Raw genomic sequence first — 57,671 nt, forward strand, 5'->3', positions numbered from 1 at the left:
TTCATTGTGGGGCTCCTGCTCCACCCGCGTGCAGTGCGGTCGCTCGCGACCCCACTCCGCTCACCGGACCCGGCGGACCGGCCGGACCCAGGCCGCCCGCACCGACGGCCTGAGTGAAGGGTAGTGGCCGAAGTCACCGATCCATAGATCCATCACCCTCGAGTTGTCCGACGATGACCGCGCCCGTCCCGCAACCGAATCCGTCGGCGCGGTAGGCGCCGTCCGCGGCGAGGCGAGCCTGCGGCGAGAGCAGCATGTCCGCCTCCAGCTGACGAATCTGCTTGGCGGGCGTGCCTTCTCCGCCGAGCCGTCGGTCGGCCGGGCGCTCGTACAGCGGCGCCCCGCCGCACATGGCCTCGACCATCCGCTGCCGCCCGGCCAGCTGACGCTGCTCGGCCCGACGCTGGTACTCCTCGCGCCGCACCGGCTCGATCGCCTGGAGGAACGCCTGCGGGTGCACCACCGCGAGCAGACCGGAGACGTGCCCGAAGCCGAGCGAGGTCACCAGACCGGCCTTGAGCGGGAACCGGTCGCCGAAGCGCAGCGGTTCGCGCGGCCACACCAGGTGCGGGTAGGCCTGCATCTTCTCGTCGACGCAGTCCAGGCTCCGGTTCGGCGGCACAACACCGGTTTCCAGCATCTGGCACAGGCCGATCAGCTGGAACGCGGCCGCACCGCCCTTGGCGTGTCCGGTCAAGCTCTTCTGCGAGACCACGAACAGCGGCGCGCCCTCCGAACGCCCGATCGCCGTGGCCAGCCGCTCGTGCAGCTCGGACTCGTTCGGGTCGTTGGCCGCGGTCGAGGTGTCGTGTTTGGACACCACCGCGATCTCGTCCGGCGTGACGCCGAGCTTGCGCAGCTCGGCGGCGAACCGGGACTCGCGTCCGCCGCGGCCAGCGCCGAGCGCGCCGAGGCCGGGCGCCGGGATCGAGGTGTGCACGCCGTCGGCGAAGGACTGCGCGTAGGCCACCACGCCGAGCACCGGGAGGCCCATCTCCAGCGCCACGTCACCGCGAGCCAGCAGCACCGTGCCGCCGCCCTGCGATTCCACGAAGCCGCCGCGACGGCGGTCGTTGGCGCGGGAGAAGTACCGATCGCTGATGCCCTTGGCGCTCATGGCCGCCGAGTCCGCGGTGGCCGACATGTCACCGAAGCCGACGATGCCCTCGATGCCAAGATCGTCGAAGCCGCCTGCCACGACCACCTCGGCCTTGCCGAGCCGGATCTTGTCGACGCCCTCCTCGACGGACACCGCCGCCGTGGCGCAGGCCGCGACCGGATGCACCATCGCGCCGTAGCTGCCCACGTAGGACTGCACCACATGTGCGAGGGCCACGTTCGGCAGCGCCTCCTGCAGGATGTCGTTGGGCCGCGACTCGCCGAGCAAGTTGTCGACGTAGAGCGAGCGCATCGAGGACATGCCGCCCATGCCGGTGCCCTGCGTGTTGGCCACCAGCGAGGGGTGCACCCAGTTCATCAGCTCGGCCGGGCTGAACCCGGAGCCGACGAACGCGTCCACCGTGCAGACGATGTTCCACAGCGCGACCCGGTCCACCGAGGCGGACATGTCGGCGGAGATGCCCCAGATGGTGGGATCCCAGCCGGTGGGGATCTGGCCGCCGACGGTGCGCGACAGCTTGGCCTTGCGCGGCACCCGAATCTCGGTGCCCGCCTTACGGGTCACCGTCCAGTCACCGGAGTCCGGCACCGGCGCGATGACGGTGTGCTCCGGGTCGGCGGTGTGGAAGGCGCGGGCCTCGGCCTCGCCGCCGACCGTGAACGACAGATCCTGGTCGAGGAAGACCGAGGTCATCAGCGGCGCGGTGTTGTCGAGCATGGCGCCGTCGTCCTCGTAGCGGCGGATGCCGCAGCGGGCGACCACGGCGTCGTGGTAGCGCTCGGCCAGCTCGGATTCCGGGACGAAGTCGCCGGATTCGGCGTCGTACCAGCCCGGCTTGGGGTCGTTCTCCCAGGTGACGAGTCCGGTGGTCCAGGCGAGTTCCAGCACGCCGGCGGCGGAGAGCTCGTCGGAGACCTCCATCTCGAAGCGGGTGCGCGAGGAACCGTACGGGCCGAGCTCGGCCGCGCCGACGATGACCACCATGTCGGCGAGATCGGCGGTGACCTCACCCCATTCGGGCACCGGAAGCGCCGAGGTCATGGTCGGCGGTGCGGGCAGCGCCGGAATGGTCGCGGCCGCCGCGGTTTCCGCGGTCTGGTCCGCTTCACGCTCGGCCGCCTCCTTGGCCAGCGCGGGCAGATCCAGCTTGGCCCTGGCGAGTCCGCCGGTCAGGTCGATCTGCTGCGGAGCGGCGGCCGTCACCTGACGGGCCCGCGAGGTGCACCACTTGAGCAGCTCCTCGGCCATCTCGGTGGTCGACCAGGTCTGCACGCCCGCCTTCTCGACCGCCTCGACCATCGGGTCGTTGTGGCCCATCAGGCCGGTGCCGCGCACCCAGCCGATCAGCGCGTGCACCAAGGTGACCCGCGTCGACCAGGACTTCTCGGCCCGCCATTTGGCGACCACCGCGTCGAGCGCGGCCTTCGACTCGCCGTAGGCGCCGTCGCCGCCGAACATGCCGCGGTTCGGCGAACCGGGCAGCACCACATGCAGTTTCGCGTCCACGTCGTGATCGGCGCCGAGCTTGGACAGCCCGCCGATGAGCCGCTCCACCGACCAGAGCAGCACGCGCATCTCCATTTCGGCGCGCGCGCCCGCGTCGGCGAGATCGCCCGCCACCCGCGGCGCCGCGAACGGCAGCAGCAGGGTGGGGGTCATGGCGTCCTTGGTCTTGACCTTCGCGCCGCCGACGGTGTCGACCTGCTCGCTGCCGACCCAGTCGATCAGCGCGTCGACGTCCTGGTAGGAGGCCATGTTGGCGGGCACGACCCACAGGGCGGCGCCGTGCCTGGCGTTCTCGCGGTAGAGCTTCTTGTAGAAGGACATCCGGGAGTCGCCGAGGCTCGAGGTCGTGACGATGACGGTCGCGCCGCCCGCGAGCAGGCGTCCGGTCACCGCCGCGGCGATGGAACCCTTGCTCGCGCCGGTGATCACCGCGATGTCGTCGGACCACAGTCCCGGCTCTTCGCCGCCGCGCGCGGCTTCGGCGATGCGCTCGTAGAGGCCGGCCAGCACCGAGCGCGCCTCGTGCTTGGCCTGCTCGCGCCACCATTCGGCTTGCGCGGCAACAGCTTCGCCCGCGTCGAGGAAACCGTCGACCGGTCCGTCCGCCGAGGCGACGTCGTCCAGCAGCCACAGCCGCGCCAGGTCCTCCCGCGCGGTCGCCCAGCGGTCGTCGATCAGCACCGCCTTGCGCCCGTCGAACGAGGGTGCGACCAAACGCGGCCAGTCCGAACCCAATTCGGCCGACACCAGGTCGACCAGCGTGTCGTCGCCGGCCTCCGGTGCGGACACCTGCTCGGCGAGGCCGAGCTGCTCCAGGATCACCCTGGCCGCCGAGGCGAGCACGCCGTCGCGGCCGGTGATCTGCTCGGTGAACTCGCCGAGCGCCGCCGCGTCGACCGTGGCGCCGCCGCCACCGCCCGCCGTGGGCAGCGACACCGCGACACCGCGCCGGGCGGCGACCGACTGTACGGCCGCGTCGATGGCGGCGTCGACCGAGGCTCCGTCGCCGAGCGCACCCGAGACCAGTCCGCCGAGATCGCCGCCGCGCACGCTGGCGCCCTCGCGGGTGCCGAGCGAGACCTCGGCGGTGACGTGGCTGGCCCAGCCGTCGCCGAGTTCCCACACCTTCTTGACGCGCTCGGCGATCGCGGCGGGCCGCTTGCCGGACGGGCCGAACACCTTGCGCAGGTGGTCGTTGATCGAGTCGGAGAGCACCGAGCCGAACGGCTTGTAGGTGCGCGCCAGCCGCTCCACGGTGGCCGACAGCGCGCCCATGTCGGCGTCGGCCGCGCCGTCGATGGCGCCGAGCGAGAGCTCCGAGCCGAGGTCGACGAGCAGCTGGTTGCGCCGCGAGGAGACGCCGTCGCAGAGGCCCTCGATGGTGTCGACCGGGCCGATCTGGTCGAGCCGCAGCTTGGTCCACAGGGCGATGAGCACCCGGGTGGCGTCGGCGGCGGTGAACACGATGTCGTCGGGGCGGGGTCCGCCGGAGCTCACGACCGGGGCGGGGGCGGCCACCGCGGCGGGCGCGGCGGCGGCCGGAGCCGCGGTCTCGGCCGGGGTCTCGTCGGGCTCGTCGACCGGCGCGGGATCGGTGTCGGTCGCGTAGACGACCGCGGCCTCGCGCTCGATGTTGAGCACCTCGACGGTGGCGGTGCCGAAGCTCGGCAGCTTCAGGGTCTGGCTCGCCAGGTTCGCCACGGTCGGCGTCGCGCCGAGACCGATCTCGACGAACCGCTCGACCCCGAGACCGCCGTCCGCGGCGTCGGTGAACAGCAGGTCCTGGGTCTCGATCCAGCGCACCGGGCTGGCGAACTGCCAGGCGAGCAACTCGATCAACACCACTCGGCACAAATCGGTCGGCCGGGCCGCCCAGCCGTCGAAGTCGGCGAGCACCGCGGCCAGCGGTTCCGACGGCACCAGATCCGCGATCTCCTGGACGAACGCGCGCTCCAGCGAGAACGGCCTCGGCACCAGGTTCGGGATGTAGCGGCCGACGAGCACCTCAGCGTGCAGATCCTCGGGCAGCAGCTGCTCGAGCTTCTGCCGGAACTCGGGCACGCCCTTGCGCAGCACGGTGGAATGGAACGGCACGTCGATGCCGGGAACCAGGATGAAGGCCCGCTTGCCGCCGAATTCGGCGCGGCGGCGGTCGATTTCGACCTCCAGCGCCTCCAGGCCCGCCACCGTGCCCGCGATCGCGTACTGGGAGCCGCGCAGGTTCAGGTTGACGACCTCGAGGAACTCGCCGGTCTGCTCGGAAACGCCGCCGACGAACCCGATCACGTCCGCGTCGGCCAGACCGATCTGCGAGGGCCGGATCGCGGCCATCCGATAGTCGCTGCGGCCCTGGGCGTCCCGCGGCACCAGCTCGTGCATCGCCGAGCCGCGCTGGAACACCACCTCGAGCACCGCTTCCAGCGGCAGCACGCCCGCGACGGCGGCGAGGGCGTTGTACTCGCCCACCGAGTGGCCCGCGAGCATGGCGTCCTCGACGAACGCGCCCGCCTCACGCAACTCGGCGACCTGGGCGACACCGAGGGTCGCCATCGCGACCTGGGTGAACTGCGTCAGGTGGAGCACGCCGTCCGGGTGCCGGTGTTCGACGCCGCGCGCCTTGAGGTAGGTCGGATTGTCGCGCACCACGGCCAGGATGGAGAAGCCGAGCGCCTCGCGGGTGTGCTTGTCGGCGCGCTCCCAGATCTCCTTGGCCGCTTTGGACCGCGACCGGGCGTCCAGACCCATCCCCTTGCGCTGGATGCCCTGCCCCGGGAAGGCGTACACGGTCTTCGGCGCCTTCGTGCGGCCGGTCGCGGTCATCACGAGATCGCCACCGGTGCGGCAGGAGACCTCGATGATCTCGCTGCCCGCGTCGACGGCGATCCGCTCGACTCGCACATCGATCTCCGCGCCGGGACGCACCATGCCGAGGAAGCGGGTGGTCCACGCGGTGAGCGTGCGTGCGGGAATCGAGCTTTCGGGATCCACGGCGGACACCGCGTGCTGCGCGGCGGCCGACAGCCACATGCCGTGCACGATCGGGCTGCCCAGCCCGGCGAGCTTGGCGGCGTTGTCGCTGGTGTGGATCGGGTTGTGGTCGCCGGACACCGTCGCGAAGGCGTGCATGGCGCGCGGCGCGACGAGGGTGACGTCGCGGCGACGGCGGCGCGGCGTGTCGGTGGCCTGCGCCGCCGTGCCCGCGGCCCGCGGCGGATCGGCGAGTTCCCCGGTGCCGTTGCGGCCGCGGATGGCGAACCGCTCGCTGAGCCGGGCCAGCGGCACCACGTCGAGGCCCTGGTCGCGCATCTCGCCGACGGCGACCTCCACCTCGACCACGCGGCCCATGTCGGTGTCGAGCACCGACTTCGACTCCGCGCGGACCACGAGAATGCTTGTGGTGTTGGGCAATTCGCGCACCAGCTCGATCTGGTGGTCGAGGTGCACCAGGTCGAGCATGCCCTCGATGACCGAACGCGCGTCGTCGGTACGGGTGGCGCCGAGCACCGCGAACACCGTGGGCCAGCAGGCGCCGACCAGCACGTCGGGCACGGTGCGGCCGAGCGTGCTCAGCGAGGCGGGCAGACCGGAGCCGGTGACGCCCGCGTGGTCGGCGATGAGATCCGGGGTCCAGGCCAGGTTGACGTGCGCCACCGTGCCCTTGACCTCCGGCAGCGACTGGCCTGCGGCTACCGCGAGCAGCGCCGCCATGGCGGCCTCGGCGTCGTCCTCGGTGATCACGGGCGCGCCGCCGTTGTAGATGGAGACGGGGACGGTGATCCGGATGCGCACCGCGTCGCTGCGCAGCAGCGGGACGGTCAGCTCGACGTAGGAGTCGTCGGCCTCTGGACCGGTCGTCTCGACCAGGGTGGCTCCGGTGCGCGGATGCAGCGCGCCCTTGCCGTCCACGATCCATTCGGCGACGTCGCCGAGGCGGTGCACCGGATTCACGGTGGTGCGGCCGGACCACTGCACGTCCGGGGCGGCCAGCACCGCGTCGATCGGTCCGTTCGTCACGCCCGCGGCGCGGCGCGCGTCGACCGGGGTGGGCACCACGCCCGCGCGCACCAGCGAGTAGGCGGTGTCTTGTTCGAAGCGGTCGAGCAGCTCACCGACCGGCTCGTCCACCCGGGTGATGCCTGCGACGGACACGGTGCCCGGGATGATGCACACCTGATCGGCGGAGTAGCGCGGATCGTGCGCCTGCCACAGGGAATCCGAACGCCACCAGCGCCGCACGTCGGCGTCGACGACCGGCACGAAGTTGACCGGCTTGCCTGGTGTCTTGCACAGCGCGACGAAGAACGGCACGTCCGCGGGGTGCAGCAGGGTCTGCCCAGCGGCCGGGTACTGCTGCTTCAGGGTGCACAGCGCGTCGACCGGGTGCTCGAACGCCGCGCCGTCGGCGAACAGCGTCGGGATCTCGCCGCGGTCGGCCGGATGCAGCCGGGACTCGGTGCGCCGCACCATCTCCGCGAAGCGGTCCCGCCAGGTGATGTCGAGCCACACCGAACGGGTGGCGTCGAGGATGGCGTCGCCGAGATCGCTGCCGCAGTCGAAGTCCTTGCGACGGTCGAGGCCGACCGCCAGCTCGACGTAGCGCTCCAGCCACTCCAGGTAGGTCATGGTGCCCAGATCGCCGAAGTACGGCTTGGCGGTGCCGTTCAGCGCCGCGATGATCTCGTCGCGCCGGGCGGCGACCGCGTCGGCGTCGCCAGCGACCTCGTCGAGCAGGCGGCCGGTGCGCGAGGCGGCGTTGTCGATCTCGTGGATGTCGGCGCCCAATTGACTACGGCCCGAAGCCATTCCGCCGGACGCGGTGCCCGCGCCGACCCAGTCGGGGGTGCCGGGGGTGTCGACGAGCAGCTGCTTCACCTCTGGCGCGGTGGTGGCCTCAAGCGTCGCCATCGCCGCGGTGCCGACCAGCACGCCGTCCAGCGGCATCACCGGGTAGCCGTGCGGCACAGCCCATTCGCCGGTCAGGTATTCGGTCGCGCGCTCAGGGGTGCCGATGCCGCCGCCGACGCAGACCACCACGTTGGCGCGGTTGCGCAGTTCGGCGTAGGTCTCCAGCAGCAGGTCGTCCAGGTCCTCCCAGGAGTGGTGGCCGCCCGCCTTGCCGCCCTCGATATGCATGATCACCGGGTAGTCGGGGACCTCGTCGGCGATCCGCAGCACCGCGCGGATCTGGGCGACGGTGCCCGGCTTGAACGCGACGTGCGAGATGCCGACCTCGGTGAGCTCCTGGATCAGCGCGACGGCTTCGTCGAGCTCGGGGATGCCCGCGGTGACGATCACGCCGTCGAACGGGGCGCCCGCGCCGCGGGCCCGCTGCACCAGGCGCTTGCCGCCCAGCTGCAACTTCCACAGGTAGGGATCGAGGAACAGCGAGTTGAACTGCACCGCGCGGCCCGGGTGCAGCAGCTGCTTCAGCTCGGCGACCCGGTCGGCGAAGATCTGCTCGGTCACCTGGCCGCCGCCGGCGAGCTCGGCCCAGTGGCCCGCGTTCGCCGCGGCAGCGACGATCTTGGCGTCCACGGTGGTCGGCGTCATGCCCGCGAGCAGGATCGGCGAGCGACCGGTCAGCTTGGTGAACGAGGTCTCCACCACGATCCGGCCGTTCGGCAGCCGCACCGGGCGCGGCGCGTAGTCCGACCACGGGCGCGCCTGCTCGGGCGCTGCGCCGGGGGTCAGCAGGCTGCGCTGGCCGGGACGGGTCGCGGCGGCGACGATGCCGACGCCGCTGCCCTTCAGCGAACCGCCGGTGACCCGGCTCAGCAGATCACCGGGGCCCAGATCCAGGATCCATTGCGCGCCCGCGGCGATCACGTCGTCCACCGACTGCACCCAGTCCACCGGATCGACGAGGATGGCCTTCGCGAGCGAACCGGCCAGCTCCTCGTCCAGCCCGCACTGCGCGGCCCAGCCGGCCACCATCTCGACCGTGTCGGCCAGCGCCGGGTGGTGGAACGCGACATCGACGGACACGTCCTCGAAGACGGGCGCGAACACCGCGCCGCCGCGCACCTTCGCGTCGCGGGCGCGGGTCTGCTCCTCGGAGATCTGCGCGCAGCGCTGCCGCACCCGCTCCAGCTGGGTCGGGGTGCCCGAGAGCACCGCCCTGCGCCGCCCGTTGCGGATCGCGACCACGGCCGCGGCATCCGGGCTCACGCCCTCGGCCACCTCGGCGACCACCGCGCCCAACAGCTCCGGATCCACGTTCGACACCGCGACCATCGGCGAGCGCTCGCCCACCGGCATGAGTCCACGCCGTCGCGCGACCAAATTGCCCGCCGCGCCGATCAACTGCGCGATCGCCAGCAGCTCCGCGTCACGCGCGCCGCCCGACCGCACCGCCGCGGCGGCCAGGTTGCCCTGCGAATGTCCGACCACAGCGACCGGCTCGTGCTCGGCCGGATCGAGACCCTGCAACCGCAGCGCACGCAGCGCCGCCAGCTGAGTCAGCAGCACGCCGGGCATCGACACCGCGGCGGACCGCAGCACCTGTTCCGAAGGCGCGGCCGAGGTCTCGCCTTGCTCGGCGTCGACCAGCTCGTCCTCAAGCATCCACGCGACCGGGTCGAATCCGACCGGCCGCACCACAAGCAGTTGTGCCGCAACGGGTTCCAGCAGCGCGGCCGCCTCGTTGACCAGCGCGGTCAGCTCCGGCTCCAGCGCGCTGTCGCGCCCGATCTCCTCCAGTTCGCCCAGCCACTGCGCGCCCTGCCCACCGAAGGCCAGCGCGTACGGCGTCCCGTTCAGCAAACGATCGAGCAAGGGCGATCGCACGCCGGCTGCCTGCCCGGCAGTCCTGACCACCTTCGCGCTCGCTCCGGTCTCGGTCTCGGTGCTCTCGTTGATCGTCAAGACGCTTCGACTTCCTTCTCCTGGCGACATGCCCGTTGTCGACACGCCGCTTCCTCGGGTGCGCGGGTCGTCCTCGACCTCTAGGCCTGATACGGCCGAGGATGACACAAAATCATGAGGAAATCCTCACGTTTGGTCGCCCACGGGGCGCGTACGCCCGAGTATTTACGTACGTCCGTACCAGAATGACGAAAAACATGACCCGTCCTCATGTTTGAACGCGCTGGTCCACCGTGTTACTAACGCGTATGAAACATGAGCGCCCCTCATGTTGGAGGTTATAAGATCGTTATAATCCCAGGTGGGGTTACCGGCCAGTACGACACTCCTCACAGAAGCTTCGCGATCCCGGTCAAGCCCGGTAGAGTTTGGACGGTCGTACCATCAAGCGCGAGTGGCGAAATTGGCAGACGCGCCAGATTTAGGTTCTGGTGTCCACGGACGTAGGGGTTCAAGTCCCCTCTCGCGCACAGATTCCCGTCATCGGTGTCACTTTTTCGTGCCACGTGTTCGAGTGCACTCGCACACACGGAGGCCGGCCCGTGATTACTTACTCTGACCTGCGGAAAGAATTGGCATATCTGCCGAATAACGCGTCATCGGTGACGTCCGGGAAGTTTGCCGCCGTGGGTGATCGGCGGAGATCGCACCCGTGATCCCGCCGCAATCACCCTTGCAGGAACTCATCCACGGACCACTCCCCGCGACTCCCCTCGTGCGGCCCGCCGACCAGAACATCGTCTACGGCATGTGCACGGTGAGCGAGGCTGGACGTATCGTCGGCAAGACCGTGATGACCGTCCTGGACTGGCGGGCAGAAACCCGGCTCGAGGTCGACTGCCTCGATGGGAACCCTCCTGGTGCACCAGACCTCCGAATCGGATGTCGTTGTCGCACTCAGGTTGCGGAATTGGTCCTACATCCATCGGAGGGAGCGTCGTACACCAGGGTGAATCGCCAGAACAGGCGGCGGCGGATTCGGGCGCCGGGCAGTTCCCGTGCGGCAGCAGCGCGGATGTCGGCCAAGGTCTCCTCTGGATCGGCGGTGGGTGCCGTCATGTGTTGGGGTGGCGCGTCAGCACGCGCTGGGTGCTTGACCAGTCCTATGACGGGGTTGGCGATCATGGCGGGCAGGTCAGCGAGCAGGTCGATGGGTCCGCTACTGCGGTAACAGCCGACAACTACGAGTCGCCCGCCCGGGACGAGGCAGCGGCGCAATTCACGCAAGGTCGGCACCAACGGCAAGTGATGCAGGACGGCGACAAGGGTTATGGCATCCCAACGACGGTCGGGATCGCGCCCCGCGAAGTCGGTGTGAGCAACGGTCACCGCAGGGTCGTCGGCGAAGCGCTGCGCCGCCACGCTCGCAGTCGCGCAGTCGGGCTCGAGCGCGGTGACGGTGGCGACGCGGCAGCGGAGCCTGGCGACGAGATTGCCTGTACCGCATCCGACATCGAGCACGTGACGGGCACCCGACGCAGCGACCTGTCCGACGACCCACGGGCCGTAGTGGTCGTTGTGGCTCCACGGATGCCGATGGTTGAACCGATCGAGTCGAGACAGCAGCACCACCACATTCTCCTGGCAGCATCCACTTCCTTTGAACCCGAAAACTACATCCGAACTCCGCAACAACCCCGCAAACCATTGTGGGGCGAGCGATCGGGGCGGTGTCGACTTCCAGCAGTGGCAGCTCGCGTCCGGGTATGGCCACGGAGGCGACACTGCCGACTGCGACCGCGCCCATCGCGCGATAGAACGGCTCCGCGTTCGGATCCGACTCGATGACCAGCCGTTGGAACCCAGCATCGCGAGCAGTCTCGACCGCATGTCGGAACAATCTGGCGCCGACGCCTTTGCCGATGGCCTCGGGCGCCACGAACAGCATTCCCAGCTCACCGGCCGGGGCAATGCCGTCGATGGTCACGAATCCGACGACTGCGCAGCTGATCTCGGCGACAGCGGTTCTCCGGAGTATCACGTCGGTTTGGGTGAGGGTGAGCTCGGACCGGAACGAGTCGAGGACTTGTTCGCTGTAGCCCCAGAAACCTTTGGAGCGCAGGGCGAGCTCGCTGAGCAGTGTCGCTTCCTCAGGCCGACCGGGTCTGATCACGATAGCCATGTCGCTATCTTGCCAATTACTTCGATTCGGCGGGAATTATAGATAGTTGAACCCGGTACCTTCTGGAGTCCGGCGAAACCGCGTAGAATTCGGGCAGGTCGGGACAGCATTCTGGAGTCCTATCATGATCAAGAGAAAGAATTCACACACGAAGTTCGCCCGGTTGGCGGCCGCCGCCGGTATAGCCGCAGTTGCCGCGATTCCGGTCGTCACAGCGGCGGCGCAAGCGCCTACCGCGCACGCAACGACGCCAACGTCTGCAACCCAGTTCGTCGACAGCCCAGGTTGGGGCGGCGGCGGTTGGGGTGGCGGTGGTTGGGGCGGTTGGGGTTGGGGTCGCGGCGGCGGTTGGGGTCACGGCGGTGGCTGGGGTTGGGGTCACGGCGGCGGTTGGGGATGGGGTCACGGCGGCGGTTGGGGATGGAATCCCGGCTGGTGGAATTGGTGGAACCCCGGCTGGGGTGGCTGGGGCAGCTTCTAGCGCCGGTGACTGAGCCCGGACACGCATAGCGTGCCGGGCTCGGCTGCATCGAGTACCGATCATGCGAAGCCAGGTTCGACCAACCGGGCTGGAGCTGGGACGAGATGAAGATTGTGTGTATCGGTGGCGGGCCGGCCGGGTTGTACTTCGCTATTTCGATGAAGCGGCGCGACCCGGCCCATGACATCACGGTGATCGACCGCGATCCTCCCGGATCCACCTATGGCTGGGGCGTCGTGTACTGGGACGACCTGCTCGACATTCTGTATCGAAATGACCCCGACAGCGCCCAGGCGGTGCGTGCCGGGTCGGTCCTATGGCGTGAACAGGCAATCCATGTGCGCGACGACCAGACCGCACATTTCGGGGGCTACGGGTTCAGCATGGGGCGCGCGGCATTGCTCGACGTACTTTCCCGACGGGCGAGCGACCTGGGCGTCGATGTCCAGCACGGGCGAGAGGTCCACGATCTGTCCGGCTTCGACGACACCGATCTCATCGTCGCCTCCGACGGCGCGAACAGCCGCGTACGGCAGCTGGGTAACCATCGTTTCTGCACGTCCGTCACACTCGGCGAGAATCGATACATCTGGCTCGGTACGGACAAGGTCTTCACCCGATTTACATTCGCCTTCGAACAAACCTCGGCCGGTTGGATCTGGTTCCATGCCTACCCGTCGATTGCCGAAAAGATCAGCACCTGCATTGTTGAGTGCCAACCGCAGACTTGGCATGGACTGGGATTCGATTCCCTGGACAACCTGGAAAACTTGCGTGTTCTGGAGAACATATTCACGCGCCCTCTCGACGGCCACTCATTGATCAGCAAGATGCGAGGCGAGTTCGCAAGGTGGAGCCGCTTTCCCGAGGTAACCAACAAGACCTGGTATCACGACAACGTGGTGCTGCTCGGAGATGCAGCGCACACGACGCACTTCACCATCGGTTCGGGCACCCGGTTGGCAATCGTCGACGCCGTCGTGCTCGCACAGAACCTGTACGAGCATGCCGAGGTCGCCGACGCGCTGGAGAACTACGATGCGCAGCGGCGCGCTGCGCTGCGCCCGATACAGGCCGCCGCCCGTAACAGCATGATCTGGTTCGAACACGCCGACCGGTATCTCGACCGCAGCGCCGTGCAGTTCGCCTATGCGATGGCAGCTCGGCACGGGCAACAAATGCCGTGGCGATATCAGCTACACCTGCTCACACAGGTACCCACTGTGCGCAAGACCCGGCGTGCCATCGATTCCGGACAGCGGTGGTGGCGGGCTGCCCGACGGGGGGAACTCGCGATCGCACGGCCCTCGGCTCGGCCGCCGTGGTGAACGGTTTCCACCCCGCGCGAGCCTGCGTCCCGCAGCGCACGCAGTTTCCGCACTCCCTCCTCGATCACCTCGGGCCCTGCATCGCATGGCGGGCGAGGGCCTCGGGCGGTGGCGGAGATGCGCATCGACCTTGCGGGTTCCGCCAAACGTTTTCCCCGCAAACCAGAGCAGTTCAAGCTTTGGCCATTCCGGCACGAGACTCTATAGCGGTACAGTTTCCGGCTCCGATGTCGTTGTCCAGTAAGAGGAGTCCAAACGGATGGATCCTCGGAACAACGGGATCAGCCGCCGCAGTGTGCTGTTCGCGGCCGGAGGCGCGATCGCTCTCACCGCACTGGCGCAGCCGACGCAGGCGGGGACGATCACGCGGAGAGTATCCGCCGGCCCCGAGGAGTGCGGGAAGCGGGCGGACCTGGCGGAACAGGCGATCGTGGAGCGGCACGTGCGCACGCTCTGGGGTCTGCCGCAGAGGCGGCTGGGCGCGCTCGTCTGGCCGGCGTCCCTGGCGGAGCAGTCGTTCGGGCGATGGTGTTACTGGTGGCAAGCCCACCTGCTCGACTGCGCGGTGGACGCCGCGTACCGCGCACGCACCCCCGAACGCATCGACAGGGTCGTCGCCCTCGCACGCGGTATTCGAACCCGCAATCTCACCGGCTGGACCAACCGGTACTACGACGATATGGCGTGGCTGGTGCTGACGCTCGAACGCGCCGACCGGCTGCTCGGTATCCGGTTCGGCGACGCTGTCGGGGAACTGCGAACCGCTTTGATCGACGGCTGGAACCCGGCCGTCGGTGCGGTGCCCTGGCGGTCCGGCGGCGACTACTACAACACCCCCGCGATCGGTCCGACCGGTATCGCTATGGCTCGTCTGGGCGAGCTTTCCCGCGCCGGACAACTTGCCGATTTCCTGCACACCCGATTGCGCGACACCGAAAGCGGCCTGATCCTCGACGGTGTCCATGAGCCCGGCGGACGGGTGGACAGGACCGTCCACACCTACTGCCAGGGCGTGTCCATCGGGCTGGAAACCGAGCTGGCGGTGCGCACAGGTGAATCGGGCCATCACAACCGCGTGGCAGCACTCGTCGCCGCAGCCGAGGACGGGCTCACGGATACGGGGGTGATCGCCGCGGCCTCCGGGGACGACTCCGGGCTGTTCATGGGTATCCTCGCGAGATATCTCGCCGAAACCGCACTGTCCTTGGGCGACACCACCGCCGCGGATATCGTGCACTCCTCCGCCCGGGCGGCCTGGGAACACCGCGCCGAGGTGGACGGGCTACCGCTGTTCGGTGCGGACTGGAGCCGCGCGGTCACGGTCCCAGAGCCTCCGGGAACCTTTCTCCAGCTCACGGACTCGTCCGCCGCTTCGTCAGCGAACCTGAGCCGCGATCTCTCGGTGCAGCTGAGCGGATGGATGCTGCTCGAAGCAGATTACAGGCTCACCGCCGCGGGACGCTGAGATACCCGAAGTGAGGGTGAGCGATCCGGTCACTTTTTCCCGGCCGCGTGCTTGCCGACCCAGCCATGCGCCGGCTGAAGGTTTCGGTCAGCCAGTTCGATACCTGTCACCGGCCAAGCGTATTGCCCTTTCGGTCCCGGGCCGCGACTCACGCTGCCTGATAACGCCCGTGAAAGACGTTGCGGCCCAGGGACCGACGCCCCGGGTGGATCCGTTCCTCGGCGGCGTAGCCGACGGACACCAACAGGGCGATGGCGAGGTCGGCGCGGTCCTCGATGCCGATCGTCTTCTTCACCTTGTCCTCGTCCCAGCCGTTCATGGGCGAGGTGGCCAGCCCGAGTTCGGTGGCGGCCAGCATGACGTAGGTCGCGGCGATCATGGCGTCCTTCACCGCGTATTCGCGCTCCAGACCGCGCTCGGCCAGCCCTTGCTGGAATTCGGCTGAGGCGGCGGAGAATCCGCTGATGAACTCGTCGCTCCACGCCCCGCTGCGGCGCGCCTGTTCGTAGACATCGGACCTGTCCGCCCGCCACGCGTGCGGCTCGGCGACGAACACGAGCATGACCGGCGCCTCCTGCGGCTGCGGCTGCCCGCCGGTGGCCCAGGTCAGGCCGTCCCGGCCCACGGGATCGGAGACCACCACGACGGAGCGGTCCTGCAGGTTCCAGCTCGACGGCGCTTGCATCGCCAAGTCGAGAAGAGTGTCGAGATGGGCAGCGGGCACCGGATCGGGCAGGTAGTGGCGGACGGTGCGGCGGGTGCGGATCGCGTCGGCGACCGAAAGCGTCTTGATCATGACACTAACTATCGAAGAGCGACTCTCCATTCGGAAGAAGGCACTAATTAGTGCGTTACTCTCCTGGGTGTGACGATCGTGGAATCCTCAGGCCTGCCCGCCGACGTGTACTCCGCCAAGTGCCCCACCCGGCAGGTCCTCGACCACATCGCGGGCAAGTGGACGGTGCTGGTGATCGACTCCCTTCTTCAGCAGGGCACCATGCGCTACACCGACCTCTCGCGCCGCATCGACGGCGTCTCCCAGAAGATGCTCACGCAAACCTTGCGCAGCCTGGAGAGCGACGGATTCCTCACCCGCACAGTTCATCCCACGATTCCACCGCGCGTCGAATACGAACTCACCGACCTCGGCCGCAGCCTGGCCGAACCCGTGACCGCCCTGCGCCAGTGGGCCGAGCGGCACATCAACGACATCGAACGGGCTCGCCAAAGCGCCCGCGCAGCAGAGTGAGATCAGGCCCGGCAACACCGATCACGGCTGATATCCCTGCACGTACGGCGTATCGACTCCCAGCTCACCGACTCCCGACGCGCCGCCCGGCTGCCCGAGTGGCGTTGCCCGTCCCGGCAGCGGCTCGGCGAAGAAGCGGACGTTCTCGATGACGAATTGCTCCTGCCCCGCGGGAATGTCGTCCTCGAAGTAGATCGCCTCGACCGGGCAGACCGGTTCACAGGCGCCGCAGTCGATGCATTCGTCGGGCTGGATGTACGCCATCCGATTGCCGACGAAGATGCAGTCGATCGGGCACTCCTCGACACAGGCCCGATCCAGGACATCGACGCAGGCGGCGCCGACCACGAAGGTCACAATGTTCTCCTCTGCCATTCTTCGCCGCGACTCGCGGATATCGACGATCCTGGCGTCCGATCGCGTGCGTGGGTAGTGGTCCACTGCCGACCACCTCATAAGCAGCCTTTATGGGGTGGCCGCGGCCGCTCCGGAGCCCTACCGCTACCCGTGAACACAGCGCCTACGAAGCCCCCGAAGCGAAGAACGCACACGCCACCAACGCATCCACGGGCGCGATCCCCGCATGACCTCGGCCGACCGCCCTTACCGCACCCCGCCCGAATGCCCCGTGTGAGCATCCGGTGACCGCTGCGTAATTACGGGGAAAGATGGTTGATATCTCCGCATACAAGGATCTATCTGCCCAGCGGATCAGTATTCGAGTAGGTGTGATGTAATCGCACCGGCGAGTACGAGCAACGAGACAGATTCGCGGACAGATACCTGTATCAGATCCGTGAATGCGGAAATAGGATGTCCCTTGTGTCGAATCTACGGATCAGCGAAGTAGCCGCGCTCCTGGGTGTCAGCGATGACACCGTGCGCCGATGGATCGATCAGGGCCGCCTTAATGCGATTCAGCTGGACAACGGCCGCAAAGGCGTCAGCGGTCGGGAACTGGCCGAGTTCCTCAGGACCGGCGCCGAGGCGCCCGCCCCTGGCGTGACCGTCGCCGCGTCGGCCCGCAACCGGATGCGGGGAATCGTCACCCGGGTGGTGAAGGACACCGTGATGGCACAGGTGGAGATGCAGGCCGGACCGTTCCGGTTGGTGTCGCTGCTGAGCCGGGAGTCGGTGGACGAACTCGGGTTGGAAGTCGGCAGCGTCGCTGTCGCATCGGTGAAGTCCACGCACGTCGTGGTGGAGATACCGGAAAGTTGACGAGGATGAGATTGATTCGCACGTTGGGGGCCGCGCTCGCGGCTTCGCTGGCCGTCGTGACCGCGGCCGGCTGCGGTTCGGACGACACGACCGAACACACCGACGCACAACATATTTCGGGCACCGTGACCGTGTTCGCCGCGGCGTCGCTGACCGAGACCTTCACCGAACTCGGTAAGCGGTTCGAGGCCGCGCACCCCGGTGTCGAGGTGGTCTACAGCTTCGGCGCGAGTTCCGCACTGGCCGAACAGATCAGCCAAGGCGCACCGGCCGATGTCTTCGCCTCGGCGGCGCCCAAGAACATGCAGCAGGTCCGCGACAAGGGCGAGGTCACCGTCGAACCGGTCACCTTCGTGCGCAACCGGCTCGAAATCGCGGTCCCGAAAGGCAATCCGGGACAGATCACCGGACTGGCCGATTTCGGCAAGACCGAACCCAAGCTCGCGCTGTGCGCCGAGCAGGTGCCGTGCGGCGCCGCCGCCAAGACGGTGTTCGAGGCGGCGGGGATCACCCCGCAACCCGACACTCGCGAGCAGGACGTGAAGGCGGCGCTGACCAAGGTCACCCTCGGAGAGGTCGACGCCGCGCTGGTGTATCGCACCGACGTCAAGGCGGCCGGGGACAAGGTCGAGGGCATCGACTTCCCGGAGTCGACCAAGGCGGTCAACGACTACCCCGTCGCACCGCTCGCGCACGCCCCGAATGCGGCGGCCGCGGCGGCGTTCGTCGAATTCGTGACCTCCGACCAGGCCGAGCAGGTCTTCGACGCGGCGGGATTCGACACACCGTGATCGCGCCCTCGCGGCGGCGGGCGGCGCGCGGGCGACGACCGCTCGCCTTGGTGCTACCCGCCTTCTGCGGGCTGGCGTTCCTGGTCGTGCCCCTGATCGGACTACTGGTCCGGGCACCGTGGGCGACCATGCCGAGTCGGCTCTTCAGCGCCGAAGTCGGTCAGGCGCTGCGGCTTTCGCTGGTGTGCGCGTCCGCGGCCACGGTGATCTGCCTGGTGTTCGGCATTCCGCTGGCGTGGCTGCTGGCGCGCGCGGAACTGCCGGGGCGCGGGGTGATTCGCGCGCTGGTCACCGTGCCGCTGGTGTTGCCGCCCGTGGTCGGCGGCGTCGCGTTGCTGCTGGTGTTGGGCAGGCGCGGGTTGATCGGCCGCTATCTCTATGAGTGGTTCGGTGTCTCGTTGCCGTTCACCACCGCAGGAGTGATCGTCGCCGAAGCGTTCGTGGCCATGCCCTTCCTGGTGATCTCGGTCGAGGGAGCGTTGCGGGCGGCGGATCCGCGATACGAGGAGGCGGCCGCCACGCTCGGCGCCACCGGGTGGTACACGTTTCGCCGCGTCACCCTGCCCTCGGTGCTGCCGGGAGTGGTCGCGGGCGCGGTGTTGTGCTGGGCGCGCGCACTCGGCGAGTTCGGCGCGACGATCACCTTCGCGGGAAACTTCCCCGGCCGCACGACCACCATGCCGTTGGCGGTCTATCTCGCGCTGGAGACCGATCCGGACGCCGCGATCGTGCTCAGCCTGGTGCTGCTGGCGGTCTCGGTCGCCGTGCTCGTCGCGTTGCGGGAACGCTGGATTCGGGGTGCGGTATGACACTGACAGCCGAATTGCAGGTCAGCAGAGGGTCTTTCGACCTCGAGCTGCCATTGCGTGTCGAGCCGGGTGAGGTGGTCGCGCTGCTGGGGCCCAACGGGGCCGGCAAGACCACGGCGCTGCGGGCGCTGGCCGGATTGATCGCGCTCACCGATGGGAGCATCCGGCTCGACGACCACACCTGGGACGCACCGCCGTCGGTGTTCGTGCCCGCCGAACGCCGCGAGGTCGGTGTGGTCTTCCAGGATTACCTGCTGTTCGGGCACCTCTCGGCGCTGGACAACATCGCTTTCGGACTCAGAGCCCGAGGCGTGCGCCGCGCGGCCGCACGGGAACGCGCCGAAAGGTGGCTCGCCCGTGTCGGTTTGACCGACTGCGCGCAGCGCAGGCCGCGCGCGCTCTCGGGCGGCCAAGCCCAGCGGGTGGCGTTGGCCAGGGCACTGGTCACCGAACCACAACTGCTGCTGCTCGACGAACCGCTGGCGGCCCTCGATGCCAGCACCAGGCTCCACGTACGCTCGGACCTGGCCCACCATCTGCGCGACTACCCGGGTCACACCGTGCTCGTCACTCACGACCCGCTCGACGCCATGGTCCTGGCCGATCGGTTGGTCATCCTCGAGGACGGCGCGATCGTGCAGCAGGGCGCACCCGCGGAGGTCGCCGCCCGGCCGCGCTCGGACTACGTCGCCCACCTGATGGGGCTCAACCTCTACCGCGGCACGGCCCGCGACACTCTCGTCGAGCTCGACGGCGGCGGGACTCTCACCATCGCCGAACCCGCCGACGGTCCCGTCTATGTGGCCTTCGCACCCCACGCGGTCGGACTGCATCCGGACCGGCCGGTGGGCAGCCCGCGCAACAGCTGGCCGGTCACGATCACCGGCATCGAGCAACACGCACACACCACCCGCGTCCGGCTCGACGGCACACCACCGGTGCTCGCCGACATCACACCCGCCACTGTCGCCCAGCTAGGCCTGCGCCCGGGCCAACAACTCTGGGCCGCGGTCAAGGCCACCGAAACCCAGTCCTATCCGGCGTGAGGCTCGCCTGGACGGGGAGGACTACCGAACTCGCCGAACCGTTCCGGCGCGCTACCGGGTAGTCGTGGCGGCCGGGCGTATCGTCGGCGCCATGCGACTGAGCACCCGAAACCAACTCGACGGAACAGTGGTCTCGGTAACCCGGGGCGAAGCCATGGCCGTGGTCCGCGTGCGTCTCACCGGCGGCGACGAGATCACCTCGTCCATCACCCGCGACGCCGCCGATGATCTCGGCCTCGCCGAAGGAACCGACGTCAAAGTTCTGATCAAATCCACCGAGGTCACCCTCGGCGTCGGATAGACCCCGGCCGCCGAACTCGATCGGCAGGGCTCAGCCGAGGGATCGTTCCGGAGGTGTCGTGTCGTCGCCCGGAGAGATCTACGGTGGATATATGACCGCCTTGGAATATCGGCATGTGCTGGTCGCGCGGGACGGCGACACGGTGCGGATCACCATGAACCGGCCGGATCGGCGCAATGCGCTGTCGGGTGAGCATCTGGCCGAACTGCTCGCCTCGTTCCGGGCCGCAGGCGAGACCGACGCCACCGGGATCGTGCTCGGGGCGCACGGTCCGGTGTTCTCCGCGGGGCATGATTTCGCCGACGTCGCCGCGCGCGACCTGCTCGGCGTGCGGGAACTGCTCACGCTGTGCACCGAACTCATGTCGACCATCCAGTCGGTGCCGCAGGTGGTGATCGCCCGGGTGCACGGTCTGGCCACGGCCGCTGGTTGTCAGTTGGTGGCGTCGTGCGATCTGGCCGTCGCCGCCGAATCGGCCGGTTTCGCGCTCCCCGGCGGTAAAGGCGGCTGGTTCTGCCACACCCCCGCGGTGCCGGTAGCGCGCGCCGTCGGCCGTAAACGCCTGATGGAAATGGCCCTCACCGGCGACCCGATCGATGCCCGCACCGCCGAAGAGTGGGGCCTGATCAACCGGGCGGTGCCGGACGCCGAGCTGGACACCGCCGTTGACGAGTTGCTCGCCCGCGCGACCCGGGGTAGCCGGGCCAGCAAGGCACTCGGCAAACGCACTCTGTACAGCCAGCTCGACCGACCCGAAGCGGATGCCTACGCCCTCGCCTTGGAGGTCATGGCCGCCGCCGCTCAGCTTCCCGGCGCCCGCGAAGGGATGGCGGCCTTCCTGGAGAAGCGCCCATGGGTCTGGCGCGATTAGCGCCGCGCTCGTCATCCCTCTTGGAGGGCATAAGCCACCGCGTCGCCTAGGCTCAGCGAACGGCCCTTCTCGCGGGCGACGACGTATGTCTGCTCGTCGATCGCGCTACGGACGCGCCGGTCGCATTCCTGATGGAAGGCAGTCAAATCCGGGAAGAGGAACGCGTAGTTGCCTACGGCCCCACTCGTCGTCTCCGCGGCGGCCATCATGACCGCGGCGGGCGTGGGCTTGCCGTCCTCGGCGGCCTTCCAGGCCAGCACTTCCAGATAGGACGCGGCGGCTCGCGCGTCTCGCAGCCGATGGGTCAGCTGCAGCCCCTGCTCGAGCAGTTCGGCCGCACGTTCGCGGTCGCCCCTGCGCAAGCTCTCGATGCCGACACTCCACAACGCCCAGGAGCGAATCACCGATTCGCCATGGGCTTCCGACAATTCGAGCACCCTTCGATTGCAGGCCAGCGCCGCCTCCGCATCACCGCGGGATTGGTGTGCTCGCCCCAGAATTACCAGCGCGGCCGCCCGCCCCGCGAGATCCTCGCACCTCTCGACGGCAGGTTCGACGAGTCGGCATGCGCGATCGGCGTCGCCTCCCACAAGGGCCATGAATCCCTCCGCAATGTCGACGAGCGCGCTGGCAACTGGATCGGTCAGCCGCTCGAGTAACTCACGGGCTTGGTGCACAATAGCGCCCGCGGCCTGCAGATCACCCTGGTCGCAGGCCAGCGCACCGGCGTTGTACAGCGCTACGACACGTTCGAATGTCGGCTCCCGCGGCGTCGCGGCCAGCGCGCGGTCGAGCCAGCGGCGTCCCTCGCCGACCAGGCCGCGGGTCGCGGAGAACATGCCGAGATCGCTGGCCATCCGGGACACGATGTCAGGAGAATCGGTGAGGCCGAACTCGATCGCCTCGCGCAGATTCGGCAGTTCCCGATCCAGGCGCTCGATCCAACCGATCTGCCGGGAGCTGAACCACTCCGCCGAGGCGTTCCGGGTCAATCGCCGGTACCAATCGAGGTGCCTGCGACGCAGTTCGAGCTGTGCGCCCGTTTCCCGAATCTTCTCGCGACCGTAGTCACGCAGCGTCTCGATGAGCCGGAAGCGCACTGCGCCATGGGATTCGGTGCGGGTCAGAATCGACTTGTCCACCAACGAAGTCAACAGATCGACCAGTTCCTCGGGGTATCCCGTACCGCAAATATCCTCTGCCGCTTCGAGTTCGAAGCTGCCCGCGAAGACCGACAGCGACGTCCACAGCTCCTGTTCGGCCGGTGTGCACAGGTCGTAGCTCCAGCCGACGCTCCACGCGAGCGTCTGTTGCCGCTGCGGGGCGCCCCGGCTGCCTCGGGTCAGCAGCGCATACCGATTGTCCAGCCGCCGCAGAATCTGTTCGGGCGACAGGGCGCGCAGCTTCGCAGCCGCCAGCTCGATCGCCAACGGCAATCCGTCCAGCCGGGAGCAGATCCTGGCCACGGTGGCCTCGTTCTCCTCGGTGAGCGCGAAACCCGGCACCGCGATTGCCGCGCGTTCGGCGAACAGTGTCACCGCGTCGTCCACCAGCGGTGACAGCGGCAGGACTGCTTCGCCACCGATGCCGAGCCCTTCCCGGCTGGTAGCCAGGATCCGCAGGTCGGGGCAGGCGCGCAGCAGCGTCTCGGCGAGTTTCGCCGCGGCGTCGACGACCTGCTCACAGTTGTCGAGGACCAGCAACAGCTTGCGGGGACTCACGTACTCGATCAGCACCGCCGACAGCGGTGTGGCCGCGTCGTCGCGCAGCCCGAGGGCGGCGGCGACGACGTCGACCACCGCGTCCTCGTCGTGTAGCTCACCCAGTTCGACCAGATGAACACCGTCGGGGAAGGCTTCGCCCGCCTCGGCGGCGGCGTGCAGCGCGAGCCGGGTCTTGCCGACCCCACCCATCCCGGTCACCGTGACCAACGGGAACGTCGTCATCAGCTGCTTCAGCTCGGCCAGTTCCGCGCCACGGCCGACGAAACTGGTCAGCTCGCGCGGAAGGTTGCTCAGCGTGGAGCGCAACCCCGGGCGCGCGATCGGGCGCCGCGCCGGTTGGTCGGGCTCCGCCTCGCCCTGGACTGCCATCTCGACGGGGGGAAGGCCGTGGTTTTCCTGGAGCTGTCGGAGTTGCTCACTCAACGCGAGGGCCGAAGGGCGACCGCGCGGATCCCGCGCCATGGCCTTCTCGATGACGGCGGCGACATCGTCGGGGATGCCGGTGTCGCGCAGATCGGGGGCCGACTCGGTGGCGATCCGCAGAAACTGGGTCACCACCTGTTCGCCACGGCGACGCTCGTAGGCCGCGTGCCCGGTCAACGCGCAGAACAGCGTCGACCCCAGCCCGTAGACATCGGATGCCTTGGTCGGTGGATCACCGCCGAGGATCTCCGGGGCGGTGAACGCGGGCGTACCGGTGAACGTGCCGGTCGCGGTCTTGAACGCCCCGGTGACTTGCGCGATCCCGAAATCGCTCAACGCCGGCTCGTCGTAGTCGGAGTACAGGATGTTGCCCGGCTTGATGTCGCGGTGCAGGATTCCGGCGCGGTGCGCGGACTCCAACGCGCCGATCATCCGCACCCCGAGCCGCAGCACATCGGCCAGCGGCAGCGGACCGTGGTCGCGGATGCGCTCCTCCAGCGAACCGCGCCGGTAATACGGCATCACCAGATACGGATAACCGCTGCCGGTTTCGCCGACCTGCAGCACGCCGACGATGTTGGGGTGGCCCGTCAGCCGGCCCATCGCCCGCTGTTCGCGTACGAACCGCTCCCGATTCTCGTCGAGGTGGGCGGTGAGCACCTTCACCGCGACCGTCCGGTCCAGCTCGGGCTGGACGCAGCGATAGACGACGCCGAATCCGCCCCGGCCGATCTCGTCGACGTCGTCGAACCCGATCGCACGCAACTCCGAGGCGACGGCGGGTCCCACGTCGCGCTGTGTGGTGAACGGATCGGCGTCCGGCATCGGCTACCTGCGATTCACTCCGGTTGCAGGTTCAGCGTACCCGCGGGAGAGGGTGACCCGACCAGTCCGTCGAGCCGCTGGCACGGCTCGTCACGCGTCCGGCGGCCGGAAGATTTCCAACACGAGACGGGTGCCGTGCAGCCGCTCCGTCTCGATTCTGCGATGCGCCTCGGCAGCGGCGGCGAGCGGAAGAACCTCGACCGCTCGCGGCCGCAGCGCCCGGTCGACCAGCAGGCGATTGATCACCGTCGCGGCGTCGCGCAATTGCGCGGTGGTCGCGCGGGAGATCACGAAACCGCGAATCGAACCGTCCTTCAGATACAGCGTTCCCGCCGACAGTTCGGTTCGCGAACCGGTGCCCGCGACGATGACGACCCGGCCCCGGACCGCGAGCATCTCCACGGCATCCACCATGTTGTTCCGGCCCGAGGTGTCGATACAGAGGTCGACGCCGTTTCCGGCGATCTCGCGTACCTCCCCGATGATGTTCTGCGTGCGGTAGTCGATGGTGTGCGCGGCGCCGGTGCGCCGGCAGTATTCATGGTCGTCAGGGTGAGCGGTCGCGATGACCGTGCCCCCGGCGCGGGCGATCATGGTGACGAGAGCGCTGCCGACATTGCCTGCCGCGCCCGCGATCAGTGCCGTGTCGCCGGACCGGAGATCCCCGTGCGTGAATGCGGCGAGATAGGCGGTGGCCGCCGGATGGACGAGGGCCACGGCCTGCGTGGGAGATACCCCCTCGGGCAGATGGTAGAGGCGATCGGCGGGGACGGCGGCGAATTCGGAGGCCGCTCCCTGCCGCCCCTCGTGCCCGAGGCTGTTACACCAGACATGTTCGCCTGGCAGAAATTCCGGCGAGCGTGATTCGACGACCTTTCCGACCAGATCGCGGCCGATCACGAACGGAAACTCCATCGCGGTCGGATATCGCCCAGAGCGTACGAAGGTGTCGACGTGGTTCACCGCTGTGGCCGCGACTTCGACCAGAACGTCGTCCTGGCCGCACACCGGCGGCGGCAACTCGCCGTAGACAATCGCTTCCGGCGCCCCGAGTCGTTCGATGTAAGCAGCTCGCACGCAAGTCCTCCGATGTTTCCATTCGAGTGGGCGAGCGGGTTCAGTCTGTCATGCCGCTCCCGAGCCAGCAACAATTCAGCATCCGAGCGGTGAAGGTAGTGCGCGGTGATCAGCCCTCGTCGTCGAAGCGGCACACCGCCGACACACGATCACGCAGCCATCGGTGCGCCTGGTCCGCGTCCAGCCGGACGTGCCACAGCAGTGAGATCGTCACTTCCGGTGCGCGGAAAGGTAATTCGAAGGAGCGCAGCCCCTGGCGGAGGTTCGCCGTGTGCCGCCGCGGGACCGTGGCGACGAGATCGGTGGCTCGCGCCAGCGCCAGCGCCGCACCGAAGCCGTCCACGACCGTCACGATGTCGCGGTGGTGGCCGGTCGGTTGCAGTGCCTCGTCCACCAGTCCGGCGGTCAGTCCGCGACGAGAGACGTGCACGTGCCGGGCCGCGGCGTACCGTGCGGCGCTCATCTCGCCGGTGTCGAGGGGATGCCCGTCGCGAACCACGCCGATGAAGCGGTCGGTGAACAGTGGCTTGCTGAGCACGTCGGGCGGCAGCGCGTGTTCGACGACACCGGTTTCCAGGTCGACGACGCCCTCGCGCAAAGGGGCGGTGTCCTTTTTGGTCTTCTGCAAGAACCGCAATCGCACGCCCGGCGCAGCGGCGGCGACTTCGGCGACAAGCGCGGGCCCGAATCTCTCTACGAATCCGTCGCTGCCGCGCAGCGCGAAAGTTCTTTGCAGCGTTGCCAAATCGAGTGTCTCGACCGGCCGCAGCACCGCTTCGGCCTCCTGAACGAGCCCGCGCACGCGCTCGCGTAACTCGACGGCGCGCGGCGTCGGCACCAGACCTCGTCCCGCGCGAACGAGTAATGGGTCGCCGGTGGCGCGCCGCAGCCGAGCGAGCGCGCGACTCATCGCGGACGGACTCAGCGCGAGCCGTTCGCCGGCCCGCGTCACGCTGCCCTCCTCCAGCAGGACGTCCAGGGTGACGAGCAAGTTCAGGTCGGGTCGGGCCATGCGGACAGGATCGCACAGCGGCGCGCACACATGGCGTCTGATGCACAATTGTCTTTACTTCTTTGCGTCTTCCGCCAGGTCCGAACGGAATTTACGTTCGATGCACACCGTCGAGGCCAGGAGGAAGACCTTCATGTCCAGATCAGCGACGCCTTCCGGCGTCGAGTACGAGCCAGCCAGCCATCGCTCACCGGCCTGGGTGCTCACCGCACTCTCGCTCTCCATGCTGTTGCCTTCGCTGAGCATCAGCATCGCCAACGTGGGTCTGCCGTCGATGGCAGTGGCGCTGGGCGCGTCTTTCCACGAGGTGCAGTGGATCGTGATCGCCTACCTGCTGGCCATCACGACGCTGATCGTCGGGGTCGGCCGGCTCGGTGATCTGGTCGGCAGGCATCGCCTTCTGGTGATCGGCATCGCCGTGTTCACCGTCGCAACGCTGCTGTGCGGTCTCGCCCCGAATCTTTTCCTCCTGATCGCCGCACGGGCGCTGCAAGGGGTCGGCGCTGCTTGCATGATGGCGCTGACGATGGCGTCCGTCGGCGCGGTCGTGCCCGAACACCGCACGGGTAGCGCGATGGGGTTGCTTGGCACGATGTCGGCCGTCGGGACGGCGCTCGGACCTTCCCTCGGCGGTGCACTGATCGCGATATTCGGTTGGCGGGCACTCTTTTTGGCTGTCGTACCGATCGGCGTGCTGGCGTTGGCGCTCACCCTCCGGATATCGGCCGACACCGCGGCCGGGTCGACGGTACGGCGCTTCGACACGCTGGGCACGGTCCTGCTGGCCGTGACGCTGGGCGCTTATGCGCTCGCCATGACCGTCGAGTCCTTCGGGCCGCTCTCCCATGGTTTGCTCGGCGTCGCCGCTGCGGGCTCGGTGCTGTTCGCTGTCACCGAGAGCAAGGTCGCGTTCCCGCTGGTGACCCTCGGCATGTTGCGCGATCCGGTGCTCGCCGTCGGGTTGACGACGAGCACCGTGGTCTCGGCCGTCATGATGACGACCCTGGTCGTCGGCCCGTTCCACCTTGCCGGGGCACTGGGGCTCGGGCCTGCCGCGGTGGGGCTGGTGATGTCGGCGGGACCGGCGGTGTCGGCGCTCACCGGTGTCCCGGCGGGGCGCGTCACCGACCGCTTCGGATCGGGGACCATGGTGATCGTCGGGCTCGTCGGCATCATCGGCGGCGCGCTGACGCTGTCGGTGATGCCCGTAGCGGCGGGCGTCCTCGGCTACGTCCTGCCATTGGTCCTCTGCACCGCAAGCTACGCGACATTCCAAGCGGCGAATAACACCGCGATCATGAAAGACGTTGCCGCCCAACAACGTGGGTTGGTATCCGGGATGCTGAACCTCTCCCGGAACCTGGGGCTGATGACCGGCGCTTCGGTCATGGGCGCGGTCTTCGCGCACGCCGCGGGGACGCGGGACGTCACCACGGGCACACCGGCCGAAATAGCGCGGGGAACGCACTGGACTTTCGCGGTCGCCGCGCTGCTGGTGGGTGCCGGGTTGGCGTTGGTGCTGGGGTTGCGGCGGAGGGTACCCCGTACGTAGCGGTGCGCACGGCGACGGACCCATGGCTGAGCCATCGGCCCGTCGCACCTCACCTGATCGCGACGACCATCGCGTCGTTGATCGACCGCCACGTCACGCCCGTCTCCAGGAAACCGGCTTCTTTCAACCGCAGGCAGTGCCAGCCGATCGGATGTTCCTCGCCGCCGCCGTGCCGGTCGAAGATCGCTCGGCTGCCCGCGTGTTCCCGAGCCAGGCCCGGGTCGCGGGCCACCGTCGCCCACCACTGCTCCCAATCCAGCGCACCATCGGCGCGGGCCCGGTCCTGGTATGCGTTCTGGATGACCTCGTCGATGGCGTTGAGAATCGGGGTCTCCGGATCGGGCATGTGATCGGCGTTGAGGAACACTCCACCCGGTCGAACCAGTTTCGCCAGATCGGCGTAGAGCCGTATCACCGGTTCGCTCTTCATCCAGTGCAGCGACGTCGCGGTGAGCACGGCATCGAACGGCTCGATCGGCAACGATTCCATCCAGCCGGGATCGGCCAGGTCAGCCGTCAGGAACGTGATCCGCGAATCACCGTCGAACGATCCGCGAGCGATCGCCAGCATCGTCGGATCCACGTCGACGGCGACCGACCTCGCGCGCGGCATTCGCTCGAAGAGCCGACGGCTGATGGTGCCCGTCCCGCACGCCAGATCCAGCACGTGCGGCGTCGGTCCCACCGCGGCCGCCACCACATCCATCATCACCCGGAACCGCTCCTCGCGTTCGGGGAGATACAGCTCCTGCTGCCGGTCCCAACTGTGCTGCCACGACTCCCAGTCCACAACGCCTCCGTTTCCAGAAAAAACGTGTAGGTCTGCCGAACGAATGGAATGCACGAACGCGGACGTCGAATTACGACGATCGACGCCTGACAGGACATCGATGCGGATCTCGGCTGGGACAGTACACAGGTTTCGGCCGAATCGAGGCAATCGCAGCGGCCACCCGCGCGTCCGAGCCCCGTGCGGAAGACGCTGCCGGAAGGATTCGCGCCCCGCGGGTATATGGACGCGATATTCGCAGGTAGAACGCCGTGATGGCCTATCGTCGATGCGCATCGGTTGTGTTCGTTTCCTCGTATCCGAAGGAGAGGTCTGATCGATGAGCGGTTCGACGTTCACGCGTAGCGCGGTGGTGGCCGCGGCGGCCGCGCTCGCCGTCGCCGGGGCTACCGGTACGGCATTCGCCCATGTCACGGTGTCGGCGGAGGACGCCTCCAAGGGCGGATCGGCGGTCCTGGTCTTCCGGGTACCGAACGAATCGGCCAGCGGCAGCCCGACCGTCGGGTTGGGAGTGGAGATCTCCGGTGTCACGACGGTCGATACCGAGACGGTGCCGGGATGGAAAGCCATGGTGAACAAGGACTCCGGCCGCGACATCACCACTGTCACCTGGACCGCCGACCCCGGCACCGGCATCGCGGCGGGGCAGTTCGGACAGTTCTCGGTCCTGGCCAACGGCCTGCCCGACACGGGAGAAATGATCATGCCCGCGGTACAGACCTACGCCGACGGGCAAGTCGTGCGCTGGGATCAGAATCCCGGGGACGGCGAGCCGGAGTACCCCGCGCCGTCGTTGACGCTGCACGATGGGCAGTCGGCGGCCGCGCACGATCACGGCGATATCCAGGCGACCGCCTCGGAGGCCGAATCGTCTAAGGACACGACCGCGCGCTGGCTGGGCTCGCTCGGCCTCGCGCTCGGCGCGCTGGGTGTCCTCGCGGCGATCGGGATCGCGGTGCGCGGCAGGCCGTGATCAGCGGACGCCTGGTCGCGGGCGCGGTCCCGCCGATCAGGTAGGGCCCGTGGCGGGTCGGCTCAACCGATCGACGCATTGCTCGCGCAGTTTGGCGATGGTCGCATTGCCGAGCGCTCGTGCCGCGGGAGAAGCGAGCAGGCGTATCAGACGTCTGTGGAACTCTCCTGGGGTGAGACCGAATCGGACGTAGGCCTCTTCGTCGTTGCCGCCGTAGGGGGCCCACTCGGTGGCGAATTCCAGGATGTCGTTCTCGTAAAGACTCATTGCTGTCGGCCTTCGGGCGGAGGGGGCGGGAGCTGCCTGATGTTCGTGGCGATCCGCAGTCGCGAAGACATTGTCCTGAATTCCTGCGGTATCGGCGATTTCACGCGCCTTGCGGACCAGTGCGTAGCTTGCTGTGAACCTGTCAACAGCCGGGCTCGATCGGCTCCGACCCGCGACCGCGGGAGTGCAGCTCCGGCCTGGAAATTTCGCGTCGCCGCGAAGGCCGGACCAGAGCAATCGCGAAGTCATTGATTCTTTCATCATGAATCTAGAGATTCATCGCTATTGATGATATCCTCACAAAGAGGGGCGGTGTGACCTGGACCATGTCGGACTGCCGCAGTCCCGGTGCCAGCCAGTGTCACGGACTCGCGCAGGCGCCACGTCACCCCGCTCGCCGGCCGTGCAGGAAGGAACCGACGTGTCGAGCAACCGCATCGACGTGCATCAACACTTGATCCCGCCCGTCTACCTCGACGCGTTGCGAGCGCACGGCATCGAGGCGCCCGGCGGGCGTGAACTGCCCGAATGGACTCCGGAGGCGGCGCTCGGGTTGATGGCGGAGGCGGGCATCGCGTCGGCGGTGCTCTCGGTGTCGACTCCCGGTACCGCGTTCCTGGCCGATACCGCCGAGGCGGTGGAGCTCGCCCGCGCGGTCAACGACTACGCCGCCGAGCTCACCGCCGAGCGTCCCGAACGATTCGGCTTCTTCGCCACACTGCCGATGCCCGATGTGGCCGCGGCCGCCGCCGAGGCCCGGCGCGCGCTGGACGACCTGGCGGCCGACGGTGTCGTTCTCCTGGGCAATGCACGGGGGACCTATCTCGGGGCCGAGGGACAGGACGAGCTGTTCCGCGTCCTGGACGACCGCTCGGCAGTGGTCCTCGTCCATCCCGCCGACCTGCCCGCCGAGACCGTGCCGGGCATCCCGCCCTTCGCCGCGGACTTCCTGCTCGACACGACCCGCGCATCGTATCTGTTGGTACGCAATGGAATCCGCCGCCGCTACCCCGGCATTCGATTCATCCTCGGCCACGCGGGCGGCTTCGTCCCGTACGCCGCCCACCGCATGGCGTCGAGCATCGTCAACCAGACCGGCGCCAGCCTCGTCGACGTCCTCGACGACTTCGCGAGCTTCTACTTCGACACCGCGCTGTCCGCGAGCGCCGCAGCACTGCCGAGCCTGCTCGCCTTCGCCGAGCCCGGGCACGTGCTGTACGGCAGCGATTGGCCGTTCGCGCCCGAACCCGCGGTGCACTACTTCAACGCCGGGCTCCACGAATACCCGCACCTCGACGTGACCGCCCGCCGCGGCATCGAGCGTACGAACGCGGCCGCGCTGTTTCCCCGATTCGGCACTGCGGCACCACTGCCGGAAGCGCCCTTGCTCGTGCGGGCGCGTCGGCGTCTGAAGCAACGCGCTTTCCGCGCCGTCGCGCGGGCCGCGACCGAGCGCTGAGCCCTTCCGGCGCGCGACTTCGGCTAGTCCACGGCGGCGGCGAGAAACGCGCGCACGTCGGGGGCGGCTATCGGGATGATGCTGTCGTGACCGGCGTCGTAGCTGTGGAAGTCGACCGATACACCGTTGATCAGCAGACCGGTGAGCAGGGTGAAGACCAGCGGATACGGCAGGATCTCGTCGTGCGTTCCGTGCCCGAGGAACAGCGGGCCGTGATAGCCCGCTACCGGCAGCCGCAGGTAGTCCTGGAACGGTGCGGTCAGCTCGCCGAGGGGTCGTGAGACGAGGTCGCTGATCGCGAGGTGCGAGATCCGCTCGTCGAGCTCTGGGCTGCACAGGGTTTCGGCGAGCGCGACGGTGCTGCGCCCGAGTTCGGTGAGGTGACCGTCGACGTCGAGGTCGGGTCGCAGGTCGCGGAATCCGGCGATGGCCATTACGAAAAGCGAGGTGGGAGCAGGGATCGGCGGCATGTCATGGCCGATGAGACCGACGACCGCGTCGATCTGGGGCGGCGCACTGGTGGCGACCGTGCCGCGGTAGTCGAGTTCGGGCGCGTAGCTCTTCGCACGCGGCGCTGCGTTCAACGCCGCGTGCGCGCCCTGCGAATGCCCTTGCGCCAGCCAGATCGGGCCGATCGAGGGATAGAGCTCGCGCGCCGCACGCACGATGTCGATCACGGCGTGCGCTTCCCCGCCACTGTCGAGGTAGTTCGGCAGGCCCTCGGTGCCGAGCCCGATGTAGTCGCTCGCGACCACCGCGAAGCCGTCGGCCAGCAGACCGGCGAGATAGGCCGACTCCGGCGCGGGCCGTCCCAGGACGGTGGGCGCGCACTGGTCGCCCAGTCCGTTGGAGCCGTGGCCCCAGGAGATCGTCGGCCAGCCGCCGGGCGGAGGCGTGCCCTCGGGGACGAAGACCGCCCCGGAGCTGAGCCGCGGCCGCTCGCGCGAATCAGCGGTCCAGTAGGTGACTTTCGTCGATGCCGCTGCTCCGGGAAGACGCTGTGGTTCCGGGAGCGGTTCGGTCGCGACTACCGCGCCGGGGGACGACGGCGCCTCGGCCGACGCGATCACCGGCACAGCCGCGAGCGCCAGCGCCGAAGCGAGCACGACGGCGAGTCGCGTCGGCGCACGAAAGAAGGTTGGTCCGCGTTGGCCGAAAGTTCTTGGTATGACTGACATTGTCGTTGTCTCCGATCGCTGGAGCGGGTCGACCGCGGCGATGGATATATCAAATACACAGCTACCGAGCGTTACTCGATGACGCGTGTGTGTGTCGGTTCCCACAGCGATCGCACTCGGCGACATTGCAAGAACTTCTTCAGCGTTTGCTCGGGTCCGACCCCTAACGTCGATGGCGCCGAAGCAATCTGGGGAGGTCCATCGTGAAGAAACTGCTGTGCGTGCTGGCCGTGTTCACCGCCGTCGTGGTCACCGTTGCCGGTGCGGCGCAGGCGAAGACGTATCGGGTGCAGGGTAAGTGCAAGGGCGACTTGGCGGGGTACGGGTGGTTCGAGGCCGACACCGATCTCGAGGTCGAGTTCGACGACGGCGATATCGACCGCGAATACCGCTACTTCTACTTCTACGGATTCCTCGACGACGTGGACAGCAAGTCGCCCCGGGTCACCTGGGACCACCAGCACGTCGTCTACCGCGAGGGCCGCTACGACGTCGCGGTGCCCTACATCTCGGGCGCGGGCCTGTGGTTCAAGGACAACACCAAGAACAATCGCTGGATCGAGCTCTGCGACTACTGAGTCGGCGGGGCTGTCGGCGGTCTGTCAGTGCGCTGTCAGCGGTGGCGGTCATTGTCTTTCTTGTCAGCCGGAAACAACGACTCCGGCGCCAACACGAGGAGAAGAACGATGTCGCACAACAACCTTTCGGACCTGGTCGCCGCCCGCATGGAGACCGCCCGTGTGAAGGCCGATCAGCGGATGTCCGCCGCGGAGGCGGCCCGGGCGCGGGCCGGTCTGCGCGTCGAGGAGGCCGAGGGTTTCGTTCGGCCGACCAAGCAGGAGATCGCGCAGGTGCGGTCCGAGGCGCGGGCGCAGGGCAAGCAGCTGGCCGACGACCTGCGTGCGCGCGGCGCGGCGCTGAAGGCCGGGCGATAGACCGTGGGCGGCGGGATCGGCAGCTGGGTGACGAGCCCCTGCCGATCCCGCCGATCGTCACAACCAGGCGCGCAGTGCGTCCGCGATCCGTCGCAGCGCCGTGTCGGTGGTCATGCGCCAGTGGGTGGCGTCCACCGCGTGGTTGTGCACGGCACCGGTGATCGTCGCGGTCCAGGTCGACGCGCCCGCAGAGCCGGTCGAATCGTCCTGGGCGGCAGTGAAATACACGAGATCGCCGTCGAACGGCCGCGGGCGATAGTGCGCGACGAGGGCAGCCGACACACCCGCCGCGTCCACGACCCTTTCGATCCGAGCGGCCCCGAACGAGGCGAACGGTTCGGGGAGTGCGCTCAACCGCTGCGCCAGCCCGGGCAGGTCCACGGTGTCGTCCAGGTCGAATTCCGCGGCTCGATCGCCGAGCAGTCCGCCGAGCAATTCCGGCAGCGGCACCGCGACGGAGAGATCCGAGTCCATGCGCAAATGGCTGTCCAGCATGCCGAGCAGCGCCACCCGCTCGCCCTCGTTCCGGAGCTGGACGGCCATGGCGTGCGCCAGCACGCCGCCGAGCGACCAGCCGAGCAGGTGATACGGCCCTTCCGGTTGCACGGCGCGGATCTGCTCGACATAGAGCCGTGCCCAGTCCTCGATCGAATCCGGCAGGGGTTCCGCGGAATTCAGGGCGGGCGACTGGAGGCCGTAGAGGGGCCGGTCCGCGTCGAGGTGCGCGGCGAGTCCGGCGAACGACCAGGCGATGCCGCCGATCGGGTGGACGCAGAACAGCGGCTCGGCGGTCCCGGAGGCTCGCAACGGCAGCAACATATCGAAGGCCGTGCTGTCCGCGCCGCCCGCTCGCAGCTCCGCGACGATGCCGGCCGGAGTGGGCGCGGTGAACACCCACATCACCGGGATCGTCGTGCCGACCGCCTCGCCCAGCCGCGCGGTCAGCGCGGTCGCGATCAGCGAGTTGCCGCCCAGCTCGAAGAAGTTGTCGTCCAGTCCGATTCGATCGCGGCCCAGCACGGCCGCGAACACCTCGCAGACGGTGGTCTCGAGCGCCGTCGACGGTGCGCGATAGGCACGGGCGGCGAATTCCGGTGCGGGCAGCGCCGCGCGGTCGAGTTTGCCCACCGAGGTCAACGGCACGTCGTCGAGGACGACGATCGCCGTGGGCACCATGTGCGCGGGCAGGGTTCGCGCCGCCCATTCGGTCAGCCGATCCGGATCGATGTCCCGGCCTGGACCTGCCACCACGTACGACACGAGAACCGTTGCCCCGGCGGGATTCTCCCGGCCGACGGTGACCGCGAAGTCCACGTCCGCGTGCTCGGTGAGCACCGCGTCGATCTCCCCCAGCTCGATGCGGAAGCCGCGGATCTTCACCTGGAAGTCGGTGCGGCCCCGATACTCCAACTCCCCCATCGCATTCCACGCGACGAGGTCGCTGGTGCGGTACATCCGCGCACCCGGCTCGAAGGGGTTCGCGACGAATCGCTCCGCCGTCAAGTCGACCCGGCCGAAGTATCCGCGGGCCAACTGCGCACCCGCCACATAGAGCTCGCCCGGCACACCGACCGGCACCGGCCGCAACCGCGAATCCAGCACGTATACCCGGCTGTTCCAGACCGGAGCGCCGATCGGCACTCCCGTCTCGTCGGTCGGACGCACGGCGTGGCTGGTTATCGACACCGCCGCCTCGGTCGGGCCGTACACGTTGAACAGTGCGGTTTCCGGCGCGGCGGCGGCGAACCGGCGCGCCAGTGCGGCGGGCAAGGTCTCGCCGATGGCGAGCACCCGGCGCAGCGAATCCGGCAACCGGCCGGTCAGCAGGGCGTCCAGCATGGACGGCACCGTGTGCAGCGTGGTCACGCCCTCGCGCGCCATGAGCGCGTTCAGGTGCGCCGGGTCTCGGTGACCATCGGGTGCGGCGATCACCAATCGGCCACCGCACGTCGCCGCCGACCAGAACTCCCACACCGACAGGTCGAACGTGGCCGCCGTCTTCAACAGCACCGCGTCGTCGGCGGTCAGCCCGAATTCGGCGGCCTTCCAGCGCAACTGATTCACGATCGCACCGTGGGACACCGCGACGCCCTTCGGACGCCCGGTGGAACCGGATGTGAAGATCACATACGCCGCGTGTTCGGCGCGCAACGGCGCGATGCGCTCCGCGTCCGTGATCGCCGAAGCATCCATCGCCGACAAATCCACCCGATCCAGTCGCACCACCGGCACCACGGACGTGGCGAAATCCGCGTCGGCATCGGTCAGCACGCAGACCGGGGCCGCCGTCGCCAGGATGTACTCCGAGCGCCGCGCGGGCTGATCCGGATCCACCGGCACGTACGCGCCGCCCGCTTTGGTCACCGCGTACATCGCGACGACCAGGTCCACCGAACGCCGGATGGCAAGCGCCACCCGCGATTCCGGGCCGACACCCAGCGAAATCAGATGCCGCGCAAGCCGATTGACGCGCGCGTCCAGTTCCGCGTAGCTCGAACGCGCACCGTCGGCGGTAATCAGCGCCACCGCGTCCGGGGCGGCGGCAACGGACGCGTCCAGCAGTGACGCCAAGGTGGCGCTCGTGTTCAGCTGATGGGCGGTGTCGTTCCAGGCCGTGAGAATCCGCGCGCGTTCCGGGAGCGCGAGCAGATCGATCGCACCGACCGGCGTTGTGGCATCCGCGACCACCGCGTCCAGCAGCCGGGCGAACCGGTCGGCGAAACCCCGCACCGTCGCCTCGTCGAACAGGTCCGCCGCGTAGGTGAAGAAGCCGCCGATACCTGTCGGCGCGCCCTGCTCGTCGTAGCCGTCCGCCACGATGACGTGCAGATCGAACTGCGAAAGCCGCCGATCCGTTTCCCACGCGGCGACCGTCAAGCCCGGCAGTTCCATACGGACCTCGGCCAGATTCTGGAACGACAGACCCACCTGGAACAGCGGATGGCGGGCGGTGGACCGCGCCGGGTTCAGCACCTCGACGAGCCGCTCGAACGGCACGTCGGCGTGGGCGAAGGCCTGGAGGTCGGTGTCGCGCTGGCGCTCGAGCAACTCCGTGAAGCTCGCGTCCGGATCCACCCGGGTGCGGAACACCAGCGTGTTGACGAACATGCCGATCAGATCGTCCAGCACCGCTTCGCCGCGACCCGCCACCGGAGTGCCGATCGCGATGTCGTCGGTGCCCGACAGCCGGGCCAGCAGCACCGCCAGCGCGGTGTGCACGACCATGAACAGCGTCGCGCCCCGCGCCCGCGCCAGCTCCGCGAGCGCCGCGTGGGTTTCCGGCTCGATGCGCAGCGGCACGCGTCCGCCCGCGAAGGACTGCACGGCCGGTCGCGGCCGATCCCTCGGCAGCTCCAGCTGATCAGGCAGGTCGGCGAGCGCCTGCCGCCAGTAGGCGATCTGCTCGGCCGCGGGCGACCCCGGCTCGTCCTCGCGGCCGAGCAACGCGCGCTGCCACAGCGCGTAGTCCGCGTACTGCACCGCCAGCGGCGTCCACCGCGGCGCCTGTCCCAGCGCACGGGCCGCGTAGGCGGCGGCCAGATCGCGGGTCAGCGGGCCGCCCGAGAAGCCGTCGCCGGAGATGTGGTGGACGACCATGGCCAGGACGAATTCGCGGTCACCGGCGTGGAAGAGCACGGCGCGCACCGGCACTTCGACGGTGACGTCGAAGACCGTCGAAAGCAGCTCCGCCACAGCGGATTCGACATCGGCCACGGGGCGGACCCGCAGCGACGGCGCATCGGGATGTGCGGCCGGCAGCACGACCTGCACCGGTCCGTCTTCGAGCTGCGGATAAACCGTGCGCAGGATCTCGTGTCGCGCGACGAGATCGGTGAATGCCCACCGCAGCGCGTCGACGTCGAGCTCGCCGGTCAGGCGGATCGCGACCGGAATGTTGTAGGCGGCCGACCCGGTGTCGAACCTGTTGAGGAACCACATCCGCTGCTGCGCGGGCGACAGCGGAATGCGTTCCGGCCGTTGGCCCGCAACCAAGGCGGGGCGACCTCCTGCGCCGGTCAGCTTCGCCACCTCGCGCGCGCATCCGGCGACGGTGGGTGCGGCGAAAAGCAGTCGCACCGGAACCCTGGCGTCCACCGCAGCGCCGAGGCGGGCGGTCACCCTGGTAGCCAGCAGCGAGTTGCCGCCCAGCTCGAAGAAGTTGTCGTCCGCGCCGACCCGGTCGACGCCGAGCACCTCGGCGAAGACCGAGGCCACTGTCCGTTCCAGGACCGTTGCCGGTTCCCGGTAGGCGCGGGCCGCGAACTCCGGTTCCGGAAGGGCGTTTCGGTCGAGCTTGCCGACCGCGGTCAGCGGCACCTCGTCGAGCACGACGACCGCCGCGGGCACCATGTGCGACGGCAGCATCCGCGCGGCCCATCGCGCCAGCAGGTCGGAATCGAGGTCGCGGCCCGTCACGTACGAGATCAGAACCGTTGCTCCGCTGGAATTCTCGCGTCCGACCGTGACCGCGTACTCGACCCCCGGGTGCCCGGCGAGCACCGCGTCGATCTCGCCGAGTTCGATGCGGAAGCCGCGGATCTTCACCTGGAAGTCGGTGCGGCCCAGGCACTCCAGCTCCCACCCGCTCGATTCGGCGGGCGCCCAGCGGACCAGGTCGCCGGTCCGGTACATCCGCTCGCCGGACATCCACGGATGTGCGACGAAGCGTTCCGCCGTCGCGCAGGCGCGTCCGTGATAGCCGCGCGCGAGCGCCGGTCCCGCCAGATAGAGCTCGCCCGCGACACCCACCGGTACCGGATGCAGTCGCTCGTCGAGGACCATCGCTTCGATGCCCGGGACCGGGCGGCCGATCGTGACGCGTTGTCCGGCAGTCAGAGTCGTGTAAGTAGCGCCGATCGTCGCCTCGGTGGGTCCGTAGCCGTTGATGAAGCGGCGGCCCGGCTGCCACCTGGCCAGCAGCTCGGGGGTGGTGGCCTCGCCGCCTGCGGATACCACGGCCAGGTCGTCCAGCCCGGCCGGGTCGACGGTGCCGAGCAGCGCGGGCGTGATGATCGTGTGCGTCACCCGCTCGGCGCGCAGCAGTTCGTGCAGTTCCGCGCCACCGACGGTGTCCGGCGGCGCGATCACCAGCGTGGCACCGCTGTAGAAGGCGCTGGACAGCTCCTCCACCGACTGGTCGAAACTCGGCGAACAGACGTGCAGCATCCGGTGTTCCGGTGCCAGCCGCAGCATGTCGACCGTGTGGCCGACCAGTCCGCCGAGCCCGGCGTGGGTGACGGCGACGCCCTTGGGCAGACCCGTCGAGCCCGACGTGTAGATCACATACGCCGGATGCGACATGCGCAGCGGCGCACGCCGGTCCGTGTCGCTCACGGCCGCAGCGGATTTCGCGGCGCAGCAAGCGAGCACAGCGGGATCGTCGAGCACGAGCCAGTCCACGGCGCCGGACAGCCGGGCCGCCTCGTCCGCCACGGTGATGCCCATCGCCGCACCGGAATCGGCGACCATGTAGCGGACCCGCTCCGCCGGATAGGTCGGATCGACCGGCAGGTACGCGCCACCGGCCTTGGCGACCGCCCACACCGCGACGACCATCTCGTACGAGCGCCGCATCGCCAGCGCCACCACGGTTTCCGGTGCCACGCCGCGCTCGATCAGGACGCGCGCCAATCGCGAGGACGACTCGTCGAGTTCACCGTAGGTGTAGGCCCGCCCCGCGTCGCGCACAGCAATCCGGTCCCGTCCGAAGCGGACGCCACGGACCAGCAGTTCCGGCAGCGTGCCGACGGCGGCCGGACAACCGCCACCCATCCGGGTCAACCGCTCGTACTCGTCCGCGGCCAGCAGCGGAAGATCGCCGACCGGCAGCTCCGGACGGCTCGCGAGAGCCGTCAGCACTCGAACGAACCGCTGCGCGAACGCGTCCGCTTCGAAGTCGCCGAAAAGATCACGGGCATAGCACATCTCGCCGCGTAGGCCGGTGGGATCGTCGGTGAGCGCGATGCCGAGATCCCCCACCGCTTCCGCGGGTCCGTGGAACGACAACGCCACCTGGAACAGCGGATGCGTGGCCTGCGACCGCCGCACGCCGAGCAGATCGACCAGTTCGTCGAACGGAATACCGGAGTGCGCGAAGCCTTCCAGCTCGACCCGGTGCGCGTCGGGCAGGAGGTCGACGAAACGCGCGCGCCGATCCACCTTGGTGCGCAGCACCACCTCGGCGCACCGGCCGTCGCGCACGGGCGATCCGATGGCGATGTCGTCGACGCCCGACAGCCGTGCCAGCAGCACCGCCAATGCCGTGCGCACGATCGCCGACCAGGTCACGCCTTCCGTGTCCGCGAGCAGGCGCAGACCGCGGTGTGTCCCGTCGGGCACCGAGAAGTCCACTCGCCCACGATCATTCGAACCCGGCGCGGTCCGCGACCCACTCGCGGGCAGCTCGAGTTCGGGCAAGCCCGCCAACGCGGTGCGCCAGTACCGCGAGCGGGTGATCGCGTCGTCCGATTCGACGTCGAGCAGCAGCGCGGTCTCGGCCGCGCGGCGCTCGGGTGCGTCGACCAGGTCGCCGACCACGCGACGCAGCCGGTCGGCGACGGCCTGCGCCGTGGTGTCGGAGACGACGTCGCGCCGATACTTCAGTTGCACCAGCGTGCGGCTACCGAGGAAGACCAGCACGGTGATCGGGTAGTGGGTGTAGTCGGCCCCGCTCAGTCCGTCCACCCGCACCCCGTCGAGTGCGCCGCTCGCTTGCCGCAGGCCCTCCACGTCGACCGGGTACGACTCGAAGACCAGCATCGTGTCGAACAGTTCGCCCTGCCCCGCGACGCGCTGGATGGCGCCGAGTCCGAGATGGTGGTGATCCAGCAGCGACACCTGCTCGGCCTGCACCCCGTCGATCACGGAACGGATGGTCGTGCCCTGATCGAACCGGACGCGGACCGGGATCGCGTCCACGAACAGGCCGATCATCTCGCCGATGCCGTCGAGCTGCGCGGGTCTGCCGGAGATGGTCGCGCCGAAGACGACATCGTCGCGTCCGGTGCCCGCCGCGACGACCAGGCCCCACGCGGCCTGGATCACCGTGTTGGCGGTCACTTCGGCCGCGGCCGCGTACCCGGTCAGCTCGGCGGTCTGCGCGGCGGACAGCTCGAATTCGCAGAGACCGAATCCGCCGCCCGAGGCCGCGGGCCAGGTCAGCTCGGGGGCAAGCATGGTCGCTGTAGCGCCGGCGAGCACCTTCGACCAGGCCCGCTCCGCGGCCGCGCGATCCTGTTGCGACAACCACCGCAGGTAGTCGCGGTAGGGGCGGACCGGCGGCAGCGGCGACACGTCGCCGCCGGTCGCGTACAGGACGAGCAGCTCCTTCATCAGCAGCGGCATCGACCAGCCGTCGAGCAGGATGTGGTGGCCGGTCAGCACCAGGTGGCTGCGGCCGGAATCGGTGGTGTACACCGTGAATCGCAGCAGCGGCGCGACCGCCGGATCGAATTCGGTGCGCTGTTCGGCGGCCAGCAGGCCGGGCAGGTCGGCATCGGCGACGCCGTCGACGATCCGCCACGGCATCTCGATGCCGTCCACCACCAGCTGCACCGGCGTCCCGTCGGCCGTGGCGACGAAGGCCGAACGCAGGTTCGCGTGCCGGTCCAGGATGGCCTGGGCCGCCCTGCGCAGCCGGTTCGTATCCAGCTCGCCGGTCAGCTCGGCCGCCAACTGGATGATGTAGGCGTCGACCGAGCCTGCGAGCAGTTCGATCAGCACCAGCAGCGAGGATTGCAGCGGCGAGAGCGGCAGCACATCCGACAGGCCCGGATACGTTCGCCGCCAGCGGTCCAGTTCGGCCTGGGAGACCCGCGCCAGCGGCACGTCCGAGGGCGTGAGACCGCCCGCGGCCGGGTGCCGCACGTGCTCGGCGACGGCGGCCAGCGCGGCGGTCCAGTCGTCGGCGAGTTCGCGCACCGCCGCTTCGTCGAGGATTCCGCTCGCGTAGCGGAAGCTCGCCTCCATCCGCGGACCGATCGCGGTGTCGGCGACGATCGCGTTGATATCGATCACCGCCCCTGCGGGCAGGGCGGGGTCGTATTCGATCTCGAGCTCGCCGAGATCGGCTGTCGGCAACCAGCTTCCGTCGGTCTGGTCGGCGGCGCCGCCCGCCGAGGCGCGGCCGAGGTAGTTGAAGCCGATCTGCCCGATTTCGCCGGTGAGGCGACCGGCGGTACCGGGCTCGAGGTGGCGCAGCATGCCGAAGCCGATGCCCTTGTCCGGCACCGCGAGCAGTTGTTCCTTGACCGTCTTCATGACGGCGGCGAGCACCGCGCCGTCGGTGAGCGCCTGCGCGGTGTCGATGCCGGACAGGTCGATAGCGACGGGGTAGATGCTGGTGAACCAGCCGAGGGTGCGCGTGAGATCGGCTCCGGGAACGACGGTTTCCTCGCGTCCGTGGCCTTCGAGCCGGATTCGGGTCGTCGGTGCGTCGACACCGCGCCGCGCCCGCCAAGCGCGCACGGCCAGCGCCAGCGCGGCGAGCAGCCCGTCGTTGACGCCGCCGCGATACAGCGCGGGAAGCGTGGTCAGCATGGCCTCGGTGACCTCGACCGGCACCCGCACGGTGATCGATCGCATGGTCGGCTCGGTGTCGATCGCGCAGTCGACGGTGCGCGCGCCGAGCAGCGGATCCGGCGTGGCCAGCACCCGCTGCCAGTAACCGGCTTCGGCGGCCCGGCCAGCGGCTGCCTCGGCCAAGCCGTGCGCCCAGCGCCGGAACGAGGTGCCGACCGCGGGCAGCGCGATCCGCTGCCCCGCCGCGCGCTGCGCCCAGGCCAGCGCCAGATCGGGAATCAGGATGCGCCAGGACACCCCGTCGATGACGTAGTGGTGTGCCGCCACGGCAAGCACGTCGCGCGCGCCTGTCCTACGTACCCACGCGAAGGCGATCATCTCGGCGGCGGCCGGATCCAAGGCGGCCAGCGCCGAAGCCATTGCCGCACTGCCTGTTCGGGTCAACTCCGAGCCGGCCACGGCAGTCGCGTCGATCTCGATCACCAGTGCGTCGGCATCGACCGCGTCGCGCGTCAGCGTTTCGAACCGCCACCGGCCGTCGTCCTGCCACACCCGGGAACGCAGCACCTCGTGCCGGTCGAGTACCGCGGCGATCGTTTCGACGACACCGGCACGGTCGATGCCATCGGGCAGCGCGAGCACGGTGGTCTGGGCGAAACGATCGCAGGAACCGTTGGCGAGGAATTCGGCCAGCACCGGTGTCAGCGGTACCTCCCCGACACCGCCGCCGGGCAACTCCGCCAGCACCGTCGGCGGCGCGTCCGCGCCGACCGTCGCGACGCGCGCCAGTCCCGCCACCGTTTTGTGTTCGAACACGTCGCGCGCCGTGAAGACGATTCCGGCGCCCTTCGCCCGCGACACCAGCTGGATCGACATGATGCTGTCGCCGCCGACCGCGAAGAACGAGTCGTCGACCCCGACCGACTGGACACCGAGCACCTGCGCGAACAGCTCGGCGAGGCGCGATTCGAGGGGGCCGAGCGGCGCACGAGTCGGCGCTGTCTCGAAGACCGGCTCCGGCAACGCCTTTCGATCCAGTTTGCCGTTGGTGGTCAACGGGAGTTCGTCGAGGACGACGATCGCCGAGGGCACCATGTGCGACGGCAGAATCTTCGCGGCGTGCTCGGTGAGCAGCGCCGGATCCACCGTGCGGCCCGGCGCGGCGAGCACGTACGACACGAGCGCCGTCGATCCCGACGCCATCGTCCGTCCGATCGTGACCGCGAAGTCGGCGTCGTTGTGCCCGGCGAGTACCGCGTCGATCTCGCCGAGCTCGATGCGGAAGCCACGCACCTTGACCTGCGTATCGGCACGCCCCACGTAGTCGAGATCCCAAGCCGCCGAGTGCGATCCTGCGGCGGTGCAGGCGGATGCTGGGCGCAGGCGCACCACGTCGCCGGTGCGGTACATCCGCGCGCCAGGCCCGCCCCACGGGTTGGGGAGGAAGCGCTCGGCGGTCAAGCCGGCCCGGTTGCGGTAGCCGCGGGCCACGCCGCCGCCCGCGAGATACAGCTCCCCCGCGACACCCGGCGGCACCGGGTTCAGCCGCGCGTCCAAGACCAGCGCCGACATGCCGTGCACCGGCGCGCCGATCGTAATGGGCTGTCCGGCGGACAGTTCCGCGAACGAGGCGGCGATGGTCGTCTCGGTCGGGCCGTAGGCGTTGAGATAGCGCCTGCCCGGCTGCCATTTCGCCAGCAGCTCCGGGGTCGTCACGTCGCCGCCGACGGCCACCACCGCCAGCGCGTCCAGCCCAGCCGGGTCCACCGTGCCGAGAACCGCCGGGGTGATGATCGTGTGCGTGACCGCCTCGTCGCGCAACAGGTCGCCGAGCTCGGCCCCGCCCGCCACGCCGGGCGGCACGACGACCAGCGTCGCGCCCACGGAGAACGCGCACAGCCACTCGAGCACCGACGGGTCGAAGCACGGCGAGCAGATGTGCAGGAACCGGTGGTGCGGCTCCAGCCGGTAGTGTTTCACCGTTTCGTCCAGGAGGCCGCCCAAGCCGGCGTGGGTCACGGTGACGCCCTTGGGCACACCCGTCGAACCGGATGTGTAGATGACGTACGCGGGGTGTCGCATGCGCAGGGGCGCGAGGCGATCCGCGTCCGTCACCGGGCCGGGCGACTGGGCGGCGCATTCCCGCTCGGTCGCCGGGTCGTCGAGCACCAGCCAGTCCACGCCGCCGGGCAGCCGATCCGCGTACTCGGCGCTGGTGATGCCGAGTACCGCGCCGGAGTCGGACACCATGTGCCGCACCCGCTCCACGGGGTAGACCGGGTCGATCGGCACATGCGCGCCACCGGCTTTGGTGACGGCCAGCACCGCGGCCACCATGTCGGCGGAGCGCGGGAGGGCGACGGCGACCGATCGCTCGGGGCCGACGCCGCGGTGGATCAGCATGCGCGCCAATCGCGAAGTGCGCTCGTCGAGTTCGCCGTAGCCGATCGAACGGTTCCGGTCGCGCACCGCGACGCGGTCGCGGCCCAGTGCGACGCCGCTGGTCAACAGGTCGGGCAGGAGGCCGGTCGCCATGGCGTCGTCATCGGCGACGCGGGTCAGCAGCGCTTGCTCGTGCGTATCGAGCAGCGGGAGGTCGCCGACGGGAATCTCCGGTCGGTGCACGGCGGCCGCCAGCAGCCGGAGGAAGCGCTCGGCGAATACCTGGACGGTGCTCTGGTCGAACAGCGCTTGCGAGAAGGTGAGATTCGCGGCGATGCCTGCCGAGTGCTCTCGAATGTGCAGGGACAGGTCTTGTTTCGAGGAAGGTGCCTCGCCGGAGGGCTCGACCGTGAAGGGAGCCCGGTCTTCCACCGAGAACGTCGTCCGCACCAGAGGAAGACGTTCGGTCGGACGGTCGAGCAACGCCGCTAGGCCGTCGATCGGCAGGTCGGGTCGCGAGAAGGCTTGTAGCGCGACGTCTTTCGCCTGGGCTAGCAAGTCGTCGAAGAGGAGGTCACCCGGCACCCGGGTGCGCAGAACAAGTGTGTTGCCCGATCCATCGGAGACCGGCGTGCCGATCGCGATGTCGTCCGCGCCCGATAGTCGGGCCAGCAGGACCGCGAATGCCGCGTGGACGACGGTGAACACGGTCGCGTCCGCCGTCCGCGCGGCCTGTTGTAGTCGTCGGTGCAGGTCGGCGTCGATCTCGAAGTCGACCCGGCCGTGCGCGGTGACGGATGCCGGGGGCCTCGGGCGATCGACGGGTAGGTTCAGCTCGTCCGGCAGCCCGGCGAGCGCGTCGCGCCAGAACCGCGTCTGCGCGATCAGATCGTTGTTTCCATCGAGCAGCGCGAGCGCTTCCCTCGCCGTGCGTTCCGGCGCCGCGACGAATTCGCCGATCAGCGTTCGCAGCCGGTCCGTGAGGGCGCGCGCGGTCTCGGCGGTGATGGTGTCGCACCGGTGCTGCACTTGCAGCCGCAGTTCGGCGCCCATGTCGACCTGGACCGCCACCGGGTAGTGGGTGAAGTTGACCGCTTGCAGGTCGACGATCTCCAGGCCGTCGATCGTCCCGTAGGCCTGTCGCAGGCCGTCGGCGTCGACGGGATACGACTCGTAGGCCAGCAGCGAATCGAACAACTCGCCGGCACCGGCCGCACGCTGGATATCGGCCAGTCCGACGTGATGACCGTCGAGCAGCGAAACCTGTTCGGCCTGAAGGCGAGTCAGCAGCTGCCGCAGCGAGGTGCCTTCCTCGAAGCGGACCCGGACCGGAACGGTGTTCGCGAACAGGCCGACCATGTCGTCGACGCCGTCGAGCTGCGGCGGCCGACCGGACACCACCGCGCCGAAGACCACGTCGTCGCGTCCGGCGCACGCCGCGAGCACCAGGCCCCACGCCGCCTGAACCACCGTGTTCACGGTGACCTCCGCCGCCGCGGCGAATGCCGACAAGGCCGCGGTCTCGTCCCGCGACAGGTCGGCGGCACACGTGCCGTAGCCCTCAGCGGGATGGACGGGCGGCGCGACGGAGGCGGCGAGCCTGGTCGGTGTCAGCCCGTCCAGCGCCCGGCTCCACGTGCGCAGCACGGCGTCCCGGTCGTAGCGCGCCAGCCACGCGAGATAGTCACGATACGGCCGAATCCCCGGCAGCGGCGACGAAAAGCCGTCCGCGGCATAGGAAATCAGCAGATCCTTCATGAGCAACGGCATCGACCAGCCGTCGAGCAGGATGTGATGCGCGGTCAACACCAAGTGCGTGCGCCCGAAATCGCCGCGGTACACCGTGAATCGCACCAGCGGCGCCCGCGCCGGATCGAATCCGAGGCGCTGCTCGGCGGCGAAGAACACCGCCGGATCGGTGTCCGGCGTGTCGACGACCCGCCAAGGCACCTCCAGTCGCTCGCAGACGAACTGGACCGGGTCGCCCGCGGCCGAGGAGCCGAACGCGGACCGCAGGATGGGGTGTCGATCCAGCACGGCTTGTGCCGCCCGCCGGAGGCGATCGAGATCGATGTCGCCGGACAGTTCCACCGCCAGCTGAAGCAGATAGGGGTCCGCGGTCGCCGACATCTGGGTGAGGAACAGCAATCCGAGCTGTAGCGGCGAGAGCGGCAGCACGTCGACCAGCCCCGGCCGCTCCCGCCCCCAGGTGTCGAGCTCCGCCTGGGTGACCCGCACCAGCGGGACGTCGGCCGGGGTCAGGCCGCCCGCGGACGAATCACGCAGGTGCCCGGCGAGGACGGTGAGTGCGGCCACCCAGCGTTCGGCCAGCTCCCGGACGGCATCCGCGTCGAGGATCTCGGACGCGTAGGCGAAGGACGCGGTCAGCTGCGCGCCCGCGTCGGTGTCGGTGACGAGCGCGTTGATGTCCACCACCGCGGCGGCGGGCATAGCCGCATCCTGCGCGGCCTCCGGAGCACCCCAGTCGTCGGTCGGCAGCCAGCTCCCACCGGTCAGCGCCTCCGGGACGTCACCCGTGGAGATCCGGCCGAGATAGTTGAAGCCGATCTGGCCGAGCGCACCGTCGAGTTCGGCCCCGGTGCCGGGGTTCAGGTACCGGAGCATGCCGAAGCCGATGCCCTTGTCCTGCACCGCGAGTAGCTGCTCCTTCACCGCCTTGAGCAGCGCCGCGGTTTCCTGGCCGCCGTGCCAGGCGGCCTCGGGGTCGATGCCGGACAGGTCGAGCGCCACCGGGTACATGGTGGTGAACCAGCCGACGGTGCGGGTCAGATCGGCGCCCGCGACGGTGGCCTCCTCGCGGCCGTGACCCTCGAGCCGCACCCTGGTCGCGGCGGCGTCGACGCCCCGGTTCGCGCGCCAGGCGCGCGTCGCCAGCGCCAACGCCGCGAGCAGACCGTCGTTGACCCCGGCCCGGTACACCGTCGGCAGTTCGGTCAGCACCGCGTGGGTGACGTTCGCGGGCACAGCAATCGTGAAGCGCCGCACCGTATCCGATGTGTCGAGGGCCGGATCCAGCGCCCGCGCACCCAGCGGCGGATCGGCGACGGCGAGAGTTCGCTGCCAGTAGGACAATTCGCCGACGCGATCCGCGGCCGCCTCGACCAGGCCGTGCGCCCATCGCCGGAACGACGTGCCGACGGCGGGCAGGGTGATCCGGTGGTCGCCATCGTGTTGCGCCCACGCGGCCACCAGATCCGCGATCAGGATTCGCCACGAGACGCCGTCGATCACATAGTGGTGCGCGGCGACGATCAGCGCGTCACGGCCGTCCGGGCGGGACAGCCAGGTGCAGGCGAGCATCCGCGCGGCCGCCGGATCGAGCATGTCCAGGGCGGAATCCATTGCGGTGCTTGCGGTTTCGCACAACTCTTCGAGGCCGAGTCCCGCGGGTACGTCGACGCGGGTGATCAGGGAGTCCGCGTCCACCGCTCCCACGGGGAGGGTGCGCAGCCGCCATTGCCCGTCGACGGCCCGAACCTGGGCGCGCAGGATGTCGTGGTGGTCGAGTACAGCGGCGAGTGTGGCCACCAGGCCCGCGCGGTCGATGTGCTCGGGGAGCGCGAGCACCATGTGCTGGGTGAATCGGCCGAACGACCTGCCACCGGCCAAGTAGGCGGCCAGCACCGGCGTCAGCGGAATCTCGCCGACCCCGCCGCCCGGCAACTCGGCGAGCTTCGGTGCGGACTCGGCGCCGATCACCGCGACGCGCGCCAGCCCGGCGACGGTGCGGTGCTCGAACACGTCTTGCGGGGTGAAGGAGATGCCGGCCGCCCTGGCCCGCGACACCAGCTGAATGGACAGAATGCTGTCGCCGCCCGCGGCGAAGAACGAATCCTCCGCCCCGACCCTCCGCACGCCGAGCACCTGCGCGAACAGTTCGGCGATCCGGGATTCCACCTCCCCCTGCGGGGCACGCGACCCCGCCGCCTCGAACACCGGCTCGGGCAACGCCTGCCGATCCAGTTTTCCGTTGGCGGTCAAGGGAATCGCGTCGAGCGCCACGAACGCCGACGGCACCATGTGGCCGGGCAGCGCGGCTCCGGCGAACCGGGACAGCTCGCCAGCGTCCAGCGAAACACCTTCCCTGGCAAGGACATAGGAGACCAGCACCGTGGCGCCCGAGGGCGCGACCTTGCCGAGCGTCGCGGCGTAGTCGACATCGGGGTGGGCGGTGAGCGCGGCATCGATCTCACCGAGTTCGATGCGGAAGCCGCGGATCTTCACCTGGAAATCGGTGCGGCCGAGGTATTCGAAGTCGCCGTCCGCGGTGCGGCGCACCAGGTCGCCGGTGCGATACATGCGCGCGCCCGCTTCCCCGCCGAACGGGCTGGCCACGAATCGTTCCGCCGTGAGCGCCGCACGCCCGAGGTAGCCCTGCGCCAGCGCGGGGCCGGACAGGTACAGCTCGCCGGTCACTTCGGGCGGCACCGGACGCAACCGCGCGTCCAGCACCACCGCACCGACGCCTGGCAGGGCGGAGCCGATGGTGATCGGATGGCCGGGTTCCAGTTCCGTGCTGCCGGTCGCGAGGATGGTGGCCTCGGTGGGGCCGTAGCCGTTGTAGAACGACCGACCGGGGACCGCCCATCGCTCGACCAGCGCGGGACCGAACGCGTCACCGGCGACGACCACCACACGCAGCGCGTCGAGCCCGGCCGGATCGACCGACTCCAGCGCGGCGGGCGTGATCAGCAGGTGGGTGACGCGCTCGCGGCGGAGCAGGTCGGCGAGCTCGGCGCCGCCGAACACCGTCGGTGGCGACACCACCAGCGTCGCGCCTGCGCCGAAGGCGAGCAGCAGCTCGAGCACCGAGACGTCGAAGTTCGGCGAGCACACGTGCAGGACCCGCGCACCGGCGTCCACCGCGTAGCGCTCCCGCACGGCGGTGACGAGGCTCGCCAGACCGGCGTGCGTCACGACGACGCCCTTCGGGCGACCGGTCGAACCGGAGGTGTAGATGACGTAGGCCGGATGCTGTTCGGTCAGCGCGCGGACCCGATCGACGTAGGAGATCGGATGCGCGGCCCGCGCCGCGATCCGCTCCCGGTGCTCTGGATCGTCGAGCTCGAGCCATTCGACGCCGTCGCCGAGCCGCGGGCGATGCGCGGACGCGGTGAGGCCGAGCACGGCGCGGGAGTCGGCGACGAGATAGGCGACGCGTTCCTCGGGCAGGGCGGGGTCGACCGGCACGTAGGCCGCCCCGGTCTTGGCGATGGCCCAGACGGCGAGCACCGACTCGATCGAACGGGTGAAGCCGACGGCGACGATGTCACCGGGGCCGACGCCACGGTCGATCAGTTCCCGCGCCAGCCGCGAGGAGGCCTGGTCCAGTTCGGTGTAGGTGAGTTCGCGCCGATCGCCCGGTTCGCCGGTGGGATCATAGGAGATCGCTATCGAATCGGCCGCGGACTCGACCGTGGCGGTCAGCAGCTGGACGAAGAGCGGATGACTCGACCTGCGACGAATTCGACCCCGAACAGCACGACGAACTCCATCCATCCGAGTACTACATCCCTCTCGCGTCCTGCCCACGGGTTTCGTCGAGACCCACGAACCCGGCCGGATCCGGTCCGCCGTCGAGCGGCCCGGTGTCGAACAAAGCAAGAAGGAATCGATTGTCGGGGCAATTTCGGCCCCTATCAGACCACAGGTCGCGGCGCAGTGACGTGTCAGCGACATATGCCCAGGCAGGGGCCTGCCTCAACGATTGCCAGATCTTAGCCACATAACAATCTGACCCAGACACCCGGCCCGCATATGGCGGTCGGCGACGGCGCGGTCGAGACCCCGCCAGGCCGCCCGGACGTCACGCCGATTCTTCTCGGTGGCGCAGCACACAGAACGTGGCGTGGTCGCCTGGAGGCAACTTCGGACGGTTCGCGGCGTTACGGGCGCGAATCGCCGTCTTCACGCACCGGGTCGTGCCTCACCTAGTCGCCGCAGTATCGGGTGATGAACCGACGCAGTATTTCGGGCGGCACCGTGATTGATTCGCGGTGGCCGAGTTCTGTGAGGTAGTCCGCTTCCTCCGGGGCGAAGTACCCCGCGTGGCGATAGGCCTCGATGCGGATAGCGAGGCCGTTGCCATCCAGCTCGGGGTGAAACTGTGTCGCGTATACGTGCTGCCCGGTCCGGACCATCTGCACCGGGCAGCTGGACGAGCCGGCCAGCAAGGTCGCACCCGGTGGCACTTCCTGGCAGGCCTCCTTGTGGCCGACGAAGGCGCGGAACGACCGCGGGAGATCGTGCAGCAGCGGGTCGTCACCGGCGTGACCGGTGAGCTCGATGGTCTGCGCGCCCGCTGTCTCGCCGTAGCGATCGCTGCCGACCTTCCCGCCGAGCGTGTCGGCGAGAATGCCCAACCCGTAGCAGGCGCCCAGATACGGGAAGTCGCGGCCTACGATCTCGATCATCAGCTTCTTCAGCCGGGGCTCGAAACGCTTCTGATAGTCGTACTTGTCGTCCTCGGGGCTGCTGACGTTGCTCGGTCCGCCACCGACGATGACCGCCGAATAGTCGTCGAGCTCGATATGCGGGAACTCGTCGTCCATCTGCACCCGCACCACATCGCCGGCGTCGAGCTCGCCTGCGCGCAGGATCGCGCTGTACTCGTCGTCCGCCGCGGCGCGCTCGGGCCGCAACTGCAAGAGCAAGCAGGGCTTGGCCATATACCGATTGTGCAAGACCGGTCGCCGGGAAAGGCGATAATGCCAGGTCATTGGGCGGTGACGCGGACGCGCCGACCCCAGTTTCGGTGGCCCACGTTTCGTCGTCTGTCCGAGACCTCTCGCCATCGATACCGTCTGCGGCAGCGGCCACCCCTCGCCGCCCGAAAGGAATCTCTCGATGCGCAAATACCTTCGCGCCGGCATGCTCACCGGCGCTATCCTGCTGGCTCCCTTGGCCACCGCCGTGCCCGCGTCGGCCATCCCGCTGGAGCCCGTCGGACCCCAGCAGTCGGAGCAGGTCGCCAACCCGGGCTGTCCCGGCGGCGCTCCGCACTGGGACTGCCTGCTGAGCTCGCTGTCGGCGAGCGGTTCCGGCAAGTAGGAACCTCGGACGGCACCGGGTCGGATGACGAAACCCCTTCCTCATGATCGGAAGGGGTTTTCGTTCGCAGACGCTTTGCGCCGAACCGGTTGCGACGTAGGTCACATCCCGCTACCCTCCATTCATTCTGAGACGAACTGGTCTCAGATGCGGGCTCTACCCGCGGAATGTCGAGGAAGCACATGGACTCTCCGCTCGTATCCGTCGCCCTGCCGCTGGCCTTGGCCGTGATCATGTTCGGCCTCGGCTTGTCGCTGACCGTCGCGGACTTCACGCGCATCGCACGAAATCCGAAGACCGTCGCGATCGCGCTCGCCTGCCAGCTGCTGGTGTTGCCCGTCGCCGCGTTCGGTTTGGTGCTGCTGTTCGACCTGCCGCCGATCCTCGCGGTCGGCATGATGCTGCTCGCCTCCTCGCCGGGCGGGACCACCGCGAACCTGTTCAGTCATCTGTTCCGCGGCGATGTCGCGCTCAATGTGTCGCTCACGGCGGTCAATTCGGCGATCGCGGTGGTCACGGTTCCGCTGGTGACCAACTTCGCGATCGGCTACTTCGAACCCGAGCAGGGTTCGGGCACCGTCGGCCTGCAATTCGGCAAGGTGGTCCAAGTGTTCGCCATCGTGCTGGTTCCGGTCGCGATCGGGATGGCGGTACGGCGGCTGTCCCCCGGCTTCGCCGACCGCATGGACCGACCGGTCCGCATCGGGTCGGCGCTGACCCTGCTGCTCGTCATCGCGGGCACCATGGCCGCCGAGCGCGACAACCTGGTCGACTACGCCCTGGACGTCGGCGCGGTCACGACACTGTTCTGCCTCCTCAGCCTGACCGCGGGCTACTTCGTCCCCCGCTGGCTCGGCGTCGACGACCGGCAGGCGATCGCCTGCTCCATGGAAGTGGGCATCCACAACAGCACCATCGCGATCACCATCGCCATCAGCGTCCTCGACAGCACCGAAATGGCCGTCCCCGCAGCCGTTTACGGCGTCCTGATGTTCCCCCTGGCCACCGCCGTCGGCTGGCTCCTCACCCGCCGCCAACCCCGCCCCGCGCTCGCCGAAACCGCCTGAGACGAAAACAATGCGAAGTGATACGACGCAACTCAACTGCCGGACGGCGCGCGTTCATTCGCGCGGCTCGTCCTCCGTGCGCGCCGGGCGGGACAATCGCACCACGCCCGCATCCAGATCCACGTCGACCCGCGGCTCGTACACCTGCCCATCGCTGTCCCCGCTGCCCTCGTCGGTCAGCTTCTTACTCGGGAACAGTTCGCCGATGACGCCCACGCCTCCACGATAGCCCCGCGCACTCGACGTCCTCGTTCGGTCGGCGGCGCGGGAAACCCTTGCTCGGGGTGCGGCGGGCGGGCATAGAGTTCATCCATGACGAGCAACCCGTTCTTCGAGCGCAGTGCGCTGCCCTACGAGCTGCCGCCGTTCGCGGAGATTCGCGACGAGCATTATCTGCCCGCGTTCGAGCGGGGGATGGCGGAGCAGCTGGCCGAGATCGGGGCGATCACGGCGGGCGGAGGGGCGCCGACGTTCGCCGATACCGTTGTGGCGCTGGAACGTTCGGGTGCGCTGCTGACGCGGGTGCTGAATGCGTTCTTCAATGTGGTGAGTTCGGATTCGAGCGAGCGGATCGAGGCGATCGAAGCGGAGATCTCGCCGCGGCTGGCCGCGCACCGGGACGCCGTTTACCTCGATCCGGAGTTGTTCGCCAGGATCGACTCGCTGTATCAGCGGCGCGCGGAGCTCGGGCTGGATGCCGAGGAGGCGCGGCTGCTGGAGCAGTACCACATCCGGTTCGTCCGGGCGGGCGCGCGGCTGGATGCCGAGGGGCAGGCCGGGTTGCGCGAGCTCAACGCGGAATTGGCCGCGGCGGCAACCGAATTCGGCCAGAATCTGCTGGCCGCGACGAACGCGGCGACGCTCGTGGTCGAGCACGAGGAGGAGCTGTCCGGTCTCGGGTCAGCCGCGGTGACCGCCGCTGCCGAGAACGCCCGCTCGCTGGGCCGGGAGGACGCGTGGGCGCTGCGCCTCCAGAACGTCTCGAACCAGCCCGTTCTCGCCGAGCTCGCCGACCGTGACGTGCGACGCCGGATGCTGGCGGCCTCGCTCGGACGCGGGTTCGGCGCGGACGGCCGCAACGCCGCCCTCGCCGTTCGGATCGCCGGCCTGCGGGCCGAGCGGGCGGCGCTGCTCGGCTACTCGGACCACGCGGCGTACGCGGTGGAGGACCAGACCGCGAAAACCGCTGGCGCGGTGGAGGACATGCTCGGGCGGCTGGTGCCACCGGCGGTCGCCAACGCCGAACGAGAGGCGGCGGAGCTCGCGGCGGCCATGCGCGCGGACGACGCGGACGCCGACCTGCGTGCCTGGGACTGGCAGTTCTGGTCGGAAAAGCTCAGGGCGGAACGGTTTTCGCTGGACACCGAGGCGCTTCGCCCCTACTTCGAACTCGAGCGGGTGCTGCGCGACGGGGTGTTCTTCGCCGCCGAACAGGTATACGGGATCACCTTCGCGGAGCGCGACGACCTGGTGGGCTATCACCCGGAGGTCCGCGTCTTCGAGGTGTTCGACGCCGACGGCAGTGCGCTGGGACTCTTCCTCGGCGATTTCTTCGCCAGGCCGTCGAAGCGCGGCGGAGCGTGGATGAACGAACTGGTCAGCCAGTCCAGGCTGCTCGGCACGAGGCCGGTGGTGGTCAACAACCTGAACATCGCGAAGCCGCCGGCGGGCTCGCCCGCCCTGCTCACTTGGGACAACGTCCGGACGCTCTTCCACGAGTTCGGCCACGCCCTGCACGGCCTGTTCTCGGACGTGCGGTTCCCCTTCTTCGCCGGGACCGAGGTGCCGCGCGACTTCGTCGAATTCCCCTCGCAGGTCAACGAAATGTGGATGAGCAGGCCGGAGGTGCTGGCCAACTACGCCAAGCACGTCGAGACGGGTGCGCCGATGCCCGCCGAGCTGGTCGAGCGAATGGCGGCGGCCGAGCGCTTCGGCGAGGGGTTCCGCACCGTCGAGTACCTGGCCGCGGCGCTGCTGGACTGGGCGTGGCACCGCGTCCCCGGCCCCGGCGCACTGGCCGACGTGGACGCCGAGGCGTTCGAGGAGCAGGCGCTGGAGAAGGCGGGCGTGGCCATGGCGACGATTCCGCCGCGCTACCGGACGGGGTACTTCGCCCACATCTTCTCCGGCGGTTACGCGGCGGGCTATTACTCCTACATCTGGAGCGAGGTGCTGGACGCGGACACCGTGCAGTGGTTCGAAAACGGCGCCGCGCCCGTCCGCGAGAAGGGCGAGATCTTCCGGCGCGAACTGCTGTCCCGTGGCGGCTCGGTGGATCCGCTCGCGGCCTTCGAGTCCTTCCGCGGACGCGCCCCCGAGATCGAACCGCTGCTCGACCGCCGGGGCCTGGTGAGCTGACCCCCGTTGCCGCCGCGGGCGAGCGTTCCTATCGAGCGGCACAAGATTGGGTGCACAACTGTACACTGAGTGACGCCCGGGCGGGCTCGCGGGCGCGGTCGCCGCGCGCAGCCTGGTACTGGTCGCCCAGCGCGATCACGAGGTCATCGGCGGGCTCTACGCCGGGCCGGAAGCGTTTGTGCTGCAACGCCTCCAGCCATGGGGCACCACGGCGCAGGCACGCGCGCTCGTCGGCCTCATGAAGGTGGGCGTGCTCGCGGTGGAGCCGGAGTTCCGCAACGCGGGCGTCGGCGCGAAGCTGCTGCGCGGCGCCGCCGACCGCGCGGCCGCCGGACGCGTCCGGCTGATGTACGGCTCCGTCGCCGCCGAAGCCGATCTCGACGGCTTCTGCGCCGACCGCGGCCTCCGCGTCCTCGGGCCTGGCGAGGGCATCGACCTCTCTCCTGTCGTCGGCGTTCCCGCGGAACTGGACCCGGCGAACGGCGAACGGCTCGCCGCCGTCGCGATCGGCGACGGTCCGCCCGTCGCGCTGCCCCAGGGCGAAACCGACGACCGCGCGCCTGCCGGGGTCCGTCCACCTTCGGCGAACGGCTCACGCCGCCGGGCGGCCGCCGGAAACCGCGCGTGCCGCCGGTCGTAGCGGGCGCGCGGCCGCACCGGCTTCAGACGTCGCCGACGCCGATGTGAATGCCTTCGGCCACGCGGAAGAGATCCACCACCGCGAGGATCTCTTCCAGGGTGGTCTCCGGGAGACCTTCGACGGTTTGGGCGAACCGGCGCAAGGCGCGATCGGTGAATCTCGCGACGACGCCGGCATCGCCGCTTTTGCCGAGCAGGTCGCCGTCCGGACAGGGATGTGCGAGCATGTCCACTCCGTTCCGCCAGCGACGTTGCCGTGCAGTAGCTATCAACCGATGCTGCCGAGTATCGAGCGACGGCGCCGCGATGTCACTGGGCAATCGGAAGAAAGAAGGACGGAAAGTTGGTCACCTGAGACAATACCCCTCGCCGGGGTCGCCGAAGCGGCACCCCGTCGTGCTGTGGGCATTGATTCCCGTTGTGGCGCAGCCGGTTTCGGTTGCAACATCGACTCATGGCGAGCAAGTCCAGTGCGATGTGCGATTCCATGCCAACGGTGATGCCGCCGAACCCGCACAGGATCAGCACGCCTCCCACCGTGCCGCCGACGACGACCAGCGGGTCGTTGCCCATGCGACCGCGGTGACCATGCGCAGCCGCTCCTCGCGGCAGTGCCGCAACACGAATGGAATCACCGCCGGCGCCTGGCCGAACACGAGCCCCCGGGGACCGAGCGCACGACGATTCCGGCCCGGACGCCAACCACTACGCGGAGCCGCCACAGCGGCCGGACCAGGCGTGGTGCGGGGTTCGCCAGCTCAGATCACCTTCGTGGGGAAAGGTGAAAACCCGGACCCGAACCGACCGCCCGGTGTTAATGTGGTGGCCGTCATATCGCTGCTGCAGGGTGGCATGTGACCCGCGTGAAGGTGAACGGTTCTCTCCGGAAGCGCTGGGCAGCGGTTCGAAAGACCCAGGCGCGCAACCGTTCACGCCACCACCGGTCGCACCGGGGTGGCAGGAGCCCGTTCGGGGGACGGGCGAGGCGAGGCTGCCGACACGGCAGCTCCAAGGTGGTAGCAAGTCGGCGCGTCCGGAGACACCAGCAGGTCGGCCCGTGTGGCCCTGCGGCCGGTGAGCGCCGTGGAGTGAGGTGTCCGAATGCTCGATACCCGACCCATCACGACGAACTTCCCCGGTTCGGTCAGCCCTTTCCCGAACAAGCAATCGGCGATACCAGCGCAGGCCGCTGCGAACATAGCGCGCCTGCTGCCCGATCACCCCCTGGTCGGCATCACCGCCTGGGGCCTCGACGGCCTCGAAGTCGTCGGCTGGTCCAGCAGGCAGGCCGCGCAACTCGAGCAGGCCGTCGCCGACTTCCCGGATTCGCCTGGCATGGACGTCATACGGACGCGCAGGAGGCTTCTGATCACCGATCTGGCCGAGGAGACGCGCTGGCGCGACTACTGTGCCCACCTGCGCGAACTCGATGTACGGTCGCTGTACAGTCATCCGCTCGTCTCCGACGGGCAGGTCCTCGGACTGTTGAACCTGTACTCCCACCGCACGAACGCCTTCCGCGCGCGGGGATAACGCCGACGCGGGGAGGGGCGCACCCCTCCCCGCGTGCCAGCTTCGCCGGGACTATGCCGAGCCGGTAACGAGTCCAACGACATCCATGACCACTCCGAACACCGTAGTGACCAAATCGAGCACGGCGGAACCGAGCATCGTCGTGCCTCCTTTCCGTTTCCGTGGGTAGGCCGGACAAGCCTCGCATGCCGGTCGGTGATATCGATCCGATGACACGCCAGTACCCGCTCCGATCCGGGCGGCACGAAATTCGGATGCGCCCTCGACATTTCCCTTCCGGACACCTTTAGTATGAAAATCGAAATCAGAGATTCCTGAGCCATGCGCGAAAAATGTTGTCGGCAGTCGGTCCAGGAGGCACGGTGACCATCTCGCACGGCCCCGTTCTACGTTCGATTCCCGCTGACGACAGCGGAATTCCAGCGGAGCTGCCGACGTTTTCGTCGGCGCCGATTGCCAGATCGACGCTGATCGACCGCCTCGACGCCTTCCTCTCGGGCAGCCAGCAGCGGGTGCTGGTGGTTTGCGCGCCAGCAGGAAGCGGCAAGACCGTACTGCTCGCCGACTGGGCGAGCCGGCTCAGGGCGCGGGCGGCCTGTCGCCCGGCGCTGGGGTGGGTCTCGATGTCCGAGCATCCCGAACCCGGTGCCGCGCTGTGGCAGACGCTGCGCGACCAGCTGGCAGTGCCGAAACCGCCGCAACGCCCGTCCGT

The 57,671-nt window shown here is 69.0% G+C and carries 35 protein-coding genes, 1 tRNA gene and 1 pseudogene (1 of these 37 running past the window's edge); 21 read left to right on the forward strand and 16 right to left on the reverse strand.

The window, feature by feature from the left end; genetic code table 11:
* Positions 1-133: 133 nt before the first annotated feature.
* Entirely contained in the window at positions 134-9,442 is a 9,309-nt protein-coding gene (locus tag AB0H50_RS21270; protein WP_357455376.1) for a fatty acid synthase subunit beta domain-containing protein, read from the reverse strand.
* A gap of 436 nt (positions 9,443-9,878) precedes the next feature.
* Between AB0H50_RS21270 and AB0H50_RS21275 the strand changes: the two genes are divergently transcribed.
* Positions 9,879-9,960: transfer RNA gene (locus tag AB0H50_RS21275), tRNA-Leu, on the forward strand.
* Between the two features lie 427 nt (positions 9,961-10,387).
* Here AB0H50_RS21275 and AB0H50_RS21280 read toward each other — a convergent pair.
* Both AB0H50_RS21280 and AB0H50_RS21285 read right to left on the reverse strand, forming a co-directional pair.
* Positions 10,388-11,059: a class I SAM-dependent methyltransferase gene (locus AB0H50_RS21280; protein ID WP_357455134.1), complete on the reverse strand. Its 672-nt coding sequence runs from the start codon at positions 11,057-11,059 to the stop codon at positions 10,388-10,390.
* Between the two features lie 214 nt (positions 11,060-11,273).
* Positions 11,274-11,612, reverse strand: a pseudogene (locus AB0H50_RS21285) (GNAT family N-acetyltransferase); the annotation flags it as partial.
* Between the two features lie 585 nt (positions 11,613-12,197).
* Between AB0H50_RS21285 and AB0H50_RS21290 the strand changes: the two are divergent.
* Positions 12,198-13,421 (forward strand): FAD-dependent monooxygenase, encoded by a 1,224-nt coding sequence (locus tag AB0H50_RS21290; RefSeq protein WP_357455137.1) that lies wholly within the window; start codon positions 12,198-12,200, stop codon positions 13,419-13,421.
* A gap of 259 nt (positions 13,422-13,680) precedes the next feature.
* Positions 13,681-14,886 (forward strand): glycoside hydrolase family 76 protein, encoded by a 1,206-nt coding sequence (locus tag AB0H50_RS21295; RefSeq protein WP_357455139.1) that lies wholly within the window; start codon positions 13,681-13,683, stop codon positions 14,884-14,886.
* 148 nt (positions 14,887-15,034) lie between these two features.
* Here AB0H50_RS21295 and AB0H50_RS21300 read toward each other — a convergent pair whose 3' ends face one another.
* Entirely contained in the window at positions 15,035-15,682 is a 648-nt protein-coding gene (locus tag AB0H50_RS21300; RefSeq protein ID WP_357455142.1) for a nitroreductase family protein, read from the reverse strand.
* A gap of 69 nt (positions 15,683-15,751) precedes the next feature.
* Between AB0H50_RS21300 and AB0H50_RS21305 the strand changes: the two genes are divergently transcribed.
* Positions 15,752-16,135, forward strand: a complete 384-nt coding sequence (locus tag AB0H50_RS21305; RefSeq protein WP_357455145.1) for a helix-turn-helix domain-containing protein — start codon at positions 15,752-15,754, stop codon at positions 16,133-16,135.
* A gap of 21 nt (positions 16,136-16,156) precedes the next feature.
* On the opposite strand, the gene fdxA is transcribed toward AB0H50_RS21305, so the two are convergent.
* Entirely contained in the window at positions 16,157-16,492 is a 336-nt protein-coding gene (gene fdxA / locus AB0H50_RS21310) for a ferredoxin (protein ID WP_357455148.1), read from the reverse strand.
* A gap of 465 nt (positions 16,493-16,957) precedes the next feature.
* Between fdxA and AB0H50_RS21315 the strand changes: the two genes are divergently transcribed.
* The 6 genes from AB0H50_RS21315 to AB0H50_RS21340 all read left to right on the forward strand — a co-directional run bounded on the left by AB0H50_RS21315 (position 16,958) and on the right by AB0H50_RS21340 (position 21,174).
* Positions 16,958-17,356 (forward strand): TOBE domain-containing protein, encoded by a 399-nt coding sequence (locus AB0H50_RS21315; protein ID WP_357455151.1) that lies wholly within the window; start codon positions 16,958-16,960, stop codon positions 17,354-17,356.
* Between the two features lie 5 nt (positions 17,357-17,361).
* Entirely contained in the window at positions 17,362-18,147 is a 786-nt protein-coding gene (gene modA, locus AB0H50_RS21320; protein ID WP_357455154.1) for a molybdate ABC transporter substrate-binding protein, read from the forward strand.
* Positions 18,144-18,956, forward strand: a complete 813-nt coding sequence (modB, locus tag AB0H50_RS21325) for a molybdate ABC transporter permease subunit (protein WP_357455157.1) — start codon at positions 18,144-18,146, stop codon at positions 18,954-18,956. Before modA ends, modB begins: the two co-directional genes overlap by 4 nt.
* Positions 18,953-20,002, forward strand: coding sequence for an ABC transporter ATP-binding protein (locus AB0H50_RS21330; protein ID WP_357455160.1), 1,050 nt, complete (start codon positions 18,953-18,955; stop codon positions 20,000-20,002). The genes modB and AB0H50_RS21330 overlap by 4 nt, the downstream gene beginning before the upstream one ends.
* A 91-nt stretch (positions 20,003-20,093) precedes the next feature.
* Positions 20,094-20,303, forward strand: coding sequence for a TOBE domain-containing protein (locus AB0H50_RS21335; RefSeq protein ID WP_218024187.1), 210 nt, complete (start codon positions 20,094-20,096; stop codon positions 20,301-20,303).
* 91 nt (positions 20,304-20,394) lie between these two features.
* A complete protein-coding gene (locus tag AB0H50_RS21340) occupies positions 20,395-21,174 on the forward strand; it encodes an enoyl-CoA hydratase-related protein (RefSeq protein WP_357455163.1) in 780 nt (259 codons plus the stop codon).
* 11 nt (positions 21,175-21,185) lie between these two features.
* On the opposite strand, the gene AB0H50_RS21345 is transcribed toward AB0H50_RS21340, so the two are convergent.
* From AB0H50_RS21345 to AB0H50_RS21355, 3 genes are all read right to left on the reverse strand, one after another.
* A complete protein-coding gene (locus tag AB0H50_RS21345) occupies positions 21,186-24,146 on the reverse strand; it encodes a protein kinase (RefSeq protein ID WP_357455166.1) in 2,961 nt (986 codons plus the stop codon).
* A gap of 90 nt (positions 24,147-24,236) precedes the next feature.
* Positions 24,237-25,223 (reverse strand): NADPH:quinone reductase, encoded by a 987-nt coding sequence (locus tag AB0H50_RS21350; RefSeq protein WP_357455169.1) that lies wholly within the window; start codon positions 25,221-25,223, stop codon positions 24,237-24,239.
* Between the two features lie 109 nt (positions 25,224-25,332).
* Entirely contained in the window at positions 25,333-26,235 is a 903-nt protein-coding gene (locus AB0H50_RS21355) for a LysR family transcriptional regulator (RefSeq protein WP_357455172.1), read from the reverse strand.
* A gap of 133 nt (positions 26,236-26,368) precedes the next feature.
* Here AB0H50_RS21355 and AB0H50_RS21360 point away from each other — a divergent pair, with 133 nt between their 5' ends.
* A complete protein-coding gene (locus tag AB0H50_RS21360) occupies positions 26,369-27,787 on the forward strand; it encodes an MFS transporter (protein ID WP_357455175.1) in 1,419 nt (472 codons plus the stop codon).
* A 49-nt stretch (positions 27,788-27,836) separates the two neighbouring features.
* Here AB0H50_RS21360 and AB0H50_RS21365 read toward each other — a convergent pair whose 3' ends face one another.
* Positions 27,837-28,577, reverse strand: a complete 741-nt coding sequence (locus AB0H50_RS21365; RefSeq protein ID WP_357455178.1) for a class I SAM-dependent methyltransferase — start codon at positions 28,575-28,577, stop codon at positions 27,837-27,839.
* Positions 28,578-28,896: 319 nt separating this feature from the next.
* On the opposite strand from AB0H50_RS21365, the gene AB0H50_RS21370 reads away from it, so the two are divergent.
* Entirely contained in the window at positions 28,897-29,550 is a 654-nt protein-coding gene (locus AB0H50_RS21370) for a YcnI family protein (protein ID WP_357455181.1), read from the forward strand.
* 36 nt (positions 29,551-29,586) lie between these two features.
* On the opposite strand, the gene AB0H50_RS21375 is transcribed toward AB0H50_RS21370, so the two are convergent.
* Positions 29,587-29,817: a DUF3263 domain-containing protein gene (locus AB0H50_RS21375; RefSeq protein WP_357455184.1), complete on the reverse strand. Its 231-nt coding sequence runs from the start codon at positions 29,815-29,817 to the stop codon at positions 29,587-29,589.
* A 421-nt stretch (positions 29,818-30,238) separates the two neighbouring features.
* Between AB0H50_RS21375 and AB0H50_RS21380 the strand changes: the two genes are divergently transcribed.
* Positions 30,239-31,276, forward strand: a complete 1,038-nt coding sequence (locus AB0H50_RS21380; protein WP_357455187.1) for an amidohydrolase family protein — start codon at positions 30,239-30,241, stop codon at positions 31,274-31,276.
* A 23-nt stretch (positions 31,277-31,299) separates the two neighbouring features.
* Here AB0H50_RS21380 and AB0H50_RS21385 read toward each other — a convergent pair whose 3' ends face one another.
* Complete coding sequence (locus tag AB0H50_RS21385) at positions 31,300-32,382, reverse strand: lipase family protein (RefSeq protein WP_357455189.1); 1,083 nt, start codon at positions 32,380-32,382, stop codon at positions 31,300-31,302.
* Between the two features lie 275 nt (positions 32,383-32,657).
* On the opposite strand from AB0H50_RS21385, the gene AB0H50_RS21390 reads away from it, so the two are divergent.
* Positions 32,658-33,032: a hypothetical protein gene (locus AB0H50_RS21390; protein ID WP_357455192.1), complete on the forward strand. Its 375-nt coding sequence runs from the start codon at positions 32,658-32,660 to the stop codon at positions 33,030-33,032.
* 108 nt (positions 33,033-33,140) lie between these two features.
* On the forward strand, positions 33,141-33,389 hold the full coding sequence (locus AB0H50_RS21395) for a hypothetical protein (protein ID WP_357455195.1): 249 nt from the start codon (positions 33,141-33,143) through the stop codon (positions 33,387-33,389).
* 57 nt (positions 33,390-33,446) lie between these two features.
* Here the strand turns inward: AB0H50_RS21395 and AB0H50_RS21400 are convergent, their stop codons facing one another.
* Together AB0H50_RS21400 and AB0H50_RS21405 are read right to left on the reverse strand one after the other, a co-directional pair.
* Positions 33,447-49,811, reverse strand: a complete 16,365-nt coding sequence (locus AB0H50_RS21400) for an amino acid adenylation domain-containing protein (RefSeq protein ID WP_357455198.1) — start codon at positions 49,809-49,811, stop codon at positions 33,447-33,449.
* 431 nt (positions 49,812-50,242) lie between these two features.
* The gene (locus AB0H50_RS21405; protein WP_357455200.1) at positions 50,243-50,980 is read right to left on the reverse strand and encodes a glutamine amidotransferase; all 738 of its coding nucleotides are present in this window, start codon (positions 50,978-50,980) and stop codon (positions 50,243-50,245) included.
* Positions 50,981-51,158: 178 nt separating this feature from the next.
* On the opposite strand from AB0H50_RS21405, the gene AB0H50_RS21410 reads away from it, so the two are divergent.
* Positions 51,159-51,362, forward strand: a complete 204-nt coding sequence (locus tag AB0H50_RS21410; RefSeq protein WP_357455203.1) for a hypothetical protein — start codon at positions 51,159-51,161, stop codon at positions 51,360-51,362.
* 182 nt (positions 51,363-51,544) lie between these two features.
* Positions 51,545-52,429, forward strand: coding sequence for a bile acid:sodium symporter family protein (locus tag AB0H50_RS21415; protein ID WP_357455206.1), 885 nt, complete (start codon positions 51,545-51,547; stop codon positions 52,427-52,429).
* 54 nt (positions 52,430-52,483) lie between these two features.
* Here AB0H50_RS21415 and AB0H50_RS21420 read toward each other — a convergent pair whose 3' ends face one another.
* Complete coding sequence (locus AB0H50_RS21420; RefSeq protein ID WP_357455209.1) at positions 52,484-52,645, reverse strand: hypothetical protein; 162 nt, start codon at positions 52,643-52,645, stop codon at positions 52,484-52,486.
* A gap of 96 nt (positions 52,646-52,741) precedes the next feature.
* On the opposite strand from AB0H50_RS21420, the gene AB0H50_RS21425 reads away from it, so the two are divergent.
* A complete protein-coding gene (locus AB0H50_RS21425; RefSeq protein WP_357455212.1) occupies positions 52,742-54,787 on the forward strand; it encodes a M3 family metallopeptidase in 2,046 nt (681 codons plus the stop codon).
* 178 nt (positions 54,788-54,965) lie between these two features.
* The gene (locus AB0H50_RS21430) at positions 54,966-55,427 is read left to right on the forward strand and encodes a hypothetical protein (protein ID WP_357455215.1); all 462 of its coding nucleotides are present in this window, start codon (positions 54,966-54,968) and stop codon (positions 55,425-55,427) included.
* 22 nt (positions 55,428-55,449) lie between these two features.
* Here AB0H50_RS21430 and AB0H50_RS21435 read toward each other — a convergent pair whose 3' ends face one another.
* Positions 55,450-55,659 carry a hypothetical protein gene (locus tag AB0H50_RS21435; RefSeq protein WP_357455218.1) on the reverse strand — a complete coding sequence of 70 codons (210 nt, stop codon included), beginning with the start codon at positions 55,657-55,659 and terminating at the stop codon, positions 55,450-55,452.
* Positions 55,660-55,735: 76 nt separating this feature from the next.
* The gene (locus tag AB0H50_RS21440) at positions 55,736-55,999 is read right to left on the reverse strand and encodes a hypothetical protein (protein ID WP_357455221.1); all 264 of its coding nucleotides are present in this window, start codon (positions 55,997-55,999) and stop codon (positions 55,736-55,738) included.
* Between the two features lie 528 nt (positions 56,000-56,527).
* On the opposite strand from AB0H50_RS21440, the gene AB0H50_RS21445 reads away from it, so the two are divergent.
* Positions 56,528-56,959 (forward strand): GAF domain-containing protein, encoded by a 432-nt coding sequence (locus AB0H50_RS21445; protein WP_357455224.1) that lies wholly within the window; start codon positions 56,528-56,530, stop codon positions 56,957-56,959.
* 362 nt (positions 56,960-57,321) lie between these two features.
* A protein-coding gene (locus tag AB0H50_RS21450; protein ID WP_357455227.1) for a LuxR C-terminal-related transcriptional regulator crosses the window boundary here: on the forward strand, positions 57,322-57,671 show its start. 2,287 nt of this gene lie beyond the right edge of the window; the window shows 350 of its 2,637 coding nt (coding positions 1-350); the start codon lies at positions 57,322-57,324; the stop codon falls past the right edge of the window.

The sequence above is a fragment of the Nocardia sp. NPDC050793 genome (assembly GCF_040654065.1).
Classification (GTDB): Bacteria; Actinomycetota; Actinomycetes; order Mycobacteriales; family Mycobacteriaceae; genus Nocardia.

Coding starts and splice junctions, on each gene's coding strand:
- modA (WP_357455154.1), top strand. CDS start 17,362: ATGAGATTGATTCGCACGTTGGGGGCCGCGCTCGCGGCTTCGCTGGCC.
- AB0H50_RS21425 (WP_357455212.1), top strand. CDS start 52,742: ATGACGAGCAACCCGTTCTTCGAGCGCAGTGCGCTGCCCTACGAGCTG.
- AB0H50_RS21375 (WP_357455184.1), bottom strand. CDS start 29,817: ATGAGTCTTTACGAGAACGACATCCTGGAATTCGCCACCGAGTGGGCC.
- AB0H50_RS21400 (WP_357455198.1), bottom strand. CDS start 49,811: ATGGATGGAGTTCGTCGTGCTGTTCGGGGTCGAATTCGTCGCAGGTCG.
- AB0H50_RS21410 (WP_357455203.1), top strand. CDS start 51,159: ATGCGCAAATACCTTCGCGCCGGCATGCTCACCGGCGCTATCCTGCTG.
- AB0H50_RS21345 (WP_357455166.1), bottom strand. CDS start 24,146: ATGCCGGACGCCGATCCGTTCACCACACAGCGCGACGTGGGACCCGCC.
- AB0H50_RS21355 (WP_357455172.1), bottom strand. CDS start 26,235: ATGGCCCGACCCGACCTGAACTTGCTCGTCACCCTGGACGTCCTGCTG.
- AB0H50_RS21340 (WP_357455163.1), top strand. CDS start 20,395: ATGACCGCCTTGGAATATCGGCATGTGCTGGTCGCGCGGGACGGCGAC.
- AB0H50_RS21445 (WP_357455224.1), top strand. CDS start 56,528: ATGCTCGATACCCGACCCATCACGACGAACTTCCCCGGTTCGGTCAGC.
- AB0H50_RS21290 (WP_357455137.1), top strand. CDS start 12,198: ATGAAGATTGTGTGTATCGGTGGCGGGCCGGCCGGGTTGTACTTCGCT.
- AB0H50_RS21405 (WP_357455200.1), bottom strand. CDS start 50,980: ATGGCCAAGCCCTGCTTGCTCTTGCAGTTGCGGCCCGAGCGCGCCGCG.
- AB0H50_RS21440 (WP_357455221.1), bottom strand. CDS start 55,999: ATGGGCAACGACCCGCTGGTCGTCGTCGGCGGCACGGTGGGAGGCGTG.
- AB0H50_RS21335 (WP_218024187.1), top strand. CDS start 20,094: ATGCGACTGAGCACCCGAAACCAACTCGACGGAACAGTGGTCTCGGTA.
- AB0H50_RS21300 (WP_357455142.1), bottom strand. CDS start 15,682: ATGATCAAGACGCTTTCGGTCGCCGACGCGATCCGCACCCGCCGCACC.
- AB0H50_RS21370 (WP_357455181.1), top strand. CDS start 28,897: ATGAGCGGTTCGACGTTCACGCGTAGCGCGGTGGTGGCCGCGGCGGCC.
- AB0H50_RS21395 (WP_357455195.1), top strand. CDS start 33,141: ATGTCGCACAACAACCTTTCGGACCTGGTCGCCGCCCGCATGGAGACC.
- AB0H50_RS21295 (WP_357455139.1), top strand. CDS start 13,681: ATGGATCCTCGGAACAACGGGATCAGCCGCCGCAGTGTGCTGTTCGCG.
- AB0H50_RS21330 (WP_357455160.1), top strand. CDS start 18,953: ATGACACTGACAGCCGAATTGCAGGTCAGCAGAGGGTCTTTCGACCTC.
- AB0H50_RS21360 (WP_357455175.1), top strand. CDS start 26,369: ATGTCCAGATCAGCGACGCCTTCCGGCGTCGAGTACGAGCCAGCCAGC.
- AB0H50_RS21415 (WP_357455206.1), top strand. CDS start 51,545: ATGGACTCTCCGCTCGTATCCGTCGCCCTGCCGCTGGCCTTGGCCGTG.